General features: G+C 67.8%; 57 protein-coding genes (1 of these 57 running past the window's edge). 33 read left to right on the top strand and 24 right to left on the bottom strand.

Going from position 1 to position 54,216, the window contains the following annotated elements; genetic code table 11:
• Nucleotides 1-105: 105 nt before the first annotated feature.
• Both BLT73_RS06245 and BLT73_RS06240 read right to left on the bottom strand, forming a co-directional pair.
• Nucleotides 106-1,170, bottom strand: coding sequence for a quinone-dependent dihydroorotate dehydrogenase (locus BLT73_RS06245; RefSeq protein WP_090521818.1), 1,065 nt, complete (start codon nt 1,168-1,170; stop codon nt 106-108).
• The gene (locus BLT73_RS06240; RefSeq protein ID WP_090521816.1) at nt 1,167-1,502 is read right to left on the bottom strand and encodes a DUF952 domain-containing protein; all 336 of its coding nucleotides are present in this window, start codon (nt 1,500-1,502) and stop codon (nt 1,167-1,169) included. Before BLT73_RS06240 ends, BLT73_RS06245 begins: the two co-directional genes overlap by 4 nt.
• Before the next feature lie 160 nt (nt 1,503-1,662).
• On the opposite strand from BLT73_RS06240, the gene BLT73_RS06235 reads away from it, so the two are divergent.
• On the top strand, nt 1,663-3,447 hold the full coding sequence (locus BLT73_RS06235; RefSeq protein ID WP_176804953.1) for a bifunctional metallophosphatase/5'-nucleotidase: 1,785 nt from the start codon (nt 1,663-1,665) through the stop codon (nt 3,445-3,447).
• A 31-nt stretch (nt 3,448-3,478) separates the two neighbouring features.
• On the opposite strand, the gene BLT73_RS06230 is transcribed toward BLT73_RS06235, so the two are convergent.
• Nucleotides 3,479-4,282 carry a Hint domain-containing protein gene (locus BLT73_RS06230; RefSeq protein WP_176804950.1) on the bottom strand — a complete coding sequence of 268 codons (804 nt, stop codon included), beginning with the start codon at nt 4,280-4,282 and terminating at the stop codon, nt 3,479-3,481.
• A gap of 492 nt (nt 4,283-4,774) precedes the next feature.
• On the opposite strand from BLT73_RS06230, the gene BLT73_RS06225 reads away from it, so the two are divergent.
• The 8 genes from BLT73_RS06225 (at nt 4,775) to ftsY (ending at nt 11,951) form a co-directional block, all read left to right on the top strand.
• On the top strand, nt 4,775-5,464 hold the full coding sequence (locus BLT73_RS06225) for a metal-dependent hydrolase (RefSeq protein WP_090521813.1): 690 nt from the start codon (nt 4,775-4,777) through the stop codon (nt 5,462-5,464).
• A 121-nt stretch (nt 5,465-5,585) separates the two neighbouring features.
• The gene (gatC, locus tag BLT73_RS06220) at nt 5,586-5,873 is read left to right on the top strand and encodes an Asp-tRNA(Asn)/Glu-tRNA(Gln) amidotransferase subunit GatC (RefSeq protein WP_090521811.1); all 288 of its coding nucleotides are present in this window, start codon (nt 5,586-5,588) and stop codon (nt 5,871-5,873) included.
• The gene (gene gatA, locus BLT73_RS06215; protein ID WP_090521809.1) at nt 5,870-7,351 is read left to right on the top strand and encodes an Asp-tRNA(Asn)/Glu-tRNA(Gln) amidotransferase subunit GatA; all 1,482 of its coding nucleotides are present in this window, start codon (nt 5,870-5,872) and stop codon (nt 7,349-7,351) included. Before gatC ends, gatA begins: the two co-directional genes overlap by 4 nt.
• Nucleotides 7,352-7,381: 30 nt before the next feature.
• Nucleotides 7,382-8,095, top strand: a complete 714-nt coding sequence (locus tag BLT73_RS06210; protein WP_090521807.1) for a hypothetical protein — start codon at nt 7,382-7,384, stop codon at nt 8,093-8,095.
• A gap of 68 nt (nt 8,096-8,163) precedes the next feature.
• Nucleotides 8,164-8,826: an N-acetylmuramoyl-L-alanine amidase gene (locus tag BLT73_RS06205; RefSeq protein WP_090521805.1), complete on the top strand. Its 663-nt coding sequence runs from the start codon at nt 8,164-8,166 to the stop codon at nt 8,824-8,826.
• 133 nt (nt 8,827-8,959) lie between these two features.
• A complete protein-coding gene (locus tag BLT73_RS06200; RefSeq protein WP_090521803.1) occupies nt 8,960-10,336 on the top strand; it encodes an MATE family efflux transporter in 1,377 nt (458 codons plus the stop codon).
• Nucleotides 10,337-10,366: 30 nt separating this feature from the next.
• Nucleotides 10,367-10,603: an Lrp/AsnC ligand binding domain-containing protein gene (locus BLT73_RS06195; RefSeq protein ID WP_090521801.1), complete on the top strand. Its 237-nt coding sequence runs from the start codon at nt 10,367-10,369 to the stop codon at nt 10,601-10,603.
• A gap of 88 nt (nt 10,604-10,691) precedes the next feature.
• Entirely contained in the window at nt 10,692-11,951 is a 1,260-nt protein-coding gene (gene ftsY / locus BLT73_RS06190; RefSeq protein ID WP_090521953.1) for a signal recognition particle-docking protein FtsY, read from the top strand.
• Nucleotides 11,952-12,268: 317 nt separating this feature from the next.
• On the opposite strand, the gene hrpB is transcribed toward ftsY, so the two are convergent.
• A complete protein-coding gene (gene hrpB, locus BLT73_RS06185) occupies nt 12,269-14,671 on the bottom strand; it encodes an ATP-dependent helicase HrpB (RefSeq protein WP_090521799.1) in 2,403 nt (800 codons plus the stop codon).
• A 125-nt stretch (nt 14,672-14,796) separates the two neighbouring features.
• Here hrpB and BLT73_RS06180 point away from each other — a divergent pair, with 125 nt between their 5' ends.
• From BLT73_RS06180 to BLT73_RS06165, 4 genes are all read left to right on the top strand, one after another.
• Nucleotides 14,797-16,176, top strand: coding sequence for a YcjX family GTP-binding protein (locus BLT73_RS06180; RefSeq protein WP_090521797.1), 1,380 nt, complete (start codon nt 14,797-14,799; stop codon nt 16,174-16,176).
• Nucleotides 16,173-17,330: a YcjF family protein gene (locus BLT73_RS06175; RefSeq protein ID WP_090521795.1), complete on the top strand. Its 1,158-nt coding sequence runs from the start codon at nt 16,173-16,175 to the stop codon at nt 17,328-17,330. The genes BLT73_RS06180 and BLT73_RS06175 overlap by 4 nt, the downstream gene beginning before the upstream one ends.
• Before the next feature lie 68 nt (nt 17,331-17,398).
• Nucleotides 17,399-18,520, top strand: coding sequence for a Ppx/GppA phosphatase family protein (locus BLT73_RS06170; RefSeq protein WP_090521793.1), 1,122 nt, complete (start codon nt 17,399-17,401; stop codon nt 18,518-18,520).
• Nucleotides 18,520-19,290 carry an RlmE family RNA methyltransferase gene (locus tag BLT73_RS06165; RefSeq protein ID WP_090521791.1) on the top strand — a complete coding sequence of 257 codons (771 nt, stop codon included), beginning with the start codon at nt 18,520-18,522 and terminating at the stop codon, nt 19,288-19,290. Before BLT73_RS06170 ends, BLT73_RS06165 begins: the two co-directional genes overlap by 1 nt.
• A gap of 597 nt (nt 19,291-19,887) precedes the next feature.
• Here BLT73_RS06165 and miaA read toward each other — a convergent pair.
• On the bottom strand, nt 19,888-20,778 hold the full coding sequence (gene miaA / locus BLT73_RS06160) for a tRNA (adenosine(37)-N6)-dimethylallyltransferase MiaA (protein ID WP_090521951.1): 891 nt from the start codon (nt 20,776-20,778) through the stop codon (nt 19,888-19,890).
• Nucleotides 20,779-20,859: 81 nt separating this feature from the next.
• Here miaA and pyrH point away from each other — a divergent pair, with 81 nt between their 5' ends.
• On the top strand, nt 20,860-21,627 hold the full coding sequence (pyrH, locus tag BLT73_RS06155) for a UMP kinase (protein ID WP_090521788.1): 768 nt from the start codon (nt 20,860-20,862) through the stop codon (nt 21,625-21,627).
• Here the strand turns inward: pyrH and BLT73_RS06150 are convergent.
• From BLT73_RS06150 to BLT73_RS06140, 3 genes are all read right to left on the bottom strand, one after another.
• Nucleotides 21,584-22,954 (bottom strand): cytochrome P450, encoded by a 1,371-nt coding sequence (locus tag BLT73_RS06150; protein ID WP_245727132.1) that lies wholly within the window; start codon nt 22,952-22,954, stop codon nt 21,584-21,586. The two genes, pyrH and BLT73_RS06150, sit on opposite strands and share 44 nt — an antisense overlap.
• 92 nt (nt 22,955-23,046) lie before the next feature.
• On the bottom strand, nt 23,047-24,216 hold the full coding sequence (locus BLT73_RS06145; RefSeq protein ID WP_090521786.1) for an alpha/beta hydrolase: 1,170 nt from the start codon (nt 24,214-24,216) through the stop codon (nt 23,047-23,049).
• Nucleotides 24,216-24,929 (bottom strand): DUF599 domain-containing protein, encoded by a 714-nt coding sequence (locus BLT73_RS06140; RefSeq protein ID WP_090521784.1) that lies wholly within the window; start codon nt 24,927-24,929, stop codon nt 24,216-24,218. Before BLT73_RS06140 ends, BLT73_RS06145 begins: the two co-directional genes overlap by 1 nt.
• A gap of 177 nt (nt 24,930-25,106) precedes the next feature.
• Here BLT73_RS06140 and BLT73_RS06135 point away from each other — a divergent pair, with 177 nt between their 5' ends.
• From BLT73_RS06135 to gluQRS, 6 genes are all read left to right on the top strand, one after another.
• Nucleotides 25,107-26,561, top strand: coding sequence for an FAD-linked oxidase C-terminal domain-containing protein (locus BLT73_RS06135; protein WP_090521782.1), 1,455 nt, complete (start codon nt 25,107-25,109; stop codon nt 26,559-26,561).
• Nucleotides 26,551-27,588: an FAD-binding protein gene (locus BLT73_RS06130; protein WP_090521780.1), complete on the top strand. Its 1,038-nt coding sequence runs from the start codon at nt 26,551-26,553 to the stop codon at nt 27,586-27,588. The genes BLT73_RS06135 and BLT73_RS06130 overlap by 11 nt, the downstream gene beginning before the upstream one ends.
• Nucleotides 27,585-28,883 (top strand): glycolate oxidase subunit GlcF, encoded by a 1,299-nt coding sequence (gene glcF / locus BLT73_RS06125; RefSeq protein ID WP_090521778.1) that lies wholly within the window; start codon nt 27,585-27,587, stop codon nt 28,881-28,883. The genes BLT73_RS06130 and glcF overlap by 4 nt, the downstream gene beginning before the upstream one ends.
• A 360-nt stretch (nt 28,884-29,243) precedes the next feature.
• Complete coding sequence (locus BLT73_RS06120; RefSeq protein WP_090521947.1) at nt 29,244-29,702, top strand: Hsp20 family protein; 459 nt, start codon at nt 29,244-29,246, stop codon at nt 29,700-29,702.
• Nucleotides 29,703-30,170: 468 nt separating this feature from the next.
• Nucleotides 30,171-31,505, top strand: coding sequence for a methylenetetrahydrofolate--tRNA-(uracil(54)-C(5))-methyltransferase (FADH(2)-oxidizing) TrmFO (trmFO, locus tag BLT73_RS06115; RefSeq protein ID WP_090521776.1), 1,335 nt, complete (start codon nt 30,171-30,173; stop codon nt 31,503-31,505).
• Complete coding sequence (gluQRS, locus tag BLT73_RS06110) at nt 31,487-32,329, top strand: tRNA glutamyl-Q(34) synthetase GluQRS (RefSeq protein WP_090521774.1); 843 nt, start codon at nt 31,487-31,489, stop codon at nt 32,327-32,329. The genes trmFO and gluQRS overlap by 19 nt, the downstream gene beginning before the upstream one ends.
• Nucleotides 32,330-32,658: 329 nt before the next feature.
• Here gluQRS and hisI read toward each other — a convergent pair whose 3' ends face one another.
• Entirely contained in the window at nt 32,659-33,018 is a 360-nt protein-coding gene (hisI, locus tag BLT73_RS06105) for a phosphoribosyl-AMP cyclohydrolase (protein ID WP_090521772.1), read from the bottom strand.
• 58 nt (nt 33,019-33,076) lie between these two features.
• On the opposite strand from hisI, the gene BLT73_RS06100 reads away from it, so the two are divergent.
• Both BLT73_RS06100 and BLT73_RS06095 read left to right on the top strand, forming a co-directional pair.
• On the top strand, nt 33,077-33,538 hold the full coding sequence (locus BLT73_RS06100) for an iron-sulfur cluster assembly scaffold protein (protein ID WP_090521770.1): 462 nt from the start codon (nt 33,077-33,079) through the stop codon (nt 33,536-33,538).
• On the top strand, nt 33,531-33,884 hold the full coding sequence (locus tag BLT73_RS06095; protein WP_090521768.1) for a cupin domain-containing protein: 354 nt from the start codon (nt 33,531-33,533) through the stop codon (nt 33,882-33,884). Before BLT73_RS06100 ends, BLT73_RS06095 begins: the two co-directional genes overlap by 8 nt.
• Nucleotides 33,885-33,945: 61 nt before the next feature.
• Here the strand turns inward: BLT73_RS06095 and BLT73_RS06090 are convergent, their stop codons facing one another.
• Nucleotides 33,946-34,614 (bottom strand): 50S ribosomal protein L25/general stress protein Ctc, encoded by a 669-nt coding sequence (locus BLT73_RS06090; protein WP_090521766.1) that lies wholly within the window; start codon nt 34,612-34,614, stop codon nt 33,946-33,948.
• 166 nt (nt 34,615-34,780) lie between these two features.
• On the opposite strand from BLT73_RS06090, the gene BLT73_RS06085 reads away from it, so the two are divergent.
• Entirely contained in the window at nt 34,781-35,296 is a 516-nt protein-coding gene (locus BLT73_RS06085; protein WP_090521763.1) for a DinB family protein, read from the top strand.
• Nucleotides 35,297-35,357: 61 nt separating this feature from the next.
• Here BLT73_RS06085 and BLT73_RS06080 read toward each other — a convergent pair whose 3' ends face one another.
• Complete coding sequence (locus BLT73_RS06080) at nt 35,358-36,482, bottom strand: TRAP transporter substrate-binding protein (protein WP_090521761.1); 1,125 nt, start codon at nt 36,480-36,482, stop codon at nt 35,358-35,360.
• Nucleotides 36,483-36,752: 270 nt separating this feature from the next.
• On the opposite strand from BLT73_RS06080, the gene BLT73_RS06075 reads away from it, so the two are divergent.
• The 5 genes from BLT73_RS06075 to BLT73_RS06055 all read left to right on the top strand — a co-directional run bounded on the left by BLT73_RS06075 (nt 36,753) and on the right by BLT73_RS06055 (nt 41,497).
• On the top strand, nt 36,753-37,625 hold the full coding sequence (locus BLT73_RS06075) for an ABC transporter permease (RefSeq protein WP_090521759.1): 873 nt from the start codon (nt 36,753-36,755) through the stop codon (nt 37,623-37,625).
• Nucleotides 37,622-38,428 (top strand): ABC transporter permease, encoded by an 807-nt coding sequence (locus BLT73_RS06070; RefSeq protein WP_090521757.1) that lies wholly within the window; start codon nt 37,622-37,624, stop codon nt 38,426-38,428. The genes BLT73_RS06075 and BLT73_RS06070 overlap by 4 nt, the downstream gene beginning before the upstream one ends.
• Nucleotides 38,429-38,463: 35 nt before the next feature.
• A complete protein-coding gene (locus BLT73_RS06065) occupies nt 38,464-39,231 on the top strand; it encodes a hypothetical protein (RefSeq protein WP_090521756.1) in 768 nt (255 codons plus the stop codon).
• A gap of 60 nt (nt 39,232-39,291) precedes the next feature.
• A complete protein-coding gene (locus tag BLT73_RS06060) occupies nt 39,292-40,179 on the top strand; it encodes a hypothetical protein (RefSeq protein WP_090521755.1) in 888 nt (295 codons plus the stop codon).
• 223 nt (nt 40,180-40,402) lie between these two features.
• Nucleotides 40,403-41,497, top strand: a complete 1,095-nt coding sequence (locus BLT73_RS06055; protein ID WP_090521945.1) for an ABC transporter ATP-binding protein — start codon at nt 40,403-40,405, stop codon at nt 41,495-41,497.
• 7 nt (nt 41,498-41,504) lie between these two features.
• On the opposite strand, the gene BLT73_RS06050 is transcribed toward BLT73_RS06055, so the two are convergent.
• From BLT73_RS06050 to BLT73_RS06040, 3 genes are all read right to left on the bottom strand, one after another.
• Nucleotides 41,505-41,849 (bottom strand): MmcQ/YjbR family DNA-binding protein, encoded by a 345-nt coding sequence (locus tag BLT73_RS06050; RefSeq protein WP_090521753.1) that lies wholly within the window; start codon nt 41,847-41,849, stop codon nt 41,505-41,507.
• Between the two features lie 62 nt (nt 41,850-41,911).
• Nucleotides 41,912-43,198 carry a homoserine dehydrogenase gene (locus BLT73_RS06045; protein ID WP_090521752.1) on the bottom strand — a complete coding sequence of 429 codons (1,287 nt, stop codon included), beginning with the start codon at nt 43,196-43,198 and terminating at the stop codon, nt 41,912-41,914.
• 99 nt (nt 43,199-43,297) lie between these two features.
• A complete protein-coding gene (locus tag BLT73_RS06040; protein WP_090521750.1) occupies nt 43,298-43,816 on the bottom strand; it encodes a hypothetical protein in 519 nt (172 codons plus the stop codon).
• A 138-nt stretch (nt 43,817-43,954) separates the two neighbouring features.
• On the opposite strand from BLT73_RS06040, the gene BLT73_RS06035 reads away from it, so the two are divergent.
• The gene (locus BLT73_RS06035; protein ID WP_176804948.1) at nt 43,955-44,482 is read left to right on the top strand and encodes a DUF4174 domain-containing protein; all 528 of its coding nucleotides are present in this window, start codon (nt 43,955-43,957) and stop codon (nt 44,480-44,482) included.
• A 120-nt stretch (nt 44,483-44,602) separates the two neighbouring features.
• Here BLT73_RS06035 and BLT73_RS06030 read toward each other — a convergent pair whose 3' ends face one another.
• The 6 genes from BLT73_RS06030 to BLT73_RS06010 all read right to left on the bottom strand — a co-directional run bounded on the left by BLT73_RS06030 (nt 44,603) and on the right by BLT73_RS06010 (nt 47,485).
• A complete protein-coding gene (locus tag BLT73_RS06030) occupies nt 44,603-45,181 on the bottom strand; it encodes a hypothetical protein (protein ID WP_090521748.1) in 579 nt (192 codons plus the stop codon).
• Between the two features lie 152 nt (nt 45,182-45,333).
• Complete coding sequence (locus tag BLT73_RS06025; protein ID WP_090521746.1) at nt 45,334-45,558, bottom strand: YMGG-like glycine zipper-containing protein; 225 nt, start codon at nt 45,556-45,558, stop codon at nt 45,334-45,336.
• Nucleotides 45,559-45,660: 102 nt separating this feature from the next.
• Entirely contained in the window at nt 45,661-45,906 is a 246-nt protein-coding gene (locus tag BLT73_RS06020; RefSeq protein WP_090521744.1) for a hypothetical protein, read from the bottom strand.
• Between the two features lie 138 nt (nt 45,907-46,044).
• The gene (locus BLT73_RS06015; RefSeq protein ID WP_090521740.1) at nt 46,045-46,461 is read right to left on the bottom strand and encodes a hypothetical protein; all 417 of its coding nucleotides are present in this window, start codon (nt 46,459-46,461) and stop codon (nt 46,045-46,047) included.
• A gap of 66 nt (nt 46,462-46,527) precedes the next feature.
• On the bottom strand, nt 46,528-46,671 hold the full coding sequence (locus tag BLT73_RS17240) for a hypothetical protein (protein ID WP_176804946.1): 144 nt from the start codon (nt 46,669-46,671) through the stop codon (nt 46,528-46,530).
• 160 nt (nt 46,672-46,831) lie between these two features.
• The gene (locus BLT73_RS06010) at nt 46,832-47,485 is read right to left on the bottom strand and encodes a DUF6497 family protein (RefSeq protein WP_143025634.1); all 654 of its coding nucleotides are present in this window, start codon (nt 47,483-47,485) and stop codon (nt 46,832-46,834) included.
• 326 nt (nt 47,486-47,811) lie between these two features.
• Here BLT73_RS06010 and alr point away from each other — a divergent pair, with 326 nt between their 5' ends.
• From alr to BLT73_RS05990, 4 genes are all read left to right on the top strand, one after another.
• Entirely contained in the window at nt 47,812-48,840 is a 1,029-nt protein-coding gene (alr, locus tag BLT73_RS06005; protein WP_090521737.1) for an alanine racemase, read from the top strand.
• A gap of 127 nt (nt 48,841-48,967) precedes the next feature.
• Nucleotides 48,968-50,080 (top strand): PhoH family protein, encoded by a 1,113-nt coding sequence (locus tag BLT73_RS06000; protein ID WP_090521735.1) that lies wholly within the window; start codon nt 48,968-48,970, stop codon nt 50,078-50,080.
• Nucleotides 50,073-50,561 (top strand): rRNA maturation RNase YbeY, encoded by a 489-nt coding sequence (gene ybeY / locus BLT73_RS05995; protein ID WP_090521733.1) that lies wholly within the window; start codon nt 50,073-50,075, stop codon nt 50,559-50,561. Before BLT73_RS06000 ends, ybeY begins: the two co-directional genes overlap by 8 nt.
• Nucleotides 50,558-51,475 (top strand): hemolysin family protein, encoded by a 918-nt coding sequence (locus BLT73_RS05990; protein ID WP_090521732.1) that lies wholly within the window; start codon nt 50,558-50,560, stop codon nt 51,473-51,475. The genes ybeY and BLT73_RS05990 overlap by 4 nt, the downstream gene beginning before the upstream one ends.
• Nucleotides 51,476-51,745: 270 nt before the next feature.
• Here the strand turns inward: BLT73_RS05990 and lexA are convergent, their stop codons facing one another.
• The 4 genes from lexA to trpC all read right to left on the bottom strand — a co-directional run.
• Entirely contained in the window at nt 51,746-52,444 is a 699-nt protein-coding gene (lexA, locus tag BLT73_RS05985) for a transcriptional repressor LexA (RefSeq protein ID WP_090521941.1), read from the bottom strand.
• A 92-nt stretch (nt 52,445-52,536) separates the two neighbouring features.
• Complete coding sequence (locus tag BLT73_RS05980; RefSeq protein WP_090521730.1) at nt 52,537-53,712, bottom strand: molybdopterin molybdotransferase MoeA; 1,176 nt, start codon at nt 53,710-53,712, stop codon at nt 52,537-52,539.
• A complete protein-coding gene (gene moaC, locus BLT73_RS05975; protein WP_090521728.1) occupies nt 53,709-54,179 on the bottom strand; it encodes a cyclic pyranopterin monophosphate synthase MoaC in 471 nt (156 codons plus the stop codon). Before moaC ends, BLT73_RS05980 begins: the two co-directional genes overlap by 4 nt.
• On the bottom strand, nt 54,176-54,216 hold the end of the coding sequence (gene trpC, locus BLT73_RS05970; RefSeq protein ID WP_090521726.1) for an indole-3-glycerol phosphate synthase TrpC. 748 nt of this gene lie beyond the right edge of the window; 41 of the gene's 789 nt are visible here — the last part of the coding sequence; the start codon falls outside the window, past its right edge; it ends in the stop codon at nt 54,176-54,178. The genes moaC and trpC overlap by 4 nt, the downstream gene beginning before the upstream one ends.

The following is a 54,216-nucleotide window of genomic DNA, read 5'->3' as shown; positions in this document are numbered from 1 at the left end:
CGGATCCTTTCGATTATATATCAGAATATACATTCTGCCGGATATTTCAACGGTCATCGCGCTGCGCTCGGTGGATAGGGTCGGGCATCACCGCTATATGATGCCTCAGTCGAGCCAGTCCTCGACGCCTGTCCCGGTCAGCTCCGACAGGTTCGCCAGACCTTCCTCCTCCGCCCGCGCATCCAGGCCCCGCGCGATCTCGGCGGCCAGCGAGAAGCCGGAATAGATCAGCGCCGAGTAGATCTGCACCGCCGAGGCGCCGGCGCGCAGCTTCTGCCACGCATCCTCGACGCTGCCGATCCCGCCCACGCCGATCAGCGGGATCTGCCCGCCGGTGAGGTGATGGAGCCGCGCCAGAACCCGCGTCGCGCGCGAGAAGAGCGGTTGCCCCGACAGACCGCCGGCCTCCTGCGCCTGCGGATCGGACAGGCCGTCGCGCGACAGGGTGGTGTTGGTGGCGATGATCGCGTCGATGCCCACGCGCATCGCGACATTGGCAATATCGGCCAGCCCGGCCTCGTCCAGGTCCGGCGCGATCTTGAGAAAGACCGGTCGCCGCGCGGGCAGGGCGTCCCGCGCCGCAATGACGCCCGACAGAAGCGCGCTCAGCGCCTCGGCGCCTTGCAGATCGCGCAGCCGTTCGGTGTTGGGCGATGACACGTTGACGGTCAGGAAATCCGCTGTGCTGCCAGCCGCGCGGACCACCGCGGCGAAATCCGCGGCGCGGTCGGCGCTGTCCTTGTTGGCGCCGATATTCAGCCCGACCGGGACGCCCGGGCCCCGCGTCGCCAGACGGGCGGCGATGGCCTCGGCACCGTCATTGTTGAAGCCGAAGCGGTTGATGATCGCGCGATCCGCGCTCAGCCGGAACAGGCGCGGTTTCGGATTGCCGGGCTGCGGACGCGGCGTTGCCGCGCCGCATTCGATGAAGCCGAACCCGGCCCGCATTAGCGGCCCGACCGCGCGGGCATTCTTGTCATACCCCGCCGCCAGCCCGACCGGGTTGGGCAGGTCCAGCCCGGCCAGCCGGGTGCGCAGCCGGGCGGAGGTGACCGGCGCGCCGGGCAGCGGCACCACCCCCAGCGACAGCGCGCGGATCGACAGGTCATGCGCCCGTTCCGGGTCAAGCCGGTGCAGGGCCGCAAGCCCAATCCGTTCGAGCGCGGTCATGCCAGCTCTCCGATCTCGTGGCCGTCCGGGCCGAGGGGCAGGGGGCGCTGCCAGATCACCTCATTCCGCCGCAGCGCGCGGTAGAGATGCGGGAACAGCACGCCGCCGCGCGACGGCTCCCACCGCAACTCGCTCCCCAGCATCTCCGCATCGCAGGCCAGCAGGCTCAGCCCGTCCTCGCCGGCGAAATGCTTCTCCAGCGTGCCGCGCAGCGTCTCGGCGGTGGAGAAATGGATATAGCCATCCGCCAAATCGACCGGCGCGCCCGATGTCGATCCGTCGCGTTCAAGCTGCTGCCATTCCGGCCCGCGAAATATCTTGTAAATCATCATGCCGCGTATTTCCGCGCTTGCCGTGCCGGGGTCAAGTGCCGTGGCGTCACGGCAGCGTCGCAAAACCGCGCTATGCGATGAACGTTTGACGCGTCACCGCCGTCGCGCCAATCTGTCAGTAATATGACAACAGAATGACACGCATTTCGGGGAGAATTCGATGTCCACGTCCCGCCTGATGGCCTCGGTTGCCGCAATCGCCCTGACGGGCAGCGCCGCGCAGGCCGATACCGTGCTGCATATCTTGCACACCAACGATTTCCACAGCCGGATCGAATCGATCAACAAATACGATTCGACCTGCGACGCCGAGACCGAGGAGGCCGGCGAGTGTTTTGGCGGGACGGCGCGGCTGGCCACCAAGATCGCCGAGCTGCGCGCGGAGTTCGAGGCGGCGGGGGAGCCGGTGCTGCTGCTTGATGGCGGCGACCAGTTCCAGGGCAGCCTGTTCTACTCCACCTACAAGGGCGAGGCGGCGGCGGAGTTCATGAACCGTCTCGGCTATGACGCGATGGCGGTGGGCAACCACGAATTCGACGATGGCCCGGAAGCGGTGTCGGCGCTGATCGACCGGGCGGAGTTCCCGGTGCTGTCGGCCAATATCGACGCCAGCCAGTCCAATATCCTGGCCGACAAGCTGACCGGGTCCGCCGTGGTCGAGGTCGGTGGAGAGCGGATCGGGATCGTCGGCGGCACCACCATCGACACGCCGGAGATCAGCTCTCCCGGCGAGGCGCTGATCTTCCAGTCGCATGTGGACGGCATTGCCGCAGACGTGGCCGAGATGACCGAGCAGGGCATCGACAAGATCATCGCCGTGACCCATATCGGTTTCCAGGGCGAGCAGGAGGTGCTGGCCAATGTGGACGGGCTGGATGCGCTTGTCGGCGGGCATTCCAACACCTTCCTGTCGAATACCGACGATTCCGCCGACGGCCCCTATCCGTTCATGGTCGCCAGCCCTGACGGCACCGAGGTGCCGCTGGTGCAGGCCTATGCGTATGGCAAGTATCTCGGCCATCTGAAACTGACCTTCGATGATGCAGGCAAGGTCATCGCTGCCGAGGGCGAGCCGATCCTGATCGACGCCTCCATCGAGCCCGACCCGGAGGTGCTGGCCCGGATCCAGGAACTCGGCGCCCCGATCGAGGAGTTGAAGAACCGGATCGTGGCGGAAACCGGATCGCCCATCGGCGCCGACCGCGCCGATTGCCGGGCGAAGGAATGCGTGATGGGCTCGCTGGTGGCCGATGCCATGCTGGACCGGGTCCGCGACCAGGGCGTGCAGATCGCCATCCAGAATGGCGGCGGGCTGCGCGCCTCGATCGATGCCGGCCCGATCTCGATGGGCGAGGTGATCTCGGTGCTGCCGTTCCAGAACACGCTCGCCACCTTCTGGCTGACCGGCGAAGATGTGATCGCCGCGCTGGAAAACGGTGCCAGCCAGATCGAGGAAGGCGCGGGCCGGTTCTCGCAGGTGGCGGGGCTGAAATACAGCGTCGATCCGTCCGCCGAGCCCGGCAGCCGGATCAGCGACGTGCAGGTGATGACCGACGGAGAATGGGGCCCGATCGAGCCGGGCCGCGATTATGGCGTGGTGTCGAACAACTACATGCGCACCGGCGGCGACGGCTATACCGTGTTCGACACGAACGGGATGCGCGCCTATGATTTCGGCCCGGACCTGGCGGATGTGCTGGCGGAGTACCTGGCCCAGCAGGGGCCGGATTTCGCGCCCGCCACGGATGGGCGGATCACCGTGATCGGCGAGGCCGGGGCCGCGGATGCCGCGCCGGCGGAGGCGTCGGACGATGAGGCCGCGGCGGCGGACGATGCCGCATCTGATGAAGCCGCGATGGATGACGCCGCATCGGGCGATGCCGCAACGGATGAAGCTGCCACCGACGATGCGGCAACGGATGAGGCCGCCCCCGCCGCGGAATAAGCGCGCTACGGCCCATTTACAGCCCCCGGATTCAGGCAGGGATCCGGGGGTCTTTCGTCTCTGCCGCGCTGAACAGCGGCGCGCCTGTCCGGCGATGGGCCTGCGCGATGTCGCGGCCTTGGCGCCCGGCGAGGAAGGGGCGCGCGCCGGGCCTGATCTCCGCGCCCGGCGCGATGAGGTGCGGATACAGCGCCGCGATTTCCTGCCGGGCCTGCGGGCTGAGCGATAACATCGCCTGCGGCCCGGTATAGAGCGACTCGCTCCAGCAGCCATTGGACCGGACGATCTCGTGCCGGTCGAAGAGCAGATGATGATAGGCGACGCCGTCCGGCGGGTCGTGCTGCCGGACGCCGCGCAAGCTGCACAGATGCAGCGCCGCCACCAGCACCTCGGCCGCGCCGCAGTGCCGCGCGGCAAGGGCGGACCGCAGCAGCACCCGATGTTGCGGCGACACGAACAGATCCCGCGCGGGCAGGCCGGGGCCGAGCGCACCGGCGCGGATCCGCACCGGGCGCAGATGCGGGGCCAGGCGCAGATGCTGCGCGCTCAGCATCCGCCGCCCGGCCCAGCAGAGCGGCCGCACCCCGCGGTCGCGCGTCACCACCAGATCGCCCGCCCGCAGCGTCTCCACCGGGCGCGGCCCGCGTGCAGTGTCGATCAGCGTGCCGGCGACGAAGCAGGGGGTCTTGAGGTAGCTTGTCGGGATCTCGGTGGCTGGGAGATAGTAGGAGCTACTGGTCGCTATTCCGACCTGTTTATAGGACTTCGTTGGATCGAAGGGCTGCGTATCATCAGGGTCGGAAGGGAAAACAAAGACAGTCCGGTAGTCGTTCAAGATATCGGGCCCCTGTTTATTTGTTGTGGCCGTTCCCGCGATCAGGACTACATAACTCTTTTGCGTCGTGGGATCTTTGATTTTAGATCCATTCGGCATTTTGAAACTCAGTACCGTTCCCTCGGGAAGGTCAGTCTCCCCGATTGTCGCGTCAACAAGAAGTCGCTGGCCCAGAGGGTGCGATTTAATAACCTGCTTGAAGCGATTTCCGTCTGCGTCCAGATAGATCTCCGTCTCGCTGGCATCGGCGAAGGAGATCTCACTCTCATTATAGAAAGGCGGACGCCCATCCGCGGTATTCACCCGGTCATCGAACGTATAGGCCAGTATCCGATAGGCCATCTCTGCGCCTCCTTCACCCTGCGTCACCGGAATGAGAATCGGATTTTGGTTAAGATGCGATTAATCGGGCTTGCCCCCGCCGCGGGCGGTTCCGGTTGCGGGCGGGGGGTGCTAGCCTTCCCCGCGACACTGCAGTGACAGGAGGAACTGATGCGACTGACCTGGCTCGGCCATGCAAGCTGGCGACTGGAGACCGAGACCGCCGTGATCCTGATCGATCCCTGGCTGACCGATAACCCGGTCTTCCCGGCCGAGAAGCGGCAGGAGGCGGTGAAGGGTGCCACCCATATCCTCATCACCCACGGCCATTTCGACCACGCCTCCGAAACCGTGGATCTGGCGAAGGAGCTGGGCATTCCCGTGGCCGGGATCTTCGATCTGATGGGCTATTGGGAGCAGCGCCACGGGATCGAGGTGATCGGCTTCAACAAGGGCGGCACGGTCGATCTGGGCGGCGCGAAGGTGACGATGGTCAATGCCACGCATTCCTCCTCGATGGCGGGCGATCATGGCGCGCCGGTGTATGCCGGTCACGAATCGGGCTACATGATCGAGGGCGACGGAAAGACGCTGTATTTCTCGGGCGACACCGACATTATGGCGGACATGGAATGGATGGGGGATCTGCACAAGCCGTCCATCGGGCTGCTCTGCGTGGGCGGGCATTTCACCATGGACCCGGCGCGGGCCGCCTATGCCGCGAAACGCTGGTTCGATTTCGACACGGTGATCTGTTCGCATTACCTGACCTTCGATTTCCTCAAGCCCGACCTGGCGCCGCTGAAATCGCTGGACGCGAAGCTGGTCGAGCCGAAGGTGATGGCGCCGTTCGAGGTCTGAGCGATGCGCCGGCCCCCTCCGTCCGGCGCAGGCTGCGGGCGTGCCGGCGGCGGCGCGCGGGCCATGCTTGCGACCGGGGCGCGGGGGCGGTAAACGCGGCGCGAGAGCGAAGGGAAAACTCATGTCGATCACTGAAGACGAGGCGCGCAAGGTCGCCCATCTCGCCCGGATCGCGGTGGAAGACGCGCATCTTCCCGCCCTGGCGGCGGAGCTGAACTCCATCCTGCATTTCATGGAACAGCTGAGCGAGGTGGATGTGAAGGGCGTCGAGCCGATGACCGGGGTGACGCCGATGCGGCTGAAGCGGCGCGAGGATGTCGTCACCGATGGCGGCCATCCCGAGAAGGTGCTGGCCAACGCGCCGGATGCCCGCCAAGGCTTCTTTGCCGTGCCGAAGGTGGTGGAATGAGCGATCTGAACCAGTTGACCATCGCCGAGGCGCGCGACGCGATGCGCGCCGGCAAGATGTCGTCCCAGGAGCTGACCGAAGCCTGCCTGACCGCCATCGAGGGCGCGGGCGCGCTGAATGCCTTCGTCCATGACAGCGCCGATCTGGCGCGCGAGATGGCCCGCGCCGCCGATCAGCGCATCCGGGCGGGCGACGGGGCGGCGATGACAGGCATCCCGCTGGGCGTGAAGGATCTGTTCTGCACGCGCGGTGTGACCACCCAGGCCGCCAGCCGCATCCTGGAAGGCTTCACCCCGCAATATGAATCCACCGTGACCCAGAATCTCTGGGATGCGGGGGCGGTGATGCTGGGCAAGCTGAACATGGACGAATTCGCCATGGGCTCGTCCAACGAAACCAGCGTTTACGGCAAGTCGGTCAATCCGTGGAAGGTCGATGACCGCGAACTGACGCCGGGCGGGTCGTCGGGCGGCTCGGCCGCGGCGGTGGCCGCCGATCTGTGTCTGGCGGCGACCGGGACGGATACCGGCGGCTCGATCCGCCAGCCCGCCGCCTTCACCGGCACGGTGGGGCTGAAACCCACCTATGGCCGGGTCAGCCGCTGGGGGACCATCGCCTTCGCCTCCTCGCTGGATCAGGCCGGGCCGATGACCAAGACGGTGCGCGATGCGGCGATCATGCTGGGCGCGATGGCCTCGGTCGATGACAAGGATTCGACCTGCGCCGAGATCCCGGTGCCGGATTTCGAGGCGGCGCTGACCGGCGACATTCGCGGCAAGAAGATCGGCATTCCGCGCGAATACCGCATGGACGGGCTGTCCGATGAAATCGATGCGTTGTGGCAGAAGGGCGCAGACATGCTGCGCGACGCGGGCGCCGAGATCGTGGAGATCTCGCTGCCGCACACGAAATACGCGCTGCCGGCCTATTACGTCATCGCCCCGGCCGAGGCCTCGTCGAACCTGGCCCGCTATGACGGGGTGCGCTACGGCCGCCGCGCCACGCTCGGGCAGGGCGACGGCATTGTCGAAATGTATGAAAAGACCCGCGCCGAAGGCTTCGGGGCCGAGGTGCAGCGCCGGGTGATGATCGGCACATATGTCCTCTCGGCCGGGTTCTACGACGCCTATTACAACCGCGCCCGCCGGGTCCGCGCGCTCATCAAGCGCGATTTCGATCAGGCCTATGCCGATGGAGTCGATGCGATCCTGACGCCCGCCACGCCGTCGGCGGCATTCGGGCTGGGCGACATGGCGCAAAAGGATCCGGTGGAGATGTATCTCAACGACGTGTTCACGGTGACGGTCAACCTGGCCGGCCTGCCGGGGATCTCGGTGCCGGTGGGGCTGGACGGGCAGGGCCTGCCGCTGGGGCTGCAACTGATCGGCCGCCCCTTCGAGGAGGGCGAACTGCTCAACCACGCCTATGTTCTTGAGCGCGCGGCAGGTTTTGCTTCCAAGCCCGCGCGGTGGTGGTAAGGTGGCCGTGTTATGGCAGGAGGGTTCACGATGAAGACGACGGTTGCGGTGATGTTGTGTGCCCTCGGGCTGGCGGGCTGCGCGGATCCGAAATACGGCATGACGGATGAGACCGCCTATGGCCGCTATCTGCTGGCGCGCGAGGCGGCGCTGATGGGCGAGAAACCGGTGCCGCAGATCGTGCCGCGCGCCCGGCCGTTCAAGGCCCCCACCGCCGAGGAGATCGAGGGCCCGACCTTCTGGGAGATCGTCGAGCGTGACACCGCGCGTCTGACCGCGCGCGGCACCACCGCCGCCACCGGCACGCCCACCTATGTCGAAACCTCGCGCGGCCAGCCCGATGTGCTGGCCCGCCCGGTGGCCGCTGATCCCGCCCCCCGCGTCGTGGTGCGCGGCGGCGGCGGCGGATATTACTATGACCCCGACACCGGCGAGCGGCTGGATTCGGCCTCGGTAGTGGTGCGCCCCGCGCCCGAACCGGTGGCCCGCGCCACCCAGACAGACGCGCTGGCGCGATATGCACTCAGCCAGCGTCACGCGCCCGGCACATCGGTCTATCCGCGCGATGGCGGCTCGGCCGAGGTCGCGGCCCGCGCCTGCGCGCGCTTCCCGAATGCGAATGCCGCGCAGCTCATGTTCATGACCGCGGGCGGGCCGGAGCTTGACCCCTACGGGGTGGACCCGGATGGGGACGGCTATGTCTGCGGCTGGGATCCGACGCCTTACCGCACCGCGCAGCTCTGATCCGCGCGGTGCCGCGCGGCTGCGGCGAGGGTGCGGATCTTGCATGAGATATTCGGGCCAAGTCACTGATGCGTGGTGAATTTCCCTCTCCCAATCACGGCGAGCGGCGCGGCGGGTTGCGCCCCTCGCTGATCGTCATCCATTACACGGGGATGCAGGATTGCGCCGCGGCGCGTGACCGGCTCTGCGATCCGGCGGCAGAGGTCAGCGCGCATTGGCTGATCGACGAGGATGGGCGGGCGGAGGCGCTCGTGCCCGAAGATCGCCGCGCCTGGCACGCCGGGGCGGGCGGCTGGCAGGGGCAGGGCGACGTGAACTCCCGCTCCATCGGGATCGAGCTGGTCAATCCCGGCACACGCCCCTTCGCCGCCGCGCAGATGGATGCGTTGGAGGAATTGCTGCGCGGGATCATGGCGCGGTGGCAGATCGGGCCTGACGGTGTGATCGGGCATTCCGACATGGCACCGGGGCGCAAATGCGATCCCGGCCCGCGTTTCGACTGGCCGCGCCTGGCGCGGCAAGGTCTGGCACTGCATCCGCAAATTCGGGGCGAAGATGTCCCTTTGGCGGACAGCCTGATCGCCATCGGCTACCCGGAGGCCGAGCCAGCCGACCGGCTGGCCGCATTCCGGCTGCGGTTCCGGCCCGGCGCATCGGGGGCGGAGACCGAAACCGACCGCCGCATCGCCGCCGCGGCGGCCGATCTGTTCGCAAGCCATCGCGGCGCGTAACCCGCCGTGAAAACGCCGCGTCTCCGCCGACGTGAGGCCGGGCGATCCGGGCCCATGGCAGCGGTTTTGCACCCGGCCCGATCCCGCGCCGCGCCCCCTTGCCCCGGCTTGCGGCAGTCGCTAAGCGCGGATCATGGATTTCGCCCGCTACCGCCCCCATCTCGCCGCGACCTTGTCGCTCGGCCTTCCGCTTGTCGGCGGGCATCTGGCGCGCATGGGCATCAACATCACCGACACGGTGATGATCGGGCAATACGGGGTGGTGGAGCTGGCGGCACTCGTGCTGGCGACATCGGTGCTGTTCATCCTCATCATGCTCGGCTCTGGCTTCGGGATCGGGGTGATGGGGCTTCTGGCCACCGCGAATGCCCGCGATGACACGACCGAGGTGCGCCGCGCGACCCGCATGGCGCTGTGGTGGTCGGCGATCCACGCCGTGCTGATCATGCCGCTTCTGTGGTATTCCGGCCCGATCCTGCTGGCGCTCGGCCAGGGGGACGAGATCTCGGCTTTGGCCCAGCAATATCTGCGCATCGCCGGTTGGGGTGCGGGCGCGGTGCTGTGGTCGATGGTGCTGAACTCCTATCTCGCGGCGATGGAGCGCACGCAGGTGGTGCTGTGGCTGACCGTGGCCGGCATCCCGCTGAACGTGCTGATGAACTGGATCTTCATCTTCGGCAATCTCGGCGCGCCGGAGCTGGGGGTGCGCGGTGCCGCCATCGCCTCGATCATCACGCAATATACCGCACTCGGCGCGATCCTCGCCTATGCGCTGTGGCTGCCCGAGGCCCGCCCGATCCGGCTGATGCAGCGCTTCTGGCGGCCGGATGGTCCGGCCTTCCGCGCCATCTTCGTGCTGGGCCTGCCGGTCGGGCTGACGCTGGTGGCCGAGGTGGGGATGTTCGTCGGCACCAATCTCATGATGGGCTGGTTCGGCGCGCGCGAGCTGGCCGCGCATGGCATCGCCCTGCAACTCGCCTCCATCGCCTTCATGTTCCATCTGGGCATGTCGAATGCCGGCACCATCCGGGCCGGACGCGCGCGGGGGCTGGGAGATCCGCAGATGCTGCGCGATGCGGGCGCGACGGTGATCTGGCTGTCGGTGGGCTTCGCGCTGCTGACCGGGGTGATTTTCGTCTTCCTGCCCGAGCCGATGATCGCGCTTTATCTCAAGCCCGGCGACCCGGACGCGCCGGCGATCATGCAGATCGCGGTGTCGCTGATGTTCTGGGCGGCGCTGTTCCAGCTTGTCGATGCGTTGCAGGTGCAGGGGCTTGGCCTGCTGCGCGGGGTGCAGGACACGCGCGTCCCGATGTGGCTGGCCGCGATCAGCTATTGGCTGATCGGTCTGCCGGCGGCGTGGCTGTTTGCATTTCCGCTGGGCTTCGGCCCCAAGGGGCTGTGGATCGGGCTGATGGCGGGGCTGGCCACGGCCTCGGTGCTGATGCTGCGCCGCTTCTATGGCGGGCTGGCGCGCGGGGACTGGACCCGTGAGCCGCCTGCGCGGTAATCTTTCCCCCAAGCTGAACAGGAGCCAGCCATGCGTCCCGTCTTCGTGCAATTCCGCTGCGTGCCCGGCCAGACCTACGCGGTGGCCGACGCCATCTATGAGCGCGAGATCGTGTCGGAACTGTATTCCACCTCCGGCGATTACGACCTGATGGCCAAGGTCTATATCCCCGAGGACGAGGATGTCGGCCACTATCTGAGCGAGAATCTGTTCGGCATTGACGGCATCATGCGCACGCTGACCACGATGACCTTCAAGGCCTTCTGAACCGGCGCGCGCCGCCTGTCCGGCCGCGCCCCTTTTCCTTTGCCCGGCGACGGCTTAGGGTCCGGGTCGAATTGTCAGGATGGGCCGCATGTCGTTTTTCTCCAAGCTGCGCGAGCGGCTGACCAAATCCTCCTCGAAGATCGGGCAGGGGCTCGACGATCTGGTAGGCGAGGGCACGCCGGGCGATGATCCCGCCGCCGATGATGCGCCGCCGCGTGCGGCACAGGCTGCGCCCGCCGCCCCGGAACCGCCCGCGCCGCCCGCCCCGGCGCCCGCGGCACCGCCATCCCCGCCGCAACCCGCTCCTGATGCCGCCCCGGCGTCGCCGACCGCGCGCAGCAATCTGCCCGCACCGCCTGAGGCTGCGGCGCCGTCCCCGACCGCTCCGCAGCCCGCATCTGCGCCGCGCCCGATGCCGATCCCGCAGCCCGCGCCTCCCGCCGCCGCCGATCCGGCACCCGCCCGTCCCGGCCTGATGGGGCGGCTGTTCGGCACGAAACCAGCCGCCCCGGCCGAGCCGCGCCGCGAGCTTGACGACGACATGCTGGAGGAACTGGAGGATACGCTCGTCGCCGCCGATATGGGGGTGGATACCGCGCTGCGCGTCACCGCCAATATCGCCGAAGGCCGGATGGGCCGCCGCGTCTCCGCGACCGAGTTGAAGACCCTGCTGGCGGGCGAAATCACCCGGATCATGACCCCGGTGGCCCAACCATTGCCGCTCTATCCGAAGACCCCGCAGGTGGTGCTGGTGGTTGGGGTGAACGGCTCGGGCAAGACCACGACCATCGGCAAGCTGGCCAGCCAGTTCCGCGCCGCGGGCAAGAATGTGGTGATCGCGGCGGGCGACACGTTCCGCGCCGCGGCGGTCGAGCAGTTGCAGGTCTGGGGGCAGCGGGCGGGCGTGCCGGTGATGACCGCGCCAGAAGGCTCGGACCCGGCAAGCCTCGCCTTCGACGCCATGACGCGGGCCGAGGCCGAAGGCGCGGACCTGCTGATGATCGACACGGCGGGCCGGTTGCAGAACCGCGCCGATCTGATGGAGGAGCTGGCCAAGATCGTCCGCGTGATCCGCAAGAAAGATCCCTCCGCGCCGCATAACACCCTGCTGGTGCTGGACGCGACGACCGGGCAGAACGCGCTGTCGCAGGTGGAGACGTTCCGCAAGCTGGCCGATGTGTCGGGGCTGGTGATGACCAAGCTCGACGGCACGGCGCGGGGCGGGGTTCTGGTGGCGCTTGCCGACAAGTTCGGCCTGCCCATCCATGCGATCGGCGTGGGCGAGCAGATCGACGATCTCGACGCCTTCGAGCCCGAGGATTTCGCGCGCGCGCTCGTGGGGCTGTAGGGCGGCGCAGCTTCCGGCGTCTGGATCAAGCCCCGAACACAGGCTTCACGCCTGCCGAAATGCCCGGCCCCGGAACAAGGCGCGGCACGCGCCGCCGGGCCAGCGGCCGACCGCCCCCCAGGGCGGCCACTCACATAGCCCTGCGAACAGGGCCTGCCACTGCCGGACCGGAAAAATGCGTCATCTGTCAGTCAGCAGAGCGGAGGGCAGCGCCCGGCCCGAGGGTGGGCGAGAAGCGCCCGCCCTGGGGGGCGGGTCGGGCGCTGCCCGGTGTGGCCGCCGGGCGGGATGGCTGTGCCGCCGCGCCTCGGGTTCAGTCACCGCCCGCGCGGCTTGGCCCGCAGCGTCGGGTCGGCCTCGGTCGGATCCTCGGGCCAGGGATGCTTGGGATAGCGCCCGCGCATCTCCTTGCGCACCTCGGCATAGGAACCGGCCCAGAACCCCGGCAGATCGGTGGTCACCGCGATGGGTTTCTGCCCCGGCGACAGCAGGGTGATGCGCAGCGCCTGCCCCCCGACCACCGGATGGGTGGTGACACCGAACAACTCCTGCAGGCGCAGCGAGATGGAGGGCGTTTCGGCGTCGTAATCAATCGGCACCTGACGGCCAAGGGGCGTGGTGAAATGCGCCGGTGCCAGAAGGTTCAGCGCCTGCTGCCCCTCCCATCCGAGCAGGTTCAGCAGCGGCTGGGTCAGATCGAGCCCGCGCAGATCGCCGCGATGGCGCACCCGCCCGAGAAACGGCATCAGCCAATCTCCATCCGCCAGCAAGGCCGCGTCCGAGACATCCGGCCCGTCCTGCAACAGCGCGATTCGCGCCCTCAGACGCGCGGCCTTCGCCGTCCAGAACAGCCCCTCGGCCCGGACCCCGTCCCATGCCGCCTGCGCGATTGCGCCCTCATCCGGCGCATCCAGATTGCGCTCCGACAGCGTGAGCGCCCCCAGCCTCTCGCGCAGCCGGGCCAGGATGCGGCCCTGCCTTGCGTCCCATTCCACCGCCTCCACCGTCTCGATCCGGTCCGCGAACAGCGCGCGCAACTCCGCCTCGCTGACCGGCAGCGCCAGACGGATGCGCGATTCGCGTCCCGCCCCGTCCAGATCGGTCACCACGATCAGCCGTTCCGCTGCCAGCGTGTCGCCCTCCGCCAGAACCGCGCCGCGCCCGCCGGAGAGCAGATAGCGCGGCTGCTCCCCCGCCCGCCGCAGCCCGATCCGGTCGGGATAGGCGTGTGCGGCCATCGCGCCCGGTGACATCTCGGGGCGGTCGCGCACCATCCGCCGCAGCCGCCCGGCCTCCTGCCGCACCCGCTCCAACGCGCCGCGCGCCTTGTCGTGCCGCGCGGGGTCCCGCAGCGCGCGCAGCCGCAGCGCCAGATCCGCGCCTGCGTCACGCAGCGGATCACGATCCCCGATCAGCGCCGCGAGTTCCGCTGCCTGCCGCCCTGCCACCGCCAGCATATGGGCGAGGCGCGGATGAACCGGCAGCGCGGCAAGCGCCCGGCCATGCGCGGTGATCCGATCCTGCGCATCAAGCGCCCCCAGATCGCGCAGCAAGGCTCGCGCCTCACCCATCGCAGCGTCTGGCGGCGGGGTCAGAAAGGCCAGATCGGACCCGTCACTGCCCCAATTCGCCAGTTCCAGCGCCAGCCCGCTCAGATCCGCCACCGCGATCTCGGGCGGGGCGAATTCGGGCAAAGCGCCTTCTTCGGCCCGCGCCCACATGCGGTAGCTGATCCCCGGCGCCACCCGACCCGCGCGGCCCCGGCGCTGTTCGGCCTCGGCGCGGCTGACGCGTTCCGTCACCAGCCGCGACATGCCGGTGCCGGGATCGAAGCGCGCCCGCCGCGCGCGGCCGCCATCCACCACCACCCGCACGCCGGGAATGGTCAGCGAGGTTTCCGCAATTGCCGTGGCCAGCACGATGCGCCGCACCGCACCGGGCGGGGACAGCGCCGCGCGCTGCGCCTTGAAATCCATGGCCCCGTAAAGCGGCACGATCTCCACCGGCAGATCGGCGAGGCGCGCCGCGACGCGCCGGATCTCGCCCTCGCCGGGCAGGAAGGCCAGGATGGTGCCGCCGGGATCGTCGCGCGTCTCGGCCTCGGCCTCGGCGATCAGACGCGCGGCCTCCAGATCGAACCGCGCCTGCGCGGGCAAAGGGCGTGGCAGATAGCGCGTCTCGACCGGGAAAGCGCGGCCCAAGCTCTCGATCACCGGCGCATCGTCCAGCAACGCCGCGACCGGCCCCGCATCCAGCGTCGCCGACATCACCAGCAGCGCCAGATCGTCCCGCAGCGCGCCGCGCGATTCCCAGACGAGCGCAAGGCCCAGATCGGCATTCAGGCTGCGCTCGTGGAACTCGTCGAAGATGACGCAGCCCACGCCCTCCAGCGACGGGTCCGATTGCAGCATCCGGGTCAGAATGCCTTCGGTCACCACCTCGATGCGCCGCCCCGGCACCGCCTCGCCGCGGATGCGGAACCCCACATCCTCGCCCGGCCGCTGCCCCAGCCCCTCGGCCAGCCGCTCGGCGGCGGCGCGCGCGGCCAGTCGGCGCGGCTCCAGCATCACGATCCGGCCGCCGATCCGATCCATCAGCGCCAGCGGCACCCGCGTCGTCTTGCCGGCGCCGGGGGGCGCCACCAGCACGGCGCGGCCATGATCCGCCATCGCGCGGCACAGCGCAGGCAGGGCGTCGTCAATGGGCAAACGGTCCGGCATGGCCCGCCTTATCGCCCGTCACGCAGGGCGCGGCCAGCGGGAAATGCTTGAACCGGGCGACTTCGCGCCCGATATGAAACCCTGCGCCGGGGCAAGGGGTTATCCCGGAAACATATGGCGGGCAGATGGGATTATCCGATTTCACTGACGGGCTGATGCGCGGCATCGGCATGGGCGATCCGGTGATCCGGCTGGGCGTGACGGGCCTCAGTCGGGCGGGCAAGACCGTGTTCATCACCTCGCTCGTCGCCAATCTGATGGATCGCGGCCGGATGACCGCGCTGCGCGCCGCCGCCGACGGCTCGATCAAGGCCGCCTGGCTGCAACCCCAGCCCGACGACACCGTGCCGCGATTCGAGTTCGAGCGGCATCTGGCCGCCCTGACCGGGCCGCAGCCGTATTGGCCCGAGGGCACGCGCCATATCTCGCAGCTTCGCCTGTCGCTGCGCGTGCAGCCGCGCGGCATGCTGGGCGGCTTGCGCGGCCAGCAGACCGTGCATCTCGACATCGTGGATTATCCCGGCGAATGGTTGCTGGATCTGCGCCTTATGGAGCGCAGCTTCGACGACTGGTCGCAGGAGGTGATGACGCGCATGACCGGCCGCCCCGGCGCGCCGGATTATCTCGCCGCGCTCAACGAGGTGGATCTCTCCGCGAAATTCAGCGAGGCGACGGCGCAGCGCCTCGCCGCCAGCTACACCGCGCATCTGAACGCCGCGCGCGAGGCCGGTTTTTCCGATTGCACGCCGGGGCGCTTCATCCTGCCCGGAGAGATGGCGGGATCGCCCGCGCTGACCTTCGCGCCGCTGCCGCCATCGGATGGGAAATCGCCGCTGCGCCGGGAATTCGCCCGCCGCTATGACGCCTACAAGTCGCGCATCGTGAAGCCGTTCTTCCGCGATCACTTCGCCCGGATCGACCGCCAGGTGGTGCTGGCCGATGTGCTGGGCGCGATCCATGCCGGGCCGCAGGCGCTCGAGGATCTGCGCCGGGCGATGGCCGACATCCTGTCCGCCTTCAACCCCGGCCGCGCGGGCTGGCTGGCGCAGTTGCTCGGGCTGCGCCGGGTGGACCGGATCCTGTTCGCCGCGACTAAGGCCGACCATCTGCACCATTCCCAGCATCAGCGCCTGACCCATATCGTCACCGCGCTGTTGCGCGAGGCCCGCGACCGCGCCGATTTCGCCGGTGCCCGGACCGAGGCGATGGCGATTGCCGCACTGCGCGCCACGACAGAAGACGTCATCAAGCAGGATGGCGAGGAACTGCCCGCCGTGCGCGGCACGCTGATGGACGGGCGGCGCGCGGCCTTTTATCCCGGTGAGCTGCCCGAGGATCCGGCCGCGCTGCTGACACCGGCGCGGCAGGGGCAAAGCGAATGGCTGGATGGCGATTACGCGGTGATGAATTTCCGCCCCGCCGCCGACACGGCACGACCCGGTGACGGCCCGCCCCATATAAGGCTGGACCGCGCCGCCGAATTCCTGATCGGAGATCGCCTGTGAGTGAGAAACGCCGCCCCGGCCCCGTGCTGATCGAACTGGGCGACACGGCGCAGGGCAGCGCCGCGCCCGGCCCGGACTCGCAGCGCGGCGAGGGTGATCGGAACGCATCCGCCCGTCGCGGCGCGCGGGAAAAGGACCGCACCGGCGATCAGCCCCACGCAAACCCCGCCGATGCGCCCCCGATCGAGGACGCGCCCGTCGCCATGCCGCGCCCCCGCACGATGGAGCTGGTGACCCGGCTGGCCGGGCGCGGCCCGTCGCCGCTGACCCGGTTCTTCGTCAATACCGGGGCCGCGCTGCTGACCTTCCTGCTGTCGGTGGCGGCGCTGAACTATATCGCCGCGCTGCTGGATCGCTGGCCGGTGCTGGGCTGGATCGGGGTCGGGCTGTTCGCGCTGTTCACGGTCGCGGTGCTGGCGATGGCCTGGCGCGAATACCGCGCCTGGGGCCGCTTCGCCCAGATCGACCAGATCCATCGCGAGGCGGGGCTGGCGCTGTCGAAATCCGATCTCACGGGCGCGCGCGAGGTGGTGCGCCAGCTCGACCGGATCTATGCCGGGCGGCGCGAGGCCGAATGGGGCCGGGCCAATCTGGCCGAGCGCGGGCCGGACGCGCTCGATGCGCAGACCCTGCTGACGCTGGCCGAGACCCAGCTTCTCGCCCCGCTCGATCAGGAGGCGCGGCGCGAGATCGAGGCCGCGACACGGACCGTGGCCACGGCCACCGCGCTGATCCCGCTGACCTTCGCGGATGTGGCGGCGGCGCTTCTGGCCAATCTGCGGATGATCCGGCGCATGGCCGAGATCTATGGCGGGCGGGCCGGGGCGGTCGGCGGCTGGCGGCTGGCGCGCACGGTGATGACCCATCTGATCGCCACCGGCGCGGTGGCGGCGGGCGACGACCTGATCCACACCGTCGCAGGCGGCGGGCTGCTGGCCAAGCTGTCGCGGCGTTTCGGCGAAGGCGTGGTGAACGGGGCGCTGACCGCGCGCGTCGGCATCGCCGCGATGGAGGTGTGCCGCCCGCTGCCCTTCATCGCCCAGCCCCGGCCCCGCGTCGGCAATCTGGTCTCGCGCGGGTTGGCCGGCCTGTTCGGCGCCGGAAAGGACGATCCAGTCGCCGCCATCGCGCGCGATTCCGACGCGAAGGGCTGAGCCTTCCCCTTGAACCGGCGTCACCGCCCCGCTACCTTGAGGATAACTTGATATCGGAGGGCGTGACCATGGCGCCCAGGCGTCCTGCGGGTGCGGACGCGTTCCCGAAACAATCGGTTGAGCCGTCAGGCACCCGCCAGTCCGAATCCGGGCCGCTTTATGCCGCTTTGGATTTGGGAACAAATAGTTGTAGGATGCTGATCGCCCGTCCGACGGGCAGTCAGTTCCAGGTTGTCGACAGCTTCTCCAAGCCGGTGCAGCTCGGTCACGGGCTCGAGGCATCGGGGCGGCTGTCGCGCGCGTCGATGTCGCGGACCGTGCATGCGCTGCAGGTCTGCCGGCGCAAGCTGGATCAGCACAAGGTGCGCAACATGCGGCTGGTGGCGACCGAAGCCTGCCGCCGGGCGCGCAACAGCCGCGACTTCATGCGGCTGATCCGGCGCGAGACCGGCCTGCCGATCGAGGTGATTGGGGCCGAGGAGGAGGCGCGGCTGGCCGTGATCTCCTGCGCGCCTCTGGTCAATCAGCGCACCGAGCAGCTTCTGGTGGTCGATATCGGCGGCGGCTCGACCGAGCTGGTCTGGATCGATCTGGGCGAGGTGGAGCCGCGCGAACGCTCCCGCGCCATCATGAAACTCGGCAGCAGCTTCAAGCCGTCGCAATCCGGCGGCGCGCGGGTGGTGGACTGGATCAGCGTGCCGCTCGGCGTGGCGACGCTGCGCGACCAGTTTTCGGACGTCACCGACGATCCCGGCCGCTTCGCGCTGATGAGCTGGTATTTCGAGGAGATGCTGGCCGATTTCGCCCCTTATGCGCAGGGCGCGCCGGAACGCGGCTTCCAGATCATCGGCACCTCGGGGACGGTGACGACGGTGGCGGCCAGCCATCTCGGGCTGAAGCGCTATGACCGGACCAAGGTGGACGGGCTGACCATGACCTCGGCCCAGATCGATGCGGTGATCCGCAACTACCTGTCGCTCGGCCCCGAAGGCCGCCGCGCCGATCCCCGGATCGGGCGAGAGCGTCACGCGCTCATCATGTCCGGCGCGGCGATCCTGCAGACATTGATGCGGATCTGGCCGACGCGGCGGCTCTCGGTCGCGGATCGCGGGCTGCGCGAGGGGCTGCTCTATGCCCAGATGGTGCGCGACGGCGCCATCACCGATGACGAACTGAACGGAGTGGCCTGATGGCGAAGAAGCCCGGCGGGGTGAAGGGTCCGCGCGAACGCAAATCCTCGGGGCGGGGGCAGCGCGATCTGCGGGTGCGGGTGAAATCCGCCAAGGGCCGCAAGCTCAGCTCGACGCTCTGGCTGGAGCGGCAGTTGAACGACCCCTACGTGCAGCGCGCCAAGCGCGAGGGCTATCGCGGCCGCGCCGCCTACAAGATCCTGGAGCTGGACGATAAATACCGCTTTCTCGTGCCCGGCGCCCGCGTGGTCGATCTGGGCTGCGCGCCGGGCGGCTGGTGCCAGGTGGCGGTGCCGCGCATCAACGCGTTAGGCGAGAAACAGGGCAAGGCGCAGGGCCGCATCATTGGCGTCGATCTGCAAGAGGTCGATCCGATCCCCGGCGCCGAGATCCATGTGCTCGACTTCCTCGAAGACGGCGCCGACGACAAGGTCAAGGCCTGGCTGGGGGGTGAGGCCGATGTGGTCATGTCCGACATGGCCGCCTCCTCCTCGGGCCACAAAGGCACCGACCATCTGCGCATCGTGGCCTTGGTCGAGGCGGCGGCACAGCTGGCCTTCGACGTGCTCTCGCCGGGCGGAACCTTCGTGGCCAAGGTCCTGGCGGGCGGGGCGGAGCAGTCTTTGCAGACCATGCTCAAGCAGAATTTCGACAAGGTGGCGAATGTGAAACCGCCCGCCTCGCGCTCGGATTCGTCGGAGAAATTCGTTGTGGCGCAGGGGTTCAAAGGCAATCGCGACGGGTTCATGCCGCAGGACGCCGAGGAATAACCGCCCGCCACACCCCGCAACCCGCATCGCCGCAGCACCCGGCCCGGAACAAGGGGCGCAGCCCCGCCGGGCCAGCGTCCGACCGCCCCCAAGGGCGGCCACTTCGGCGCCGGTCCGCGCCGAACATCCGTGCAGCGGGGATGCGCCATTAAGTGCAACGCGGCGCGGCCGCCAGTGTCCCCCCGCGGTCGGACGCTGCCCCACTGCCGTTCTTCGACAGGGAGGGAGAAGACGCGACAGTCTGTCCAGATTGACCCAAGACACGGCATCCTCATCAACACCGCCGCAGACCCGGCCCGGACTCAAGGGCGAAGCCCGCCGGGCCAGCGTCCGACCGCCCCCAAGGGCGGACGCTTCGGCGCCGATCCGCGCCGAACATCCGTCCGACGGGGATGCACGATAAAACACCATGCGGAGAACTCGGCAGCGTCCCCCCGCGGTCGAACGCTGTCCCTCTGCTGCTCTGCAACGGGCATACGCGGTGATGCGACAGCCGGTCTGAAGCGACCCAAGACACGCCACCCTAAAGAACATCCATCCAGCACTCGACCCGCGATCAAGCCGCGCCACCCCGCCATGCCGGACCGGCGCGCGCCCTCAACCCGCGGGGCCCACGCGCAGCTTCTCCCACCCCTTCATCCGGCTGCGGAACCAGATGCGCTGCGACTTAGCGTATTGCCGGGTCGCCACCACGGCGCGGTGCCTGGCCGTCTCGGCATCCAGCTCGCCGCGCAGATAGGCCGCGATCTCCGGCGCGCCAATGGCGCGGGTCCATTGCGCGCGCGCGTTCCAGCGGGGCAGCATCGCCTCGACCTCGGCCACGGCACCGACCTCCCACATCTGCCAGAAGCGCCGCTCGATCCGTCCGGCCAGCCAGTCGCGATCCGATTCCAGCACCAGGCATTGCGCCGCGCCGGCGGGGATCAGCGGCGGCGGCGAGTCCTTCTGCCAGTCCGAAAGCCCGCGCCCGGTCGCCTCCAGCACCTCCCAGGCGCGCTGCACGCGGGCGGGGTTGTTGGTGTCGATCTTCTCGCGCGTCGGCGCATCCAGCGCGGCCACCATCTCCGCCAGCCCGCCCGCCGCCAGCCAGTCATCGCCGCGCGCCCGGATCTCGGGCGGCACGGGCGGGATATGGGCCAGCCCCTCGGTCAGCGCCGACAGATACAGCCCCGTGCCGCCGGTCACGATCAGCCGCCCGCCGAGCCCAGCCACTTCGCGCAGCCAGTCCCCGACCGAATAGGGCTGGCCGGGCGCCACATGCCCGTACAGCGCGTGCGGCACGGCGGCCTCGGCGGCGGCATCGGGCCGCGCGGTCAGCACCCGCCAGCAGGACCAGATCTGCAACGCATCGGCATTCACCACCGTGCCGCCCTGCGCCGCGGCGATCGCCATCGCCAGGTCGGACTTGCCCGAGGCGGTCGGCCCGGCGATGATCACGTGGCGGCCGGGATCGATGCTCCGCAGCGCCTCTGCCGTGTCCAGCCCCATGCCCATCCTTTCGAGCAGTTGAATCCGAGTCCCTTTTGCGACATTTTGCGCCCCAGTTGAACCGCTGGAAGGGCCAAGGCGATGAGCGAGACGAATTCGAGAACCCCGACCAGCTATGATCGCGTCATGCTGAAGATCTCGGGCGAGGCGCTGATGGGCGATCAGGGCTTCGGGCTGCACCCGCCGACCATCGCGCGGATCGCCGACGAGGTCGAATCGGTCCACCGGCTGGGGGTCGAGGTCTGCATGGTCATCGGCGGCGGCAATATCTTCCGCGGGCTTCAGGGCAGCGCGCAGGGGATGGAGCGCACCACCGCCGATTACATGGGGATGCTGGCCACGGTGATGAACGCGCTCGCCATGCAATCCGCGCTGGAAGCCAAGGGCATCCACACCCGCGTCATCACCGCCATCCGCATGGACGAGGTGGCCGAGCCCTATATCCGCCGCCGCGCCGTGCGCCACCTGGAAAAGAAACGCGTCATCATCTTCGCCGCGGGCACCGGCAACCCCTATTTCACCACCGACACGGCGGCCACGCTGCGCGCCTCCGAGATGAATTGCGAGGCGATCTTCAAGGGCACCAAGGTCGATGGGGTCTATGACAAGGATCCCAAGAAATTCCCCGATGCGCGCCGCTATGACGAGGTCAGCTATGACGAGGCGCTGCAGAAGAACCTGGGCGTGATGGATGCCTCGGCGATTGCGCTTGCGCGCGACAACAAGCTGCCGATCATCGTGTTCTCGCTGGACGAGCCGGGCGGGTTCCGCGGCATCCTGGCGGGCGAGGGCACCTATACCCGCGTCATGGATCGCAGCGAGGTCCGGGATCGCGCGGTGAAAGCCTGACCCGGATGCCGTCGCGCCCGCGCAAGGTCAGACGGGCGACGGGGACCGGCGTCTCGGCGGTCGTCTCCAGCCGGTGCCGCGCGACGATCTGCGACAGGATCAGCACCCCTTCCAGCATGGCAAACCCCGCGCCGGGACAGGCCCGCGCCCCGGCACTGAACGGCAGATAGGCGCGGCGCGCACAGTCCTGGCCGTTTTCGCTGTCCCACCGCGCCGGATCGAACGCATCGGGCGCCGCCCACAGCCGTTCATGGCGGTGCAGATGCCAGGGCGACAGCACGATCTGCGCGCCTTTCGGCACGCGCCTTCCCCGGAACTGCTCCGCCCGCGCCGCCTCTCTGACGGTCATCGCCACCGGCGGATAGAGCCGCAGCGCCTCGCGGAACACCGCCCGGCTCAGCTTCAGGCCAGAGAGCGCGGCGAAATCCGGCTGCCCCGCGCCCAGCACCGCCCGCGCCTCGGCCGCGACGCGGTCCTGCCAGTCGGGATGGGCGGCCAGCAGCCACAGCGCCCAGGCGAGCGCCGAGGCGCTGGTTTCATGCCCGGCCAGGAAGAACGTCGCCACCTGATCGACCATTTCGGGGCGCGAGAAGCAGCGCCCGTCCTGCGGATCGGGCGTGGACATGATCTTCGTCGCCAGATCGTCCGGCGCGGTGCCCGCCGCGATCAGCGCCGCGCGCGCATCCACCAGCCGCGCGATCTGCCCCCGGATCTCGCGCGCCGAGTGCTGCGCCCGGCGCGAATGCAGACGCGGCACCCAGCGGGGCAGCGGGATCAGCGCCGCGGCGTTCAGCAATGGCTGCGCATCCTGGTGGGCGCGAAAGGCGGCAAAGATCCGCGCCGCCACCTCATCCTCGATCGGGATGGAGAACAGCGTGCGGAAGATCACATCCGCCGTGACATGCGAGGTGGCGGGCTCCAGGTCGATCACTCCGGACCCGTCCAGCCGCCGCGCCGCGTCCCGTCCCGCCGCCCAGACATGGGGCAGGATCTCGCGCAGCCGCCCGCCCTCGAAAGCCGGGTCGATGATGCGGCGCTGACGCCGCCACTCCGCCCCGTTGGTGATGAAGACCGACCGCCCCAGAAGCGGGCGCAGTCCCTCCTGCATCCGCGTGGCCTTCGGAAAATCGCCGGGGCGCTCGCGCAGCACCAGCGAGACCAGGTCGGGGTCGTTGCAGAAGAAACTGTGGATCGGCCCGGCGCGGTATTCCGCCATCCAGGCCCGGTAGAGCCGCGACGGCATGGCCGAGATCAGGTCGCGCCGGAACGCCCGGAAATAGTGCCACAGACCGGACCGGCTCTCCGTGGCGGCGGGCTTGGGCGGCAGGGGCGCGGTTCCGCCGGGGTGCGGCGCGGACCCGTTCGGGCCGGGCGCGGCCGGGCAGGGACCGGCACCGGGCGGGGGGTGGGGCCGCGCGCTCACGGATAGGACCAGCGATTGACCGGGCGGGCGATGCGGCCCGGCGAATGGGCGCGCCCCGCGAAACGCGCGACCAGGGGCAGCGGCCCGGCAGTGATCTGGAAATAGTCGTAATCTCCGGGCCGGTCGAAGGCGCAGAGATACTGGAAATGCAGCCGGAACCACCGCCAGCGCAGCGCGCGCTGCTTTTCGGGCGACAGCGTCCGGGTGAACGCCGCCGACAGGATCAGCGGCCCACCGCCGCCCGCAGGCGCACAGCCCGACACCGCCACCGGATCGCACAGCCCGAAGCTGCAGGCATCGCCCGGCGCGGTCACATCCACCCATGTCATGCCGCTTTCGGCCAGATCATGCAGATCCCGGCGCAACGCCTCTGCGCGGGGCAGGAAGGACGCCATCGGCACGACATGACCCAGGCTCAGCAGCGCGACCTTGGGCGGCAGCCGCCCCGCCCGCGCCAGCCGCGCCAGCATCGAGACCGCGACATAGGCGCCCGAGGAATGGCCGATCACCAGCACCTCGTCCCAGTCGCCCGCCGCGATCTCCGCCACCCGCGCGGCGAAGGCGTCGATGCGCCGGTCGAGCGCGGCCGGATAGGCGCCGCCCTGCTGGGCGGTAAAGGCGTAATCATGCATCAGGTAATAGGCAAAGATCCGGCCATCCAGCCGCCGGAACTGGCGCAGCCCCAGCACGAACACCGCCACCGCCACGGGCAGGCCCAGCCACCATCCCGCCACCATCGCCACCAGCCAGCCCAGCCCCCAGCCCGCGAGTGCGGAAAGCGCGGCCTCAACCAGCAGCACGAGGATCGGATAGAGTGCCGCGATCACCGGCCCGCGCCTGAGCCGCATCAGCCGCCACAGCGCGCCCGAGCCGATATAGGCCCAGGCGGTGCGGATCAGTTGCAGATAGGTGGCCCCGATGGACTGGCCCATCGAGCCTGCGACGATATCGGACCAGACCAGCACCTCGAACTCCGCCGTGCTGCGCTCTCCCGCGATCTCGGTCTCCGCCCCCCAGCCGAAACCGGTCCGGTCGTCCCGCGCCCCGATGCGCAGACCGTAGCCCGAAATCCGCGCCTGCGCCGCCCCCTCGCGCCGGTACAGCTCGCGATAGCGGCGCGGCGGAATCGGGTCATAGCCCGGCACATAGACCACGCGCCGTCGCATCACCCGCGCCCGGTCGGCGGCAGGTCGCGCAGCATCACGTTGCGCGAATGCGAGGCGAATTCGCGCCGCCAGGTCAGCGCCAGCACCACCGAGGTCGTCACCGCCAGCCCGGCCGGCCCGATCAGCCAGCCAAGGGCGGCGAGCGCGAAATAGACATTGCGCAGCCCGATATTGAAGCTTCTGGCGGCGGTGACGTTGATCTCGCCCGCCTGATGGGCGCGGGGCAGGGCCAGCGGATCGTCGATGTCATTCGGCACCGAGGCCATCATGATCGCGCAATAGCCGAACAGCCGGTGCGACCAGATGAATTTCAACAGCGCATTGGCGACGAAGAACAGCGCCGTCAGCACCTTGATCTGCCACAGAACGGTGGGGGCCGCGCCCAGTTCCAGCTCTCCGGCCACTTGCCGCAGCCGTTCGGGATTGCCGATCAGCGCCATGCCGCCGCCAATCGCGATCATGCAGGCCGAGGCGAAGAAGGTCGTGCCCTCGCGCAGCGTGGCAAGGATGGCGCTGTCGAATATGCGCGGGTCGCGGGTGATGAATTGCCGCATCCATTCATGGCGGTAATTGACCATCAGCACGCTGACCGACGGGCGGCCTGCGGGCGGATGCTCGATCAGCCAGCCGATTCCCAGCCATGCCGCGAACAGCCAGCACAGCGCGGCAATATCGGACGGGCTGAGCACCCAGACATGGTCAGGTATCGTCATAGGTTAAGTGATAGGCCGCAGCCGTCACGGTTGCCAGCCGCAATCAGGAAGATTACCTAATGACAACAGCAAGGGAGGACTGCATGACGCCCAAGCCACCCATCACGACACCACGCGCCGGCCCGGCGTGCCTGTCCGGCGCTGCCGGCGCGTCTGTCCGCAAGGCGGGGCGCTGACATGCAAATGCCGCATCCCGATGCCTCGATCCTCGCCCGCCGCGACGCCATCGCCGCGCGGCTTTCTGCCGCGCTCGCCGATCCCGCCGCGGTGATCACCGATCCGGCCCAGACCCGCGCCTATGAATGCGACGCGCTTTCGGCCTATCGCTGCCCGCCCCTGGCCGTGGTGCTGCCATCGACCACCGAGGAAGTCTCCGCCGTGCTGCGCATCTGCCAGGACGAGCGCGTCCCGGTCGTGCCGCGCGGCGCGGGCACCAGCCTCGCCGGCGGCTCCATGCCCACCGCCGATTCCGTGGTGATCGGGCTGTCGCGCATGAAGCAGGTGCTGGAAATCAGCCCCGAAGACCGGCTGATCCGCGTCCAGACCGGGCGCACAAACCTCTCCGTGACCGAAGCCGTGGCGGCGGAAGGCTTCTTCTACGCCCCCGATCCCTCCAGCCAGCTCGCCTGCGCCATTGGCGGCAATATCGCGATGAATTCCGGCGGCGCGCATTGTCTGAAATACGGCGTCACCACCAACAACCTGCTGGGCGCTACCGTGGTGCTGATGGATGGCAGCATCGTCGAACTCGGCGGCCCGATGGGCGAAGGCGCGGGGCTCGACCTGCTCGGCGTGATCTGCGGCGCCGAAGGCCAGCTCGGCATCGTCACCGAGGCCACGCTGCGGATCCTGCCCACGCCAGAGGGCGCGCGCCCCGTCCTCATCGCCTTCGACAGCGCCGAGACCGCCGGGGCCTGCGTCGCCGCCATCATCCGCTCCGGCATCCTGCCTGTCGCCATCGAATATATGGACCGCCCCTGCATCCATGCCACCGAGGATTTCTGCGGCGCGGGCTATCCCGATTGCGAGGCGCTGCTGATCGTCGAGGTCGAGGGTTCCGAGACCGAGATCACCGAACAGCTCCGCCTGATCCGCGAGATCGCAGAACGCTTCACCCCGCTGGAATTCCGCGAATCCGGCTCGGCAGAGGAATCCCGCCGCATCTGGCTGGGCCGCAAATCCGCCTTCGGCGCGATGGGCGTCATCAGCGACTATATGTGCCTCGACGGCACCATTCCGGTCAGCCAGCTGCCCCATGTGCTGCACCGGATCGGGGAATTGTCGGCCGAAGCCGGGCTGCGCGTCGCCAATGTCTTCCATGCCGGCGACGGTAACATGCACCCGCTGATCCTCTATGACGCCAATGCGCCGGGCGATCTGGAACGCTGCGAGGATCTGGGTGCCCGGATCCTGCGCCTCTGCGTCGAGGTGGGCGGCTGCCTGACCGGAGAACACGGCGTCGGCGTGGAAAAACGCGAATTGATGAGTGATCAATACGCCCCCGCCGATCTGGAGGCGCAGATGCGCGTCAAGGATGTGTTCGACCCGCATTGGCTGCTGAACCCGGCCAAGGTGTTCCCGCTGGCGGTCAGCGCCGCGCGGCGCGAGGATCGGGGGCAGGATGCGGCCTGACAGCGAAGACGAGCTCGCCGCGATGATCCACAGCGCCACCGGTCCCCTGTCCATCACCGGCGGGGCCACGAGGCTGCATCCGGGCGAGGGGCAGGGCGCCCGCATCGACATGCGCGGCCTCAGCGGCATCACGCTTTACGAACCCGAGGCGCTGACCCTTGTGGTCCGCGCCGGCACGACGCTGGCCGAGGTGCAGGCCGCACTCGCGGCGGAACAGCAGATGCTGGCCTTCGAACCCGACCCCCGCGACGGCTCGACCATCGGCGGCGTGGTCGCGGCCAATGCCTCCGGTCCCCGCCGGGTCTCCGCCGGGGCCTGCCGCGACGCGATGCTGGGCATCCGCATGGTCACCGGCGGCGGAGAGATCATCGCCAATGGCGGGCGGGTGATGAAGAACGTCACAGGTTACGATCTGGTCAAGCTGGCCGCAGGCTCGCGCGGCACGCTCGGCGCGATCACCGAAGTGGCGCTGAAAACCGCGCCCGTGCCCCCGGTCCGCGCCACGCTGCGGCTCTCGGGGCTGGACGATGCGGGCGCGATTGCCGCCATGACCACGGCGCTGACCGGCCCGTTCGACGTGACCGGGGCCGGGCGGCTGACCGATGGGACGGTGATCCTGCGGCTGGAAGGGCTGGCGGGCTCCGTCGAATACCGCGCCGAGCGCCTGCGCACAGCCCTCGGCCCGCAAGCGGGCATCGACACGGTCGAAGGCGATGCCGATTTCGCCGCGTTGCGCGATGACGGGGCGTGGAACGCGGCCGCGTTGTGGCGCATCGTGCTGCGCCCCTCTCAGGCCGCGCCGCTGCTCGCCCGGCTGCCCGGCGCGCATATCGTCGATTGGGGCGGTGCATTGATCCGGGCCGAGGCCCCGCCGGACTGGCGCCCCGATCTGCCGCCCGGCGCGCGCGCCCTCCGCGAACGCGGCGCGCCCGCCCTGCTGCCCGCACCCGATCCGGTGGTCGCGCGGCTCAACGCCGGGATCCGCGCCGGCTTCGACCCGCGCGGTCTGCTTCAGGTGGCGGCATGAGAACCGAATTCACCGCCGACCAATTGCAGGACCCCGGACTGGCCGAGGCCAACAAGATCCTGCGCGCCTGCGTGCATTGTGGTTTCTGCACAGCCACTTGCCCCACATTCCTCATCCGAGGCGATGAGCTCGACAGCCCCCGCGGCCGCATCTATCTGATGAAGGAGATGCTGGAATCCGGCCGCCCCGCCGATGAAAAGACCGTCACCCATATCGACCGCTGCCTGGGCTGTCTGGCCTGCATGACGACCTGCCCGTCCGGGGTGCATTACGCCCATCTGCTGGAGGTCGGCAAGAAACATATCGCAGAGACGTATCGCCGCCCGTGGCGCGACCGGGCGCTGCGCTGGATGCTGGCCCGCGTGCTGCCCCATCAGGGCCGGTTCCGGCTGGCCATGTTCGGCGCAAAGCTGGCCCGCCCCTTCCGCCGCCTGATGCCCGATGCAAGGCTGCGCGCCATGCTCGATATGGCCCCGCCATCGCTGCCGAAGCCCAGCCCGAATGACGATGCGCAGACCTTCGCGCCGACCACCGAGAAACGCGCCCGTGTGGCGCTGATGATCGGCTGCGCGCAGCGGGCGCTGAACACCGACATCAACGACGCCACGATCCGCCTGCTGCGCCGGGCGGGCTGCGAGGTGGTCATCCCGAAGGATTTCGGCTGCTGCGGTGCCATGACGCTGCATATGGGGCGCGAGGGTGACGGCCGCGCCTCGGCCCGTGCGGCCATCGCCAGCCTGATCGCGGCGGACCGGGCGGAACCGCTCGATGCGGTCATCATCAACACCTCGGGCTGCGGCACCACGATCAAGGATTACGGGCATCTCTTTGCAGGGGACGGGATCGAGGCCGACGCCACCCGCATCGCCGCGCTGGCGCAGGACGTGACAGAGTTCCTCGCCACCCACGGCCTGCCCGATGCGCCGGATGGGTCGCGGGCGCAACCTGCCCGCGTGGCCTATCACTCCGCCTGCTCGCTCCAGCATGGCCAGCAGATCAAGGCCGCGCCGCAAACCCTTTTGCGTCAGGCCGGGTTCGAGGTGGTCGAACCCGCCGACCCGCATCTCTGCTGCGGCTCGGCGGGCACATATAATATGCTGCAACCCGAACTCTCGGGCGAGCTGAAGCGCCGCAAGCTGGAAAATATCGCGGCCACCGCGCCGCAGATCATCGCGGCGGGCAATATCGGCTGCATGGTCCAGATCGGCTCGGGCACCGAGACCCCGGTGGTCCACACGGTCGAATTGCTCGACTGGGCGACGGGCGGCCCCAGACCTTCCGCCATCCCCGGCTGATCCGGCCGCGCCGCCCGTCCGGCCGACGCCGCAGCCCTCCGAGCCGACCAGATTCCGGCCGCTCTGCGCTCTGGCGGCGCGGCCGCGCGGCGCGCCAGTGCACGCCCGGTGTACATCCTGTGTACGCGCTGTGTACGGGTGTTGCGCGGCGATCTGACCCGCCCGATCCATAAGCGCGCGGCAGAGCGCCGCTTGCGTCACTTGTAAAATCGCGGAAGGCGTGCATTGCCGCCGCACAGGTCTTGAAACCCCGGAAATCCATCCCAGATTCCTGTCACGGGACGCCGAAACGGGTCTCGTTGCACGCCGCCCGGACCTCCGGGGGCACCACATAGACATCGCTTCGAAAGGATGTATGACATGCGTAGCTTTGATCGCGCACCGCTCTACCGCGCCACGGTCGGTTTCGACCGCATGGCCGATCTGATGGACCGCGCCCTGTCCGCCGACAGCGCCACCCAGTCCTATCCCCCCTACAATATCGAGAAGACCGGCGAGGATGCCTATCGCATCTCCATCGCCGTGGCAGGTTTCTCCGCCGAAGATCTGAACGTGGAACTCCGCGACGGCGCCGTCATCGTCTCCGCCCGGAAGGCCGAAGATGACGACAACCGGAATTTCCTGCATCGCGGCATCGCCACCCGCGCCTTCGAGCGCCGCTTTACCCTGGCCGAACATATCCGCGTCGAGGGCGCATCGCACCAGGACGGCATGCTGCATATCGACCTGATCCGCGAGGTGCCGGAGGCGCTGAAACCCCGCAAGATCGCGATTGATCGCAGCGCCGACGCCAAGCGCGTCGAGAAGCTGGATTCCTGATCGTTAACCGCGATTAATTTGTCAAAAGGCGCGGGGAAACCCGCGCCTTTCTTGCGTCAAAGAGAGTGCTGGCCTCGATGTTCCTGCAAGCGGTAGGGCAGTGTTCGGCCGCCGGGTGGACGCATCTGCCTCGGTGACAGTCACATTATCCCTCATCCCCGTTGAACAGATGTTCGGCGCGGATCGGCGCCCAAGCGTCCGCCCGAGGTGGCGGCCGGACGCTGCCCGGCGGGGCTGCGCCCCTTGGTTCCGGGCGGGCGCAGCGGCGATTTCGCCGGCACTGCCAGTCAGGTTGACAGCGAGCTGGACGAGAGAACAGCGTCAAAATGGCGACTCCGATACGCTGGGGTCTGATCGCATCGGCACCAACGTATAGACCCGGCACCCCCACACCGCCCATGTATCGTCGATACTTGCGTAGCCACTGCGATCTTGCGCCGCGCCCGCACAAGCATTAGCTCCCCGCCCATGGAACCCGTTCACATCATCGGCGCCGGTCTGGCCGGCTCGGAAGCCGCCTGGCAGATCAGCCGCGCGGGCGTCCCCGTCATCCTGCACGAGATGCGCCCGACCGTCGAAACCTTCGCCCACAAGACCGGCGATTTCGCGGAAATGGTCTGCTCGAACTCCTTCCGCTCGGATGACGATCAGAACAACGCCGTGGGTCAACTCCATTGGGAAATGCGGCAGGCGGGCGGGCTCATCATGGCCATGGCCGACCGGCACAAACTGCCCGCGGGCGGTGCGCTCGCCGTGGATCGTGACGCGTTCTCCGCCGACGTGACCGCCGCTCTGCGCGCCGAGCCGCTGATCACTGTCGAGACCGGAGAGATCACCGAACTGCCCGCCAATGGACGCTGGATCATCGCCACCGGCCCGCTGACCTCGGCCGCGCTCGGCGATGCGATCCGGGCCGAGACCGGGGCCGATGCGCTGGCATTCTTCGATGCCATCGCGCCTATCGTCTATGCCGACACGATCGACATGAACATCGCCTGGCGGCAATCGCGCTATGACAAGGGCGAGACCGAGGAGGAGCGAACCGCCTATATCAACTGCCCGATGACAAAGCCGGAATACGAGGCCTTCATCGACGCGCTGCTCTCCGCCGACAAGACCGAGTTTCACAACGGCGAAACGGCAGGCTATTTCGACGGCTGCCTGCCCATCGAGGTGATGACCGAACGCGGCCGCGAAACCCTGCGCCACGGCCCGATGAAACCGGTCGGTCTGACCAATGCCCACAAGCCGCAGGAAAAACCCTACGCGGTGGTGCAGTTGCGGCGGGATAACGCGCTTGGCACGCTCTACAACATCGTCGGCTTCCAGACCAAGATGAAATACGGCGCGCAAACCGATGTTTTCAGGATGATTCCAGGCCTCCAGAATGCCAGCTTTGCGCGGCTCGGCGGCATTCATCGGAACTCCTTCCTGAACTCGCCCACGCTCCTGGATGACCGGATGCGGCTGCGCGCGCGTCCGAATCTGCGCTTTGCCGGGCAGGTCACGGGGGTAGAGGGCTATGTTGAAAGTGCCGCGATGGGGCTCTTGGCCGGGCGCATGGCGGCGGCCGAGGCACGTGGCCGCGATCTGGCTCCGCCGCCGGGCACGACCGCCATGGGTGCTCTGATCCACCACATCACCGGCGGGGCCGAGGCCAAGACCTTCCAGCCGATGAACGTCAATTTCGGCCTGTTCCCGCCGGTTGAGGCCAAGGGCGGCAGGCGCGGCCGCAAGGATCGCTACCCGGCCTATACCAACCGCGCAAAGGAAGATTTCTCCGCATGGCTGGCGGGCGCGTGACGCGCACCCGCTTTGCGCCCTCGCCCACGGGGCTGCTGCATCTGGGTCATGCGTTTTCGGCGCTCGTCTCGGCGCAACGGGCCAGTCCCGGCCAATTCCTGCTGCGGATCGAGGATATCGACCGCGAACGCTGCAAGCCGGAATTCGAGGCAGCGATCTTGGAGGATCTGGCCTGGCTCGGCCTCGACTGGCGTCAGCCGGTGATGCGGCAATCCGACCGGATGGGGGTTTATCAGGACGCGCTCGCTTATCTGGGCGATCTGGGCGTGACCTATCCCTGTTCCTGCACCCGCGGCGATATCCGGGCGGCGCTGTCCGCCCCGCAGGAGGGCGCGCCCCTGCACGGGCCAGACGGGCTGATCTATCCCGGCACCTGCCGCGGGCGATCCATGCGCGATCTGCGCGAGGGCGACGCGATCCGGCTGGATGCGGGCCGCGCCTTCGACCTGATCCGCGACGACAGGCTGAGCTTTCGCGATGGGCGCGTGCATGTGCTGAGCCGGGACGGATTTCTGGCCGGGATCGGGGATGTGGTGCTGGCGCGGCGGGGGATGGGGACATCCTATCACCTCTCGGTCGTGCTGGACGATGCGGCGCAGGGGATCGATCTGGTGACGCGGGGGATGGATCTGTTCGAGGCGACCTGGATCCATGTGCTGCTGCAACGGCTGCTGGATCTGGAGACGCCGGATTACCACCATCACCGGCTGATCCGGGACGAGGACGGCGAGCGTCTGGCCAAGCGCGACGATGCGCGGAGCCTGCGGGAGCTGCGCGGGCAGGGGGTCGATCCTGCCGGAATCCGCGCGATGGTCGGGCTGTAGCGACGGCCGGGCAAGCCCGTGGAACCAGCCGGGAGTATAGGGACCGCCCGAAATTTAGCCCGGCCCGGAATCAAGGGCGCAGCCCGCCGGGCCAGCGGCCGACCGCCCCATGGGCGGCCGCTTCTTCGCCGGTCCGCGCCGAACACTCCTTCAGCGGGGATGCCCGATAAAGTGGGAGGCTCGAACGCCGACAGCGGCAGCCCGCGGTCGGCCGCTGGCCCTCTATCGGCGGTTGGCGGACCGCTGTGGCACCCCGGACAGGAGACCGAAATTGACCGCGGGCCACATGGACGCCGCTCCTGCGTCAGGGGCAAGGGGGCAGAATGCGCTTAACCGGCCACCGGTGCCATGATCTCGACCTCATCGCCGCCGCGCAGCGCCGTGTAAAAACAGCTCTGCCGGTTGGTGTGGCAGGCGGGGCCGGTCTGCTCCACCTGCACAAGCAGGCAATCGCGGTCGCAATCCACCCGCATCTCGACCAGCTTCTGCACATGGCCGGAGCTTTCACCCTTCACCCAGAAGGCCTGCCGCGAGCGCGACCAATAGGTGACACGCCCGCTCTCCAGCGTCCGCGCCACCGCCTCGGCATTCATCCAGGCCAGCATCAACACCTCGCCGCTTGCAGCATCCTGGGCGATGGCGGGAATCAGCCCGCTCGCGTCGAAGCGGAGCGTCTGGGGATCGAACATCGGGTTTCCTTTCAGCCTCTGCGTGCCTATCTAGACATTCAGCCCTGCGGAGAAAACCATGTCCGACGCCGAGATGATGCAGCTCTATTCCAAGCGTATTCTTGCGCTGGCGGCGGATATTCCGCATCTCGGCCCCATCGAGGGCGCGCAGGGCAGCGCCAAGACACGCTCGCCCCATTGCGGCTCGACCGTGACCGCGCATGTGCGCATGCAGGACGGGCGGATTGCGGATTTCGGGCAGGAGGTGCGGGCCTGCGCCCTCGGTCAGGCCTCGGCGGGGGTGCTTGGCCAGGCGGTGATGGGGGCCAGCCGTGCCGAGATCGCGGCGGGCGCCGAACAGTTGCTGGCGATGCTGAAACAGGGCGGCAAGGTGCCGGACGCCCCCTTTGACGGGCTGGAGGTGCTGATCCCGGCGCGGGATTATCCCAACCGTCATGCCTCGATCATGCTGTCATGGCAGGCCACGCTGGAGGCGATCGACGCGGCGGAGGCGGATCGGCAGACGGCCTCGCATGGCTGATCCGGTCAATCTCGCGGCCAAGCTGGCGCAGTTCGACGATCACTGGTCGCCGCGGACGGTGGCGGAGTTCAACGGCCACGACGTGATGGTCGTCAAGGTGCTGGGCGAATTCACCTGGCATTCGCATGACGACACGGATGATCTGTTTCTGGTGCTGGATGGGCAGATCGATATTGAAATGCCGGACCGCACGGTGACGCTCGGCAAGGGAGAGATGTTTGTCGTCCCGAAAGGGGTGGTGCATCGCCCGGTGGCGCGGCGGGAGGCGCAGCTTCTGCTGATCGAGCCTACGGGCACGCCGAATACCGGCGATCCGGCGACGGCGAAACCGCGCAAGACGATCTGACCCGCGCCATGAAAAAAGCGGCGCCGGGGCGCCGCTTTTCCGCGATACGGGACGGGGAAGATCACTCTTCCGCGTTGGCCTCCTCGGCTTCTTCGCCCTCGGCCTCGGGGGCTTCGGCATCCGCATCGGCCGCGCCTTCCTCGGCCTCTTCGGAGACGAGCGCCGACGGGGCGGCGAGATTGGCGATCACGAAGTTGCGGTCGGTGGTCGGCTTCGCACCGGCCGGCAGCTTCACATCCCCGATATGGATCGAATCGCCGATCTGGCGACCTTCCAGATCCACGACGATGCTTTCCGGGATGTCGCCTGCGGTCACCACCAGCTCGACTTCCGGGCGCACCGTAACCAGCGTGCCACCGCGCTTCAGGCCGGGGGCCTTGTCTTCGTTGATGAACTCGACATGGATGAACAGGTTCACCTTCGAGGTCCGGCGCAGGCGCATGAAGTCGATATGCGTCGGCAGGTCCTTGACCACGTCTTTCTGAACGCCGCGGCAGATGACGCGCACGTCGTCCTGGCCTTCGACTTTCATGTTCCACAGCGTGGACATGAAGCGACCGGCGCGCAGCTTGGTCAGAAGCTGGTTGAAGTCGAACTGGACGGCGAGCGGGTCCTTGCCGTCGCCATATACGATGCCGGGCACCTTGCCTTCACGGCGAGCTTTACGGGCGGCCCCCTTGCCTGTCCCCGTGCGTGCCTCGGCCACCAGATCAGGGATCTCTTTGGCCATGATATTTTCCTTTCAACATGAGCGGCTTCCTCCAAGGGTGAAGCCGAAGCCGGGCGCATAGCAGGGTTTGCCGGGCTTGGGAAGGGGCAAAGACGCGCGCGGCGCTTGTTTTGCCGGGCGCGGCGGGCGTAGGGTCAGCCGGGGACGACGCAAGGGGAGCGGCGCGATGATCGACACGGGCTATGCCATCCAGATGGCCAGATATAATCTCTGGCAGAATGACGGAATGCTGGATGCGGCGGGCGGGCTGGACCCGGCCGAGCGGCAGCGGGACCGGGGCGCGTTCTTCGGGTCGATCGAGCGGACCTTCTCGCATCTGTGGTGGGGCGACATGATGTGGTTCAGCCGGTTCTCCGACTGGCCGAAGCCCGAGGCGCCGATGTCCGGCTCGGCCGATCTGATCCGCGACTGGGACCGGTTTGCGATCGCGCGCCGCGAGCTCGACCGCCGCATCCTCGCTTGGGCGCGGGATCTGTCGGCGGACTGGCTTGGCGGCGATCTGAACTGGTGGTCGGCCAGCAACGGTCAGCATTTCCGCCAGCCGACATGGATCCTGGTCACGCATTTCTTCAACCACCAGACCCATCACCGCGGCCAGATCCACGCCATGCTGACCGCCGCCGGGGCGCAACATGCGCTGACCGATCTGGCCTTCATGCCCGCACCATATGACGCGATGTAAGCCGCCGACGAAAAAAGGGCGCCCCGCAAAGCGCCCTTCGCATCATACGTGACCCTGACGCTTACAGCGTGCCGTTGCGCTGCTGGATCATCATGAAGGTGTCATAGGTGTATTCCGCCGTCTGGTTGTAGAGATACCAGTCGCTGCGGAACGCCTTGATCGAGGACCAGATCTTGTTCCAGTTCTCGTTATTGGCGTCGAGTTCTGCATAGACCTCGTTGGCGGCCTGATAGAACGCCTCCATCACCTCGGGCGGGAAGGGGCGAAGCTGCGCACCGCCCGCCACAAGTTCCTTCAGCGCGGTCGGGTTCTTCCAGTCATATTCCTGCAGCATGTCGGCATCGGTGGCCTGGCAGCAGGTGCGCAGCAGCGACTGGTAATGGGCCGGCAGCGCGTCGAAGCGCTCCTTGTTGAACATGAAATGGACGGTCGGCCCGCCCTCCCACCAGCCGGGATAATAGTAATAGGGCGCGACCTTGGCGAAGCCGAGCTTCTGGTCGTCATAGGGGCCGACCCACTCCGCGCCGTCAATCGTGCCTTTTTCGAGCGCCGGATAGACATCGCCGCCGGCCAATTGCTGCGGCACCACGCCCAGCTTCTCGCAGACCGCGCCGGCAAACCCGCCCAGACGGACCTTGAGGCCGCGCAGATCCTCGACCGAGTTGATCTCCTTGCGATACCAGCCGCCCATCTGCACGCCGGTATTGCCGCCCGGATAGGCGACGATGTTCTGGGTCGCCATGAACTCGTTGAACAGGTCGATCCCGCCGCCGTGGTAATGCCAGGCATTCTGCGCCCGCGCCGAGAGCGAGAAGGGCACGGTCGCGCCAAGCGCCCAGGTCGGATCCTTGCCCCAGTAGTAATAGGCGACGGTATGGGCGCAATCGACCGTGCCGTCGCTGGCCGCATCTGCGGCCTGCAGGCCGGGTACGATTTCTCCTGCCGCGAAGGGCTGGATGGTGAACTTGCCCTCGGTCGCCTCGCTGACCATGCGCGACAGCACATCGGCGCCGCCATAGATCGTGTCGAGCGATTTCGGGAAAGACGAGGTCAGCCGCCAGTTTACGGTGGGCGATTCCTGCGCAATGGCCGGGGCGGCCAGGGTCGAGGCCGCCGCCGCCGAGGCGCCGCCGATCGTCGCCTGGGTCAGAAAGCGACGCCGGTCGAGTTTGGATTTGTTGGTCATGTTTCCTCCACATTGCGGGGTTCGTGCGGCCCCGCTTGCCGCATATATTGTGCACGCGCCTTGCCGCCTGTCGAGATGAAACCCCGCACCGGGCGCAAAATTCCTCGCCGCAGCCCGACCGGCGTGGCCATCTGTCAGCCTGACAACACCCCGTCCAGGAGCGCGAAGGCGCACACTGCCCGGCGGCAGGGTCCGGGGGCTGCGGAAGCGCCTTTCCTTTACGCGCATGTCTTTATACTGTCAGTAAAAACCACCCGAGGGGGAGTGAGCATGTCCGCCACCCGGTTCGACGCAGAGGCGCGTCAGGGGCTGACCATGGTGTCACCGCCGCTGCTATACGCGGTGCTGATGCTGGCCGCGCCGCTGCTGACGATCCTGGCCTATTCCTTCTTCCGCGACGGCTATCTGGAGATCGTCCGCGAATTCACGCTGGAGAATTACCGGATGGTGCTGGCCGATCCGGTGTTCCACAAGGTCATGCTGCGCTCGGTCGTCGTGGCCGTGCTGGTCACGCTGGCCACGGTTCTGCTGGCCTTCCCGGTCGCCTATTTCCTGTCCTTCATGGTCCGGCCCGAGCGCAAGGCGATGTGGATCTTTCTCATTACCATCCCGTTCTGGACCTCCTACCTGATCCGGGTGTTTCTGTGGAAGGTGCTGCTGGCGGAAAACGGCGTGGTGAACTCGGTGCTGATGCAGCTCCACATCATCTCCGATCCGATCGGCAACATGCTGTTCAACGTGCAGGCGATGGTCATCACGCTGGCCCATGCCTATGCGCCCTTCGCGATCCTGCCGATCTATGTCGCGCTGGAAAAGATCGACCGTTCGCTGCTGGAAGCCGGGCGGGATCTGGGGGAATCGCGGCTGATGACCTTCTGGCGGGTGACGCTGCCGCTGGCCATGCCGGGCGTGGTGGCGGCGACGCTGATCGTGTTCATCCCGACGATCGGGGATTACGTGACGCCAGAACTCATCGGCGGCGGCAAGGTGCCGCTGATCGCCAATATGGTGCAGGCGAATATGCTGGCCATCGACAACAAGCCGATGGGGTCTGCTCTGGCGGTCACGGCGATGCTGATCGTGGCCGTCATCAGCCTGGTCTTCGTGTTCCTGAACCGCAATTTCCTGAAGGTGCGGACATGAAGGGCCACGGTCTGCGCGTCTATGCCATCGCCTATCTGCTGTTTCTCTATGCGCCGATCCTGCTTCTGCCGCTGTTTGCGTTCAATTCCGGCACGATCATCGCATTCCCGCTGAAGGGCTTCACAACCGACTGGTTCAGCCAGATGGTCGCGGATGCCACGCTGCGCCGCGCCTTCACCAATTCGATGATCATCGCGGTCAGCTCGGCGGTTCTCGCGACCTCGCTGGGGATCTTCGCCGCGCGCGCCTCGACCCGCTACAACTTCCCCTTCAAGGGCGGGATCATGGGGCTGATCATGGTGCCGCTGGTGCTGCCCGAGATCATCGTCGCCATGTCGCTTCTGGTGGTGCTGCTGGCCATCGGGGTGGAGCTGTCGATCTTTACCGTGATCCTGGGTCACACGCTGCTCTGCATGCCTTACGCCATCGCGATCCTGTCCACGGCCTTCAACAGCCTCGATCAGTCGCTGGAGGAGGCCGCCTATGATCTGGGCGAAACGAAATGGAGCGCCTTCCGGCTGGTGATCCTGCCGCTGGTGATGCCGGGCATCATCTCGGCCCTGCTGATGAGCTTCACCATCTCGCTGGACGAGTTCATCATCGCTTTTTTCCTGGCGGGGAACGAACCGACCCTGCCGACCTATATCTTCAGCCAGCTCCGCTTCCCGAAATCCGTCCCGGTCATCATGGCGCTCGGCACGGTTCTTGTGGCGGTCTCGATCCTGCTCCTGACCTGCGCCGAATATTTCCGCCGCCGCGGCGTGGCGCGGACCGGGCGGACGGATAGCGGGGGGTTCGTGTGATTTCTTCCTCTGAGGCGATCGAACCGGCCGGACAGATGTCCGACTCGCTGCCGTCTGCGCGGATCTTGTTTGCGAGTGACGCGCTCGAGATCGGATATCTGCCCGGTTCATCGGGTCAACTGGTCGTTGTCTTCTCCTCGATCGGTGAAAGCCATGAGATCGCCAGAGGATTGCCGGCGCGCAACGAATTCATCGGCTCGGTCTCTGCCTCCGGGCGACGACATGTGCTGTTCGTCAAGGACAATATGCGCAGCTGGTTCACGCATCAGGGCGTGCGCGATCTGTGGCAGGCGGTTGCGCTGTCATCCATCCGCCTGATCAGACCGAGCCATGTGACCACGCTCGGACTCAGCATGGGCGGCTATGCGGCGATCCGCTTTGCCCGTCTGCTCGGCGCCGAGGCGGCGCTGGCGTTCAGCCCTCAATTCTCGGTCGAACAGAGCGTGGTCCGGGACAAGCGCTGGCATCGGTTCCTCCATCAGGTCGACATGGCGCGGGAACCGACCGTCTCGCCCGAAGATATCGGCGGCGGCAGATATTTCGCGCTGTTCGGCGGCGACGCCGGGCGCGATCGCAAACATGCGGAGCGGTTTCTGAAGATTCCCGGCGTCCGGGTGCTGCGGACCGAAGGCGGCTATCACAATTTTCCGCGTCAGCTCAAGGCGCAGGGCTTGCTCGACAGACTCATCGCCGCCGTTATCGACGGGGGCGACCCTTCCGCGCAGCCGGAGTTCAAGCTGTCGGCCTATGACAGTCCGGCATCCGTCCCGGCGGACCCGGCCGAGGCGGAGCAGCATGGCTGATCGCCCGTCCGCGCCGTGGCCGCATGATCTGATCCCGCAGTTGCAGGCGGAGGGCTGACAGTGCCGATCACCGTCTTCAACGCCCGCAATGTGACCATCATCACCCCGCCCGGCCCGATCCTGACCCAGGTCGGGCGTGACATCTGCAACGGTCTGCGACTGGATGCGGCGCAGGAGATGACCATGTTCATCGGCGCGCAGCTGTTCGAGCCGCCCCCTGACACGCGTGGCCTGCGCATCGGGCTGCAGACCGAGCATTTCTTTGACGAGAGCGGTGCCGCGCTGTGGAGCCGGTTCCCGCCGCGCATGATCGGGGCGGTCATTCAACGCTATGATGTCCTGATCGAGATGTCCTTCTGCAACGCGCCGCTCTATGCGCATCTGCCGCCGGAGCTGCGCCGGAAAGTCGCCTTCGGCCCCTATATCTACCCGGATTTCCAGCCCGATTTCCGGCCCGGCACCGGGCGGCCGGTGTTTTTCGGCACGCCCACCGACCGCCGCAAGGCGCGGATCCGGGGGATGCGGAAGCGGCTCAAGATCGACCGGATGCCACGCGGCACGTTCAGCGAGACGCTGGCGGGTGTGCTCGAACCTGCCTCTGCAGTCATCAACATCCATCTGAAAGAGGGCAGATACACCGAATATCCGCGGATGCTCAGCGCCTATCTCAACGGCAAGATGGTGCTGTCCGAGCCGCTGGCATCGCCCTTGCAGATGGGGGTGCATTACGCCGATCTGGACGCGGCGTTCGATCCGTCGCAGGCGGAGACGCTGTTTCGCAACTTCTCGGCCTTCGCCCGGCGCTTCCGCAGCTCGACCCTGCTGAACCACCCGGCATTCAGCGGCGCCGACGTCGCGCTGCCCACCGCAGACGAGGCGAAGGCCGCCTTGCCGGACGCGCCGACCGACCCGCTGCCCGGCCCCGGCGACATGGCGGCCCCGGCATGATCGCGGCCATGAGCATGCGGCGGATTTCGCTTGACGGCCGGGCGCTGCGGTTATCAGCTTGCCACCGGCAGCGTGTGCCCGAGACAGGGCAATTCCGAAAGACCGAGACCAGGACGACCGAGTGACGGAACCGCAGAATCCAGACCAGACCGCCGCGCCTGCCGGCGCCGCCCGCCAGACGAAGGCCGCCGGGCGCTCGGCCGCGCTGCAGGCGGCGCGCCCGATGATCGAATGCCGCGACGTGCATAAATATTACGGCGATTATCACGCGCTGCGCGGGATCGACCTGACCATCCGCGCGGGCGAGTTCTTCTCGCTCCTGGGCCCGTCCGGCTGCGGCAAGACCACGCTGCTGCGCGTCATCGCCGGGTTCGAGGATATTTCCTCGGGCGTGGTGCTGATCGACGGCAAGGATATGGCGCATGTCCCGGCCAACAAGCGGCCGACCAACATGGTGTTCCAGTCCTATGCGATCTTTCCGCATCTGACCGTTGCCCAGAATGTCGCCTTCGGCCTGCGCCGGGATCCGCGCAAGCGGGCCGAAAAGGACGAAGCGGTCGAGGAGGCGCTGGCGATGGTCGGGCTGACTGGCTACGGCGCGCGCGCTGCCCATGCGCTGTCGGGCGGTCAGCGGCAGCGTGTGGCCCTCGCGCGCGCGCTGATCCTCAAGCCCGAGGTGCTGCTGCTGGATGAACCGCTCTCGGCGCTCGACCGCAAGATGCGCGAGCAGATGCAGGTCGAACTCATCAAGCTGCAGCGTCAGGTCGGGATCACCTTCGTTCTGGTCACCCATGACCAGGAAGAGGCGCTTGTGATGTCCGACCGGATCGCGGTGATGTTCGAGGGCGGGATCGCCCAGCTTGACGAGCCGGAGACGCTCTATGCCCGGCCGAAAAGCCGCCGCGTGGCCGATTTCATCGGGGTGATGAATTTCCTGTCCGCCACCATCGTCGAAGAGCAGGGCGAAACGCTGCGTGTCGATGTCGAGGGGCTGGGCGAGATCGACATCCCGGCCGCGCAGATCGCCACAAAGAACGAAACCGACAGCGCGCCGATGATCGGCTTCCGCCCCGAGGCGGTGAACGTGTTTCCCGAAGGCCAGCCGCAGAACGCCCCGCGCCAGAGCGGGGGCGTCATCGACGAGGTCGTCTATTACGGCGACATGACCTATTACGATGTCCGGCTGGACGAGGAAGACGGCACCACGTCGGAGCCGGTCCGCATCTCCATGCGCAACGTGTTCGGCCGCGACATTCCCGATGTGGGCGCACGGGTGACGGTCGGCTGGTCGCCGGCCAGCATGATCCTGTTCCGCTGAGCCGCGCTCAATCGAGCGGGGCGAGCGCCGCCTGCGCCTTGCGGGTCAGCGAGGCACGGATCAGCCGGTAGGATTGGGTGATGCGGTGTTCGAGTTCATCCGCCGCGGCATCGCAGGGCAGGGCGACCCAGCTTCGATGCATATAGGGGGCCTTGGTCGCCACACCGGCCTCGATCAGCATCTGCGCCGTGTCGATGCTGTCGCATTTGACCGAGACGCGATCCTCGGCCGCACCGATCAGCGCGAAGATCTTGCCGCCGATCTTCCAGCAATCATGCCCGCCGCCCCAGGGATCGGAATGTTCCGCCCCCGGCAGGGTCTTGCAGATCGCGTTGACGGCATCGCGGCTCATGGCGGCAGCCTAGCATGATCGCCCCGCCCGGCATAGCGGCGGCGCGGGTCGGGCAGGGCGGGTCAGACTTCCTCGATGCGCAGCTCGACCGGGTCTTCCGCGATGACGCCGGTTTTCGGCAGCATTTCGATGGCGTGGTCGATGGCGTCGGGCGTGGTCTTGTGGGTCACGATCAGCACCGGGGCCGGCCCGTCCTCGTGGTCATATTGCCGCATCCGGTGAATCGAGATGCCGGCATCGCCCAGCACGCTCGCCACCTTGGCCAGTGCGCCGGGCTTGTCCAGAAGGGCCAGGCGCAGGTAATAGGCGGCGGGCACGGCGGTCCGCGCCGGTAGCGCCTTCTTCAGCCCCGTCGCGGGCTGGCCGAAGACCGGCACGCGCACGCCGCGCGCGAGTTCCACGATATCGGACATCACCGCGCTCGCCGTCGGGCCTTCGCCCGCGCCCGCCCCGCGCAGCACGATCTGGCCGACGCTGTCGCCCTCCACCACGACCATGTTGGTGCCGCCCTGCAACTGCCCGATCGGGCTCTCGGCGGGGACCAGACAGGGCGACATGCGCTGTTCCAGCCCGCGGGCGGTCATCTGCGCCACGCCGAGCAGCTTGATGCGATACCCCATATCGGCGGCGCGGCGGATATCGTCGATCGACACCCGCTCGATCCCCTCGATCTCGACGGCGCTGAAATCGACCTGCGTACCGAAGGCGATGGAGGACAGGATGGCGAGCTTGTGGCTGGCATCGATCCCGCCCACATCCAGTGTCGGATCGGCCTCGAGATACCCCAGTTGCCGCGCCTCCTCGAACACCGCCTCATAGGGCAGACCGGCGCTCTCCATGCGGGTCAGGATATAGTTGCAGGTGCCGTTCATCACCCCCATCACACGTTCCAGCCGGTTGCCGGCGAGCGACTCCGTCATGGTCTTGATGACCGGGATGCCGCCGGCCACCGCGGCCTCGAAGCGGATGACACGGCCCTCGGCCTCGGCCAGTTCGGACAGGGATTGCCCATGCATCGCCAGCAGCGCCTTGTTGGCGGTGACGACATCCTTGCCCGCGCGCAGCGCCGCTTCGACGGATTCGCGGGCCACGCCGGACTCCCCGCCGATCAGTTCGACATAGAGATCGACATCGTCGCGCTTGGCCAGTTCCACGGGGTCGGCCACCCATTCATAGGCGGACAGGTCGGCATCGCGGTTCTTCAGCCGGTCGCGGGCGCTGACCGCGGTGACGGTAATCGCCCGGCCGGACCGCGCCGCGATCAGATCGGCATGTTTCTGGATGATCTTGACGACACCGATCCCGACGGTGCCGAGCCCGGCGATGCCAAGCCGTAAGGGGGCGGACATGAAAGCCTCTCATCTAGCGTTGGCAGGGTGTTATCGCGCCCGGCGATGGGTTGCAACGCGGCTGTGACAGCCAGCAGGCGCGATGTGGCGCGGCTGCGCTCAGTCGTCGTCCTGGCCGATCCAGCCGCCCTCGATCCCGGTGGCGCGCATGATCGCCACGACGCGCGCCGCCGCGTCCAGCGTGTCGCTGTGGATACGGGTGATATCCTCGGGGCCGAGATTGTCGGGAAAGGCCTCTCCCTTGGTGTTCAGAAAGGCCGGATGCCAGCGGGGGCTGCCCGGAACCGGCTTCCAGGAGGCATGGCACAGCATGTTGCGGGCGCGGCGGATCACGCGCAGATCCCCGGCCAGCCGGTCGCTGCCGCTGACCTCGGCGCGCGACATCTGCTTGACGAACTGGTCGATCAGCGTGCCGAGCGTGTCGTCGGCCACGTCCTCCATCCGTTGCAGCCAGGATTTCAGCGCCCGGTCATCGGGGTCATCCCCCAGCCCGTTGCGCGACAGCGCGAAGATGGCGCGTTTCAGCGCCTCTTCCAGAAAGCCGAAACCGGAAATCGCATGGCCAATGGCGATGGCGAACTCGTCGGGCAGGCGGTCGGGGGTGCGCGGCATGGTCATGGCACGACTCCTACCCAAGCCCGGCCGTCTTGTCTGCACCCGGATCGCGGGAAATTCATGCGCTTCCCCAGGGGAAAGCGGCGGCTGATCCTTTTGCCGCGCGCCGACCTGACTATATGCTGAAGAGATGAGGGTGACATGCGCCATATTGTGAAGCTCGCCATTGCGGTGCTGGCGGTCGGGGCGATGGGTTCCGGCGGCGATCCGGCGCCGCCGTCGCGGGTCAATCCGCCGTCCCCCGCCGAGGTGGACGCGGCGCAATCGCGCAACCCGCCCGCGCCCCGCCCGTCCGATGCCGAGATCCTGCGCATCCTGCCCGCCAGCGAGGTAACGCCGGAGGAGTTCCTGTGGCAGGCCCGGCCGGTCGTGGTCTTTGCCAACACCGCCGCCGATCCGGCCTTCCGCACCCAGTTGCAGGCGCTGCGCGACCGGCCCGACCCGCTGGTTCAGCGCGATGTGGTGGTCATCACCGACACCGACCCCGCCGCCCGCAGCATCTGGCGGCAGAACCTGCACCCCACCGGGTTCTCGCTGGTCATCATGGACAAGGACGGCCAGGTCGAGCAGCGCAAGCCCTCGCCCTGGAGCGTGCGCTCGATCTGGCGCGCCATCGACAAGTTCCCCTTGCGGCGCGAGGAGATCGGCCAGGTCGGCCTGTCGGACTGATTGCTGTGCGGCTGTTGCGCCCTTTCCTCCGTGCAGATTGCGAAATGCCGCGCAATCACCTATATATCAGGGGACAGAAGGGAGTTTGCGCCATGTCCGCAGCTTACAAGCCCAAGCCGATCACGGTCCGGACCGGTCCCCGTCCGGGCTACTGATCCGCCCGGTTCCGTCGATATTCGAGCGGATGGCCGTCATCGCGGCCTCTCCCAGCTCGATCGCGCCCAGTTTCATCGAGATATAATCCCGATACATCGCGCCCGCGCGCTCTGGCCCGATTCGGTCCAGGTCGAGCCCGCGCAGATCGGCGATCATCGCGCCGATGGCATTCAACTGGCTGTAATACAGCACCACCGGATCGACCGTGCCACGCGGCAGGATATGCAGCTCTCCGACAATCGCGCGAAAGATGGCGTCGTTATGCTCGGTCGGGATGACCGGGAAATACCCGGTTTCCGATTCGATGCGCCGCGCGATCTCCTCGCCATATTCGGCGATGCGGTCGCGTTCCAGCACCGCGATATAGGCCCGGATCTCGGCGAAGATCGCGCGCTGCACGTCGCGGATGCGCTCCGCGCGGTGCTTGTTGTCGCGGCGGCGGTTCTGCAATGCCACCACCCACCAGCCCGCGGCCAGGAACAGTCCGGCAATCATCGCCGATTGCGCCTGCGGGGCAAGGAACTGGTCGAGCGGGGCGGTCATCTGGCAGTCACGGTCCTTCTGCCGCGCGGACGGGGTGCGGGCAGGGCGATGTTAGCCGCATCGCCCCCGGCCGCAAGCCACGGAAAACGAAACGCCGCCCGCGGCGGGTGGCCGGGGCGGCGCATCATGGTCAGCTCCAGGTGCCGGAGGTCTTACTGGCAGACCCGCGCATCGTTGCATAGCGCGCCGGCGGCAGCCCCGATGGCCGCGCCCTTGTAGACGTCGCTTTCGTCCTTGCCGGCGACATGGGCGATGGTCGCCCCTGCGGCGGCGCCGATCGCGGCGCGATCCACGTCGGTCGGGTTGATGTTCTGGGTGCAGCCTGCAACCGCAAGCGCGAGCAACGCCGCTGGCGCGGCAAAGGTAATCTTGGACATGATTATGAACTCTGACTGAGCGGCGCGGCCTGCCTCACGGGGCAGGTCCGGCCGGGGACAAGGCGGCGGCCGCGGGATGCGCGGCCGCATGGCCGTAAATTCTTACTGCGGGGCGCAAACGCCGGCGTCGTCGCACAGCGCGCCCGCGGCGGCACCCAGAACCGCGCCGGTTCCGACATCTTCGTCGAACGCCTTGGCGGCGACGGCGCCAGCACCGGCGCCGACAAGCGCGCGCTGCGTATCGGCCGACATATAGGTGCCGCCACCGTAGGGGCCTTGGGCACAGGCGGACAGCCCGGCAATGGCCAGGGCGGCGCCAGCGAGGCGGAGGGAAGTCTTGATCTGCATGTATGCACTGCCTTCTTCAAGTCGCCCGTTTGCGGGCATTTCTGTTTGCGCTGTCAAACCTGCCACAGCAGATTATCAGTTGAAACTGACAACCTCGTGAAAGGATGGAGAGAAGCGGCACCCTGCTCATGGGCAGGATCAGTTCCGGTCCTCGTCCCAGTCATCGTCGAATGCGTCATCCGCCTCGGCCTCCCAGCCGGTTTCGTCTTCATCGGCGGCGAAGATCTCGGGAAAACCGGCCTGCGCCTTGGCCAGATCGACCCGCAGCATCTGGTCGTAATCGGTCGGATCGAGCTTGCCAACCGCCACGACCTCGCGCCCCAGCAACCAGGACAGCCGCCCGGCGTCGAGATTGCCGCGCGTGAATTCCTCTTCGCCGAAATGCTCGATCAGCGCGGCCAGAAAGCCCGCATCGGCGCGGCGGTCGGCCGGGCTGCGGTCGCGGAACCGCTCTCGCGCGATCAGCTTGGTGGCGCCCTTGGGATTGGCGCGCCGGATGGTGAATTGATAATCGGTCGAGGGCAGGCGGGACGGAAAGCCGCGATGTTTCTGCATGGTCTCAGTTCCGTTCGGCGGGACATGCGGGCTGCATCGCCGCCCGCGCGTCCCGCCGGGTCGGCGTCAGTTCGCGCCGTACTTGCCCTGGTAGACGGGCTCCTGCGTCACCGGCGCCGGGGCGGCGGGCATGGTGATTTCCGGCTGCCGGGGCTGGCATGCGGCCAGAACGCCCACGGCGATGAGGGCAAGCGCGATATGTTTCGTCATGGTTTGCTCCTGTAAGATGGGGCTTTGCGCCCCTTTTTGTCGCTTCACCGGGGCATGATGCCCGAGCGCCGCGATTCTAGGAAGGAAACGCGCGCGGCGATAGCGGCGGCATCCGCGGCTCGGCAGGAGCCTGCCGATCTGTGGCAGGGTTGCATCAGGGTCAGAACGGCTCCCAGACGCATTCGTCGCGATCCGCGGGCAGGCTGAACGCCTCGAAAAGCTGCACCGCGCCAAGTGCCAGCTCGGTCGAGACAAGCGGGCGGTCCGACAGCGAGATGACGATCTCGCTCGGCCGGGGATCTGCGCTGGCGAGGCGCGGCAGGACGAAATGCTCGCAGAGCCACACGATGTCGTCATGCATCGGGTCGCGTACCAGCGAATCCGGGGCGCGGGGCAGCACGAAATTGCTGACCGACGGATCGCCGTCGATCTCGTCCTCGGGCGGTGGCGCGGCCAGGGCTTCGGTGGCGGCCTCGATCCCCTGAAAGGAAATAGTCGGAAGCTGGTCCAGCTCTCCCGCCGCGATCAGCCCGTCGCCGAGCGCCTCGCTGAGGATGCTGGCACCGGGATCGGCCTCGGTCGCGGCCAGATCCTGCAGGGCCGCCATCTCCTCCTCGGTCAGGTCGTCCATGGGCGCGGGTTCGGCCATCGGCACCAGCATCGCCAGGTCAGGCGCCACGAAGCGGAACCGATAGGTCAGGCCGAGCGCGCCGGGATTGCCCCGGATCGTGTCGAGCCAGTAGACCGTCTGCCCCGACGGCACCGGCAGCGCCTCGGGCACCGGATCCTCCGCCAGGGCGGGCAGGGCGGTCATAAACAGGGTCAGGGCGGACGCGGACCGAGTCGCGAACATCGAATTGAAACCGTATAATTACCTTCGCAGATGCCGCGGCGTGGCTGCGGCAGACGGCGCGGCACCGTCACGCCCCGCCTAATCCGCGCCACCTTCCGATTCAAGCCTTGGCTGAACGGATCATCGGCCTGGTGCGGATCGCCGCGTGTGACGCAGCGTCACCTGCACACCGTCATAAGCGCAGCATATGTGAGCCGGCCAGGATCGGACCGGGATGCGGCGGATGGACAGAGGCGAAACCGGCGAATTTTCTTGACCTTTCTTCCCGTCCGCGCAATGGCGCGAGCATGGGACTTCGGATCGATCTTGCCGCGCTCCAGGCGAATTACCGTGCGCTCGCGCAGCGCGCGCCGTCAGCGCGGGCGGCGGCGGTGGTGAAGGCCAATGGCTACGGGCTGGGGGCGGATGTCGTGGCCTCCGCCCTGGCCGCGGCGGGAGCGCGGGATTTCTTCGTGGCCCTGACGCGCGAGGTCGCGCCGGTGCGCGCGGCTGTGGGTGGCGACGCGCGGATCTTCGTGCTGTCGGGCCACATGGCGGGCAGCGATCCCGGTGACGCCATCCCGATGCTGAACAGCGCCGAGCAGTTCTTTCGCGACCGCGCCATGCGGCCGGGCCGACCCTTCGGCATCCAGCTTGACACCGGCATGAACCGGCTGGGCATGGAGCCGGGCGAATGGGCCGCGATCCGCGATGAGGCGCTGTCGCAGCGCCCGGTGCTGGTCATGTCGCATCTCGCCTGCGCGGATGAGCCGGACCACCCGATGAACCGCCGCCAGCTTACCGCCTTCCGCGAGATGACCGACGGCATCGACGTGCCGCGCAGCCTGGCGGCAACCGGAGGCATCCTGCTTGGGCCGGAGTATCATTTCGAAATGACCCGCGCCGGGATCGGCATCTATGGCGGTCTGCCCTTCGCGGATGCACGCCCTGTGGTGCGCCTGTCGCTGCCGGTGATCCAGACCCGCGAGGTGCTGGAGGGCGAGAGCGTGGGCTACGGCAATACCTGGACGGCGACGAAAACGACCCGCGTGGCGACGGTGGCGGCGGGCTATGCCGACGGCATCCACCGGGCGCTGTCATCGGACGGGCAGGCGGCGCGCATCGACCTGCTGGCCGGCACGCAACGCTGCCCGGTGCTGGGGCGGGTCTCCATGGATCTGATCACCGCCGATGTCTCCGGGCTGGAGGAGGTGCCCGAGGCGCTCGACCTGATCTCGCCGGTGCAGACCGTCGATGACGTGGCCGCTGCGATCAACACGATCGGCTACGAGATCCTGACCTCGCTCGGTGGCCGCTACCCGCGCGAGATCGTCTGACCCGCGTGGGCCTGTGCCAGCTCCGAAAGGTGAAGTTTCCGTGACAGCGGCGCGGAAATTCGCGCGGCCTCTTGTGGAATCCCCTTGCGCGCCCCACCATGGGCAACAGCACAAACCGGAGACCTCCTTGGGCCTGACGCCGACCGCACCCGACCCCGCCGCGCAATCTGCCGCCAGCCAGGGCGAGACACTGCTCGAATTCCCCGATAACCGGTTGCTGATCGAGCTGTGCGGCCCGGCCGATGCGCATCTCCAGCAGATCGAATCCGCGCTGAGCGTGCATGTGCTGCGCCGGGGCAATCTGCTGGCGGTGGTGGGCGAAAGCCAGGCGCAGGCGGATGCGGCGCAGTTGCTGCGCGCGCTTTATGCCCGTCTGGAACAGGGCCGCCCGGTCGGCGCGGCAGAGATTGACGCGGCGCTGCGCATGGGGCCGGAGGCAGAGCCCGCCTCGCTTTCGCCCGATGAGCAGTTGGAGATGTTCGGCTCCGGCCCGATCGAGCTGCGCACCCGCAAGAAGACGGTCGAGCCGCGCACCGATGCGCAGAAGGATTACGTCCGCAACCTGTTCGCGAATGAAATGGCCTTCGGGATCGGGCCGGCGGGCACAGGCAAGACCTATCTGGCCGTGGCGGCGGGCGTCACCATGCTGATTGGCGGCCATGTGGACCGGATCATCCTGTCGCGCCCGGCCGTCGAGGCGGGGGAGCGGCTGGGGTTCCTGCCGGGCGACATGAAGGAAAAGGTCGATCCTTACATGCAGCCGCTCTATGACGCGCTGAATGATTTCCTGCCCGGCAAGCAGCTCGCCAAGCTGATGGAGGAGAAGCGCATCGAGATCGCGCCGCTGGCCTTCATGCGCGGCCGCACATTGTCGAATGCGTTCGTGGTTCTGGACGAGGCGCAGAACGCCTCGACCATGCAGATGAAGATGTTCCTGACCCGTCTGGGCGAGGGCTCGCGCATGGTCATCACCGGCGACCGGTCCCAGATCGACCTGCCGCGCGGGACGCAATCGGGGCTTGTCGATGCCGAGAAGATCCTGGCCGGGGTCAAGGGGATCAGCTTCAACTACTTCACCGCCAAGGACGTGGTGCGCCACCATCTCGTCGCGCGGATCATCGAGGCCTATGACGCCGCCGATGCGGATGCGCTCGCCCGGGGCGACGATCCGGCCCGTGGCGGCTATGCGCCGCGCCGTGCGCCGGGGTCGTCGGGGCGGCAGGATCGCGGCAATGGCTGAGATCGACGTGGTTGTCGAGGATGACCGCTGGGACGACGCAGGGCTGGCGGTGCTCTCACGAAAGGCGGGTGCCGCGGTGCTGGCCTGGCTCGACATGGAGGCCGATCTCTGCGTGATGGGCTGCGACGACGCCCGCATCGCGGCGCTGAACGCCGATTTCCGCGACAAGCCGACACCGACGAACGTGCTGTCCTGGCCGGCGGCGGAACATGTCGCGCGCGCCCCCGGCGCCCATCCGCCGCGCCCGCCCGGGGACGAGCTTGGCGATATCGCCATTTCCTATGACACCTGCCGGCGCGAGGCCGAGGCGCAGGGAAAGGCGTTCGACGCGCATGTGACCCATCTGCTGGTTCATGCGATGCTGCATCTGGCGGGGTATGACCATCTGGATGACAAGGACGCCGAAACCATGGAGGCCGCGGAGCGTTCCATCCTGATGACGCTCGGCATAGACGACCCTTATCAGGAGAAGGTGACATGAACAGCGACCCGTCCCGAAGTCCCGGCCCCGTGGCCGATCCGGCGGCCGACCCGGCCGGGTGGCCCGACGCGGCCGGCGGCGAGGACGGCGAGACGCCGAGCGCGCGGGGCACGTTTTTCGGCCGCCTCTTCGGGGCGTTCGGGGGCGGCGAGGAACTGCCCGAGATCGCCGAGGAGCATCGCGCGCCGCAGCCCGCCGTGCCGGGCATGGTCAATCTGCGCCGGATGCGTGTGGATGACGTGGCGATTCCCAAGGTCGAGATCGTGGCCGCGCCCGTCAATGCCACGCTGGACGAGCTAGTCGAGATGTTCCGCGAACACGGGTTCTCGCGCATTCCGGTGTTCCGGGGGACGCTGGACAGCCCGCTCGGGCTGGTGCATCTCAAGGACCTGGCGCTGAAACACGGCTTCGGCTCCAAGCCGAGCGGCAAGTTCTCTCTGCGCCCGATGCTGCGGCCGCTGCTCTATGTGCCGCCATCCATGCCGATCGGGGTGCTGCTGCAGCAGATGCAGAAGGACCGCATCCACATGGCCCTGGTGATCGACGAATATGGCGGGGTGGACGGTCTCGTCACCATCGAAGACCTGATCGAGCAAGTCATCGGGGAGATCGAGGACGAGCATGACGAGGCGGAGGGCGGGCTGTGGCTGTCCGAGAAGCCCGGCCAATGGCTGGTGCAGGCCCGCGCGCCCCTGGACGAGTTGGAGCAGGAAACCGGTCTGCGCCTGGCGCCGGGCGAGGACGAGGACGATATCGACACGCTTGGCGGGTTGATCTTCATGCTGACCGGACGGGTTCCGGTGCGCGGCGAGGTGATCCCGCATGAATCCGGCGCCGAATTCGAGGTGGTTGACGCCGATCCCCGTCGCATCAAGCGGGTCCGGCTGCGCCTGCCGTCGATTTCGGCGGAGTAGGCCGCGGAGACGGCGGCCGGTCAGACGGCGACCTTTCAGACGGCGACCTTTCAGACGGCTGGCTTGGCGTTGGGCAGACGGCAGAGCCTGTTGGGCGGCACACCCAGCTGAGGTCCGGACAGTGCCGGTAGTGGTGGCGAGACTGGCGGCGGCCGACCGAGCCGCATGGTGACTGCCGCCAAGGCGACATGACCGAAAATTGCCAAGGCAGCACGCCCGACACCGGACCCTGCGGCCGTTTCATGGTCGGCAGCAGGCAACCCGTCCGGCTCAGTAGCTGCGGATCAGCCCGACCAGACGGCCCTGAACCTGCACCTTCCCTTCGGGCAGAACACGTGTCTCATAGGCGGGATTCGCGGCCTCGAGCGCAATCATCGCGCCCTTGCGACGGTAATATTTCAGCGTCGCCTCGTGCCCTTCGACGAGCGCCACGACGATATCCCCGTTCTGCGCCGCATCCTGTTCGCGGATCACGACGACGTCGCCGTCATTGATCCCCGCCTCGATCATCGAATCGCCCTTCACCTCGAGCGCATAGTGGGAGTCGCTGCCCTTCAGCATGGTGCCCGGCACGGCGATATGGTGCGAGACCTCGGAAATCGCCTCGATCGGGACACCCGCCGCGATCCGCCCCATGACCGGCAGTTCCGTGGCGGCGGCATTGACGGGCATCGCCCCGCGCGGGGGGGCAGCAGGCGCCTTGCGATCGCCGTCGATCACCTGGGGGGTGAAGCCGGGCGCCGATTTCGCCAGGGCATCGGGCAGGCGCAGGATCTCAAGCGCCCGCGCGCGATGCGGCAGACGCCGGATGAATCCCCGTTCCTCAAGCGCCGTGACCAGCCGGTGAATGCCGGATTTCGACCGCAGATCGAGGGCAATCTTCATCTCGTCAAACGAGGGTGGCACACCGTCCCGCGCCATGCGTTTCTGGATGAAGTCGAGCAATTCGATCTGTTTCTTGGTCAGCATGTTCCGGACCCGTTGCACCATCGTTCGGTAAATGTTCTGGCATGGTTTCGCTTTTGCGTCAACAGATTGTCAGCCCGGCGATGAATAAACCGTTAAGACAGGGGCAGGAACGAGACCTGGTCCCCGCGATACCGCGCCGGATCACCGGCCGGGCGAACCATCAGCGCATCCGCCTGCGCCAACAGGCCAAGCCGGGCGGAATCCTGGCTGTCGAAGGGGGTGACCACCTCCTCGCCATCCTCGACGGAAAGCCGGGCGCGCAGATAATGCTGGCGCTTGCCCTCCGCGGCGATGTCGCGGCCCAGAATCGCACGACGCAGCTTTTGGTCAGCCGCGAGCCCCTGCATGGCGCGCAGCAGCGGCCGCATGAAGAGTTCCGCGCAAACGATTGAAGACACGGGATTCCCCGGAAGCCCCAGCATGGCGCTGCTGCCGATCCTGCCGGCGATCAGCGGCTTTCCCGGCCGCATCGCCACCTTGTAGAAGGCCCGCTCCATCCCCAGCCGCTCCGTCACCGCGCCGATCAGGTCGTGATCTCCAACCGATGCGCCGCCGATGGTCACGATCAGATCGGCGCCCTGTGCCTCGGAAAACCGCGCGAGCAAGCTGTCCGCATCATCGGCGGCGATCGGCAGGCAACGCGCCTCGGCCCCGGCGCGGCGGGCCATCGCGGCAATGGCGATGTCATTAGAGCAGACGATCTGGCCCGGCTTCAGCGGCGTGCCCGGCGCGACCAATTCATCCCCGCCGGCGAGCACGGCGACGCGCGGGCGGCGATGGACCCGCACCCGGTCGTGGTTCATCGCGGCGATCAGGCCGAGGTCGCGCGGGGTCAGCGGCCGCTGCGGATCGAAATCGGAATTTCTCTTAAAATCAGATCCTTCCATGCGGATATTGCTGTTCTTCTGCGGCTGGGTGACCCGGATGGTCTCGCCCTCGCGCGCCACATCCTCCTGCATCACGACATGGTCGTAGCCGTCGGGCACCGGCGCGCCGGTGAAGATCCGCACGGTGCTGCGCGGGGTCGGCCGGCCGGTCCAGGGCGCGCCGGCGGCGGCCTCTCCGATCACGGTCAGATCATCGGCCAGATCCGCCGTCCGAAGGGCGTATCCGTCCATCGCCGCGGCATTGAACGGGGGCTGCGAGAGCCTGGCGCGGATCGGCTCCGCCAGAACGCGGTCGAGCGCGTCAGCCAGCGCCACCTCCTCTGCGGCCGTTGGATGGGCGAGGGCGAGCACGCGCGACAGGGCCTCTTCGACCGTGATCATTCTGCCACGTAATCCCCTGATTTTCCGCCACTCTTCCGGAGCAACCGGATATTTTCGAGGCGCATGCCCTTCTCCGCGGCCTTCAGCATGTCATAGACCGTCAGGCAGGCGGTGGTCACGGCGGTCAGCGCCTCCATCTCCACCCCGGTCTGGCCGGAGGTGCGGACCGTGGCGGTGATGCGGATGCCGGGCAGCGCCTCGTCCGCGACCAGATCGAGTGCCACCCTGGTGATCGGCAGCGGGTGGCACAGCGGGATCAGATCGGCGGTGCGCTTCGCCCCCATGATCCCGGCCAGCCGCGCCACGCCCAGAACATCGCCCTTGGCCGCGCCGCCTTGTGCCAGGGCCAGCGTCTCCGGGGACATCACCACGCAGCCCTCGGCCACGGCCTCGCGCGCAGTGGCGGGCTTGTCCGAGACATCGACCATATGGGCCTGGCCCGCGGCGTCGAAATGGGTCAGGCTCATGCCGCACCCAGCAGGTCGCGCGTGGCGGCGGTGACGT

This window comes from Paracoccus isoporae, assembly GCF_900101865.1.
GTDB classification, from domain to species: Bacteria; Pseudomonadota; Alphaproteobacteria; order Rhodobacterales; family Rhodobacteraceae; genus Paracoccus; species Paracoccus isoporae.
This window is presented reverse-complemented; position numbering and strand designations above follow the sequence as displayed.

Bases quoted from the DNA above. Each gene is read 5' to 3' on its own strand.
- BLT73_RS06240 (WP_090521816.1), bottom strand. From the start codon at position 1,502: ATGATGATTTACAAGATATTTCGCGGGCCGGAATGGCAGCAGCTTGAA.
- BLT73_RS06140 (WP_090521784.1), bottom strand. From the start codon at position 24,929: ATGACGATACCTGACCATGTCTGGGTGCTCAGCCCGTCCGATATTGCC.
- BLT73_RS06020 (WP_090521744.1), bottom strand. From the start codon at position 45,906: ATGCAGATCAAGACTTCCCTCCGCCTCGCTGGCGCCGCCCTGGCCATT.
- BLT73_RS06245 (WP_090521818.1), bottom strand. From the start codon at position 1,170: ATGACCGCGCTCGAACGGATTGGGCTTGCGGCCCTGCACCGGCTTGAC.
- BLT73_RS06010 (WP_143025634.1), bottom strand. From the start codon at position 47,485: ATGACCGCCCTGCCCGCCCTGGCGGAGGATCCGGTGCCCGAGGCGCTG.
- BLT73_RS06170 (WP_090521793.1), top strand. From the start codon at position 17,399: ATGGCGCCCAGGCGTCCTGCGGGTGCGGACGCGTTCCCGAAACAATCG.
- BLT73_RS06130 (WP_090521780.1), top strand. From the start codon at position 26,551: ATGCGGCCTGACAGCGAAGACGAGCTCGCCGCGATGATCCACAGCGCC.
- gatC (WP_090521811.1), top strand. From the start codon at position 5,586: ATGTCGATCACTGAAGACGAGGCGCGCAAGGTCGCCCATCTCGCCCGG.
- BLT73_RS06080 (WP_090521761.1), bottom strand. From the start codon at position 36,482: ATGACCAACAAATCCAAACTCGACCGGCGTCGCTTTCTGACCCAGGCG.
- BLT73_RS06085 (WP_090521763.1), top strand. From the start codon at position 34,781: ATGATCGACACGGGCTATGCCATCCAGATGGCCAGATATAATCTCTGG.
- BLT73_RS06050 (WP_090521753.1), bottom strand. From the start codon at position 41,849: ATGAGCCGCGATGCCGTCAACGCGATCTGCAAGACCCTGCCGGGGGCG.
- lexA (WP_090521941.1), bottom strand. From the start codon at position 52,444: ATGCTGACCAAGAAACAGATCGAATTGCTCGACTTCATCCAGAAACGC.
- gatA (WP_090521809.1), top strand. From the start codon at position 5,870: ATGAGCGATCTGAACCAGTTGACCATCGCCGAGGCGCGCGACGCGATG.
- ybeY (WP_090521733.1), top strand. From the start codon at position 50,073: ATGGCTGAGATCGACGTGGTTGTCGAGGATGACCGCTGGGACGACGCA.
- BLT73_RS06040 (WP_090521750.1), bottom strand. From the start codon at position 43,816: ATGACCATGCCGCGCACCCCCGACCGCCTGCCCGACGAGTTCGCCATC.
- BLT73_RS17240 (WP_176804946.1), bottom strand. From the start codon at position 46,671: ATGACGAAACATATCGCGCTTGCCCTCATCGCCGTGGGCGTTCTGGCC.
- BLT73_RS06065 (WP_090521756.1), top strand. From the start codon at position 38,464: ATGTCCGACTCGCTGCCGTCTGCGCGGATCTTGTTTGCGAGTGACGCG.
- gluQRS (WP_090521774.1), top strand. From the start codon at position 31,487: ATGGCTGGCGGGCGCGTGACGCGCACCCGCTTTGCGCCCTCGCCCACG.
- glcF (WP_090521778.1), top strand. From the start codon at position 27,585: ATGAGAACCGAATTCACCGCCGACCAATTGCAGGACCCCGGACTGGCC.
- BLT73_RS06055 (WP_090521945.1), top strand. From the start codon at position 40,403: ATGATCGAATGCCGCGACGTGCATAAATATTACGGCGATTATCACGCG.
- BLT73_RS06035 (WP_176804948.1), top strand. From the start codon at position 43,955: ATGCGCCATATTGTGAAGCTCGCCATTGCGGTGCTGGCGGTCGGGGCG.
- alr (WP_090521737.1), top strand. From the start codon at position 47,812: ATGGGACTTCGGATCGATCTTGCCGCGCTCCAGGCGAATTACCGTGCG.
- BLT73_RS05980 (WP_090521730.1), bottom strand. From the start codon at position 53,712: ATGATCACGGTCGAAGAGGCCCTGTCGCGCGTGCTCGCCCTCGCCCAT.
- BLT73_RS06095 (WP_090521768.1), top strand. From the start codon at position 33,531: ATGGCTGATCCGGTCAATCTCGCGGCCAAGCTGGCGCAGTTCGACGAT.
- BLT73_RS06180 (WP_090521797.1), top strand. From the start codon at position 14,797: ATGGGATTATCCGATTTCACTGACGGGCTGATGCGCGGCATCGGCATG.
- BLT73_RS06135 (WP_090521782.1), top strand. From the start codon at position 25,107: ATGCAAATGCCGCATCCCGATGCCTCGATCCTCGCCCGCCGCGACGCC.
- BLT73_RS06210 (WP_090521807.1), top strand. From the start codon at position 7,382: ATGAAGACGACGGTTGCGGTGATGTTGTGTGCCCTCGGGCTGGCGGGC.
- BLT73_RS06090 (WP_090521766.1), bottom strand. From the start codon at position 34,614: ATGGCCAAAGAGATCCCTGATCTGGTGGCCGAGGCACGCACGGGGACA.
- hrpB (WP_090521799.1), bottom strand. From the start codon at position 14,671: ATGCCGGACCGTTTGCCCATTGACGACGCCCTGCCTGCGCTGTGCCGC.
- miaA (WP_090521951.1), bottom strand. From the start codon at position 20,778: ATGGGGCTGGACACGGCAGAGGCGCTGCGGAGCATCGATCCCGGCCGC.
- BLT73_RS05990 (WP_090521732.1), top strand. From the start codon at position 50,558: ATGAACAGCGACCCGTCCCGAAGTCCCGGCCCCGTGGCCGATCCGGCG.
- BLT73_RS06015 (WP_090521740.1), bottom strand. From the start codon at position 46,461: ATGCAGAAACATCGCGGCTTTCCGTCCCGCCTGCCCTCGACCGATTAT.
- moaC (WP_090521728.1), bottom strand. From the start codon at position 54,179: ATGAGCCTGACCCATTTCGACGCCGCGGGCCAGGCCCATATGGTCGAT.
- BLT73_RS06145 (WP_090521786.1), bottom strand. From the start codon at position 24,216: ATGCGACGGCGCGTGGTCTATGTGCCGGGCTATGACCCGATTCCGCCG.
- BLT73_RS06205 (WP_090521805.1), top strand. From the start codon at position 8,164: ATGCGTGGTGAATTTCCCTCTCCCAATCACGGCGAGCGGCGCGGCGGG.
- BLT73_RS06165 (WP_090521791.1), top strand. From the start codon at position 18,520: ATGGCGAAGAAGCCCGGCGGGGTGAAGGGTCCGCGCGAACGCAAATCC.
- BLT73_RS06195 (WP_090521801.1), top strand. From the start codon at position 10,367: ATGCGTCCCGTCTTCGTGCAATTCCGCTGCGTGCCCGGCCAGACCTAC.
- BLT73_RS06200 (WP_090521803.1), top strand. From the start codon at position 8,960: ATGGATTTCGCCCGCTACCGCCCCCATCTCGCCGCGACCTTGTCGCTC.
- BLT73_RS06075 (WP_090521759.1), top strand. From the start codon at position 36,753: ATGTCCGCCACCCGGTTCGACGCAGAGGCGCGTCAGGGGCTGACCATG.
- ftsY (WP_090521953.1), top strand. From the start codon at position 10,692: ATGTCGTTTTTCTCCAAGCTGCGCGAGCGGCTGACCAAATCCTCCTCG.
- hisI (WP_090521772.1), bottom strand. From the start codon at position 33,018: ATGTTCGATCCCCAGACGCTCCGCTTCGACGCGAGCGGGCTGATTCCC.
- BLT73_RS06025 (WP_090521746.1), bottom strand. From the start codon at position 45,558: ATGTCCAAGATTACCTTTGCCGCGCCAGCGGCGTTGCTCGCGCTTGCG.
- trmFO (WP_090521776.1), top strand. From the start codon at position 30,171: ATGGAACCCGTTCACATCATCGGCGCCGGTCTGGCCGGCTCGGAAGCC.
- BLT73_RS06070 (WP_090521757.1), top strand. From the start codon at position 37,622: ATGAAGGGCCACGGTCTGCGCGTCTATGCCATCGCCTATCTGCTGTTT.
- BLT73_RS06045 (WP_090521752.1), bottom strand. From the start codon at position 43,198: ATGTCCGCCCCCTTACGGCTTGGCATCGCCGGGCTCGGCACCGTCGGG.
- BLT73_RS06235 (WP_176804953.1), top strand. From the start codon at position 1,663: ATGTCCACGTCCCGCCTGATGGCCTCGGTTGCCGCAATCGCCCTGACG.
- pyrH (WP_090521788.1), top strand. From the start codon at position 20,860: ATGAGCGAGACGAATTCGAGAACCCCGACCAGCTATGATCGCGTCATG.
- BLT73_RS06030 (WP_090521748.1), bottom strand. From the start codon at position 45,181: ATGACCGCCCCGCTCGACCAGTTCCTTGCCCCGCAGGCGCAATCGGCG.
- BLT73_RS06225 (WP_090521813.1), top strand. From the start codon at position 4,775: ATGCGACTGACCTGGCTCGGCCATGCAAGCTGGCGACTGGAGACCGAG.
- BLT73_RS06120 (WP_090521947.1), top strand. From the start codon at position 29,244: ATGCGTAGCTTTGATCGCGCACCGCTCTACCGCGCCACGGTCGGTTTC.
- BLT73_RS06100 (WP_090521770.1), top strand. From the start codon at position 33,077: ATGTCCGACGCCGAGATGATGCAGCTCTATTCCAAGCGTATTCTTGCG.